At 65.4% G+C, this 54,717-nt stretch carries 51 protein-coding genes and 1 pseudogene; 23 read left to right on the top strand and 29 right to left on the bottom strand.

Features of this window, described 5'->3' with window-relative positions; genetic code table 11:
• Window positions 1-15 precede the first annotated feature (15 nt).
• The gene (locus HNP98_RS17395) at window positions 16-3,576 is read left to right on the top strand and encodes a PAS domain-containing protein (RefSeq protein WP_173811448.1); all 3,561 of its coding nucleotides are present in this window, start codon (window positions 16-18) and stop codon (window positions 3,574-3,576) included.
• Window positions 3,577-3,631: 55 nt separating this feature from the next.
• Here the strand turns inward: HNP98_RS17395 and gpmA are convergent, their stop codons facing one another.
• The 3 genes from gpmA to HNP98_RS17380 all read right to left on the bottom strand — a co-directional run bounded on the left by gpmA (window position 3,632) and on the right by HNP98_RS17380 (window position 6,360).
• Window positions 3,632-4,321, bottom strand: a complete 690-nt coding sequence (gene gpmA / locus HNP98_RS17390; protein WP_173811447.1) for a 2,3-diphosphoglycerate-dependent phosphoglycerate mutase — start codon at window positions 4,319-4,321, stop codon at window positions 3,632-3,634.
• Between the two features lie 137 nt (window positions 4,322-4,458).
• Window positions 4,459-5,643: a TIGR03364 family FAD-dependent oxidoreductase gene (locus HNP98_RS17385; RefSeq protein WP_173811446.1), complete on the bottom strand. Its 1,185-nt coding sequence runs from the start codon at window positions 5,641-5,643 to the stop codon at window positions 4,459-4,461.
• A gap of 141 nt (window positions 5,644-5,784) precedes the next feature.
• Window positions 5,785-6,360, bottom strand: coding sequence for a helix-turn-helix domain-containing protein (locus HNP98_RS17380; RefSeq protein ID WP_173811445.1), 576 nt, complete (start codon window positions 6,358-6,360; stop codon window positions 5,785-5,787).
• Window positions 6,361-6,470: 110 nt separating this feature from the next.
• On the opposite strand from HNP98_RS17380, the gene HNP98_RS17375 reads away from it, so the two are divergent.
• Window positions 6,471-7,208 (top strand): HAD family hydrolase, encoded by a 738-nt coding sequence (locus HNP98_RS17375; RefSeq protein WP_173811444.1) that lies wholly within the window; start codon window positions 6,471-6,473, stop codon window positions 7,206-7,208.
• Here the strand turns inward: HNP98_RS17375 and HNP98_RS17370 are convergent.
• From HNP98_RS17370 to HNP98_RS17340, 8 genes are all read right to left on the bottom strand, one after another.
• Window positions 7,205-8,473, bottom strand: a complete 1,269-nt coding sequence (locus tag HNP98_RS17370) for an alkaline phosphatase family protein (protein WP_173811443.1) — start codon at window positions 8,471-8,473, stop codon at window positions 7,205-7,207. The genes HNP98_RS17375 and HNP98_RS17370 overlap by 4 nt on opposite strands.
• A gap of 256 nt (window positions 8,474-8,729) precedes the next feature.
• Complete coding sequence (locus HNP98_RS17365; protein WP_173811442.1) at window positions 8,730-11,474, bottom strand: bifunctional YncE family protein/alkaline phosphatase family protein; 2,745 nt, start codon at window positions 11,472-11,474, stop codon at window positions 8,730-8,732.
• A 174-nt stretch (window positions 11,475-11,648) separates the two neighbouring features.
• Complete coding sequence (locus tag HNP98_RS17360) at window positions 11,649-12,530, bottom strand: sulfatase-like hydrolase/transferase (protein WP_217425820.1); 882 nt, start codon at window positions 12,528-12,530, stop codon at window positions 11,649-11,651.
• 81 nt (window positions 12,531-12,611) lie between these two features.
• Window positions 12,612-12,779: a hypothetical protein gene (locus tag HNP98_RS21595; RefSeq protein WP_217425819.1), complete on the bottom strand. Its 168-nt coding sequence runs from the start codon at window positions 12,777-12,779 to the stop codon at window positions 12,612-12,614.
• A gap of 165 nt (window positions 12,780-12,944) precedes the next feature.
• Entirely contained in the window at window positions 12,945-14,528 is a 1,584-nt protein-coding gene (locus HNP98_RS17355) for a SusD/RagB family nutrient-binding outer membrane lipoprotein (RefSeq protein ID WP_173811441.1), read from the bottom strand.
• Between the two features lie 118 nt (window positions 14,529-14,646).
• A complete protein-coding gene (locus HNP98_RS17350; protein ID WP_173811440.1) occupies window positions 14,647-17,967 on the bottom strand; it encodes a SusC/RagA family TonB-linked outer membrane protein in 3,321 nt (1,106 codons plus the stop codon).
• Between the two features lie 101 nt (window positions 17,968-18,068).
• Complete coding sequence (locus HNP98_RS17345; RefSeq protein WP_173811439.1) at window positions 18,069-18,641, bottom strand: HD domain-containing protein; 573 nt, start codon at window positions 18,639-18,641, stop codon at window positions 18,069-18,071.
• A 228-nt stretch (window positions 18,642-18,869) separates the two neighbouring features.
• Entirely contained in the window at window positions 18,870-20,186 is a 1,317-nt protein-coding gene (locus tag HNP98_RS17340; RefSeq protein WP_173811438.1) for an MFS transporter, read from the bottom strand.
• A gap of 351 nt (window positions 20,187-20,537) precedes the next feature.
• On the opposite strand from HNP98_RS17340, the gene HNP98_RS17335 reads away from it, so the two are divergent.
• Window positions 20,538-21,929: an MATE family efflux transporter gene (locus HNP98_RS17335; RefSeq protein WP_173811437.1), complete on the top strand. Its 1,392-nt coding sequence runs from the start codon at window positions 20,538-20,540 to the stop codon at window positions 21,927-21,929.
• A gap of 64 nt (window positions 21,930-21,993) precedes the next feature.
• On the top strand, window positions 21,994-22,557 hold the full coding sequence (locus tag HNP98_RS17330; protein WP_173811436.1) for a DUF922 domain-containing protein: 564 nt from the start codon (window positions 21,994-21,996) through the stop codon (window positions 22,555-22,557).
• A 215-nt stretch (window positions 22,558-22,772) separates the two neighbouring features.
• Here the strand turns inward: HNP98_RS17330 and HNP98_RS17325 are convergent, their stop codons facing one another.
• Window positions 22,773-23,117 (bottom strand): tRNA-binding protein, encoded by a 345-nt coding sequence (locus HNP98_RS17325; protein ID WP_173811435.1) that lies wholly within the window; start codon window positions 23,115-23,117, stop codon window positions 22,773-22,775.
• Window positions 23,118-23,229: 112 nt separating this feature from the next.
• Entirely contained in the window at window positions 23,230-23,625 is a 396-nt protein-coding gene (locus HNP98_RS17320; RefSeq protein WP_173811434.1) for a DUF4296 domain-containing protein, read from the bottom strand.
• 36 nt (window positions 23,626-23,661) lie between these two features.
• Here HNP98_RS17320 and HNP98_RS17315 point away from each other — a divergent pair, with 36 nt between their 5' ends.
• The 6 genes from HNP98_RS17315 (at window position 23,662) to HNP98_RS17290 (ending at window position 28,767) form a co-directional block, all read left to right on the top strand.
• On the top strand, window positions 23,662-24,564 hold the full coding sequence (locus tag HNP98_RS17315; protein ID WP_173811433.1) for a DUF58 domain-containing protein: 903 nt from the start codon (window positions 23,662-23,664) through the stop codon (window positions 24,562-24,564).
• Entirely contained in the window at window positions 24,506-25,483 is a 978-nt protein-coding gene (locus HNP98_RS17310; RefSeq protein WP_173811432.1) for a hypothetical protein, read from the top strand. The genes HNP98_RS17315 and HNP98_RS17310 overlap by 59 nt, the downstream gene beginning before the upstream one ends.
• Before the next feature lie 54 nt (window positions 25,484-25,537).
• Window positions 25,538-26,194, top strand: a complete 657-nt coding sequence (locus HNP98_RS17305; RefSeq protein WP_173811431.1) for an MOSC domain-containing protein — start codon at window positions 25,538-25,540, stop codon at window positions 26,192-26,194.
• 83 nt (window positions 26,195-26,277) lie between these two features.
• Window positions 26,278-26,850, top strand: a complete 573-nt coding sequence (locus tag HNP98_RS17300) for a DUF1572 family protein (RefSeq protein WP_173811430.1) — start codon at window positions 26,278-26,280, stop codon at window positions 26,848-26,850.
• 44 nt (window positions 26,851-26,894) lie between these two features.
• On the top strand, window positions 26,895-27,923 hold the full coding sequence (locus tag HNP98_RS17295; protein WP_173811429.1) for a VWA domain-containing protein: 1,029 nt from the start codon (window positions 26,895-26,897) through the stop codon (window positions 27,921-27,923).
• A 151-nt stretch (window positions 27,924-28,074) separates the two neighbouring features.
• Window positions 28,075-28,767 carry a YggS family pyridoxal phosphate-dependent enzyme gene (locus tag HNP98_RS17290; protein WP_173811428.1) on the top strand — a complete coding sequence of 231 codons (693 nt, stop codon included), beginning with the start codon at window positions 28,075-28,077 and terminating at the stop codon, window positions 28,765-28,767.
• 59 nt (window positions 28,768-28,826) lie between these two features.
• Here the strand turns inward: HNP98_RS17290 and HNP98_RS17285 are convergent, their stop codons facing one another.
• Window positions 28,827-29,417: a BLUF domain-containing protein gene (locus HNP98_RS17285; protein WP_173811427.1), complete on the bottom strand. Its 591-nt coding sequence runs from the start codon at window positions 29,415-29,417 to the stop codon at window positions 28,827-28,829.
• A gap of 298 nt (window positions 29,418-29,715) precedes the next feature.
• Here HNP98_RS17285 and HNP98_RS17280 point away from each other — a divergent pair, with 298 nt between their 5' ends.
• Window positions 29,716-30,090, top strand: a complete 375-nt coding sequence (locus HNP98_RS17280) for a DUF423 domain-containing protein (protein ID WP_173811426.1) — start codon at window positions 29,716-29,718, stop codon at window positions 30,088-30,090.
• A 104-nt stretch (window positions 30,091-30,194) separates the two neighbouring features.
• Here the strand turns inward: HNP98_RS17280 and HNP98_RS17275 are convergent, their stop codons facing one another.
• The 4 genes from HNP98_RS17275 to HNP98_RS17260 all read right to left on the bottom strand — a co-directional run bounded on the left by HNP98_RS17275 (window position 30,195) and on the right by HNP98_RS17260 (window position 33,323).
• Entirely contained in the window at window positions 30,195-30,659 is a 465-nt protein-coding gene (locus HNP98_RS17275; RefSeq protein WP_173811425.1) for a DUF1573 domain-containing protein, read from the bottom strand.
• Between the two features lie 183 nt (window positions 30,660-30,842).
• Window positions 30,843-32,273 carry an ATP-dependent DNA helicase gene (locus HNP98_RS17270; RefSeq protein ID WP_173811424.1) on the bottom strand — a complete coding sequence of 477 codons (1,431 nt, stop codon included), beginning with the start codon at window positions 32,271-32,273 and terminating at the stop codon, window positions 30,843-30,845.
• A 130-nt stretch (window positions 32,274-32,403) separates the two neighbouring features.
• Complete coding sequence (locus HNP98_RS17265; protein WP_173811423.1) at window positions 32,404-32,880, bottom strand: CdiA C-terminal domain-containing protein; 477 nt, start codon at window positions 32,878-32,880, stop codon at window positions 32,404-32,406.
• Window positions 32,877-33,323 carry a PaaI family thioesterase gene (locus tag HNP98_RS17260; protein WP_246275192.1) on the bottom strand — a complete coding sequence of 149 codons (447 nt, stop codon included), beginning with the start codon at window positions 33,321-33,323 and terminating at the stop codon, window positions 32,877-32,879. The genes HNP98_RS17265 and HNP98_RS17260 overlap by 4 nt, the downstream gene beginning before the upstream one ends.
• A 195-nt stretch (window positions 33,324-33,518) precedes the next feature.
• On the opposite strand from HNP98_RS17260, the gene HNP98_RS17255 reads away from it, so the two are divergent.
• The 4 genes from HNP98_RS17255 to coaD all read left to right on the top strand — a co-directional run bounded on the left by HNP98_RS17255 (window position 33,519) and on the right by coaD (window position 36,243).
• Entirely contained in the window at window positions 33,519-34,118 is a 600-nt protein-coding gene (locus HNP98_RS17255; protein ID WP_217425818.1) for a DUF4126 domain-containing protein, read from the top strand.
• A 90-nt stretch (window positions 34,119-34,208) separates the two neighbouring features.
• Window positions 34,209-34,721, top strand: coding sequence for an NUDIX domain-containing protein (locus tag HNP98_RS17250; protein ID WP_173811422.1), 513 nt, complete (start codon window positions 34,209-34,211; stop codon window positions 34,719-34,721).
• 48 nt (window positions 34,722-34,769) lie between these two features.
• On the top strand, window positions 34,770-35,648 hold the full coding sequence (locus HNP98_RS17245) for a DUF3822 family protein (protein ID WP_173811421.1): 879 nt from the start codon (window positions 34,770-34,772) through the stop codon (window positions 35,646-35,648).
• 121 nt (window positions 35,649-35,769) lie between these two features.
• Complete coding sequence (gene coaD, locus HNP98_RS17240; protein WP_173811420.1) at window positions 35,770-36,243, top strand: pantetheine-phosphate adenylyltransferase; 474 nt, start codon at window positions 35,770-35,772, stop codon at window positions 36,241-36,243.
• Here coaD and HNP98_RS17235 read toward each other — a convergent pair.
• Both HNP98_RS17235 and HNP98_RS17230 read right to left on the bottom strand, forming a co-directional pair.
• Complete coding sequence (locus HNP98_RS17235; protein ID WP_173811419.1) at window positions 36,240-36,716, bottom strand: hypothetical protein; 477 nt, start codon at window positions 36,714-36,716, stop codon at window positions 36,240-36,242. The genes coaD and HNP98_RS17235 overlap by 4 nt on opposite strands.
• 23 nt (window positions 36,717-36,739) lie before the next feature.
• A complete protein-coding gene (locus HNP98_RS17230) occupies window positions 36,740-37,444 on the bottom strand; it encodes an NUDIX hydrolase (RefSeq protein WP_173811418.1) in 705 nt (234 codons plus the stop codon).
• 118 nt (window positions 37,445-37,562) lie between these two features.
• Here HNP98_RS17230 and HNP98_RS17225 point away from each other — a divergent pair, with 118 nt between their 5' ends.
• Window positions 37,563-38,072 carry a metallophosphoesterase family protein gene (locus HNP98_RS17225; protein WP_173811417.1) on the top strand — a complete coding sequence of 170 codons (510 nt, stop codon included), beginning with the start codon at window positions 37,563-37,565 and terminating at the stop codon, window positions 38,070-38,072.
• An 86-nt stretch (window positions 38,073-38,158) separates the two neighbouring features.
• Here the strand turns inward: HNP98_RS17225 and HNP98_RS17220 are convergent, their stop codons facing one another.
• On the bottom strand, window positions 38,159-38,830 hold the full coding sequence (locus HNP98_RS17220) for a hypothetical protein (RefSeq protein ID WP_173811403.1): 672 nt from the start codon (window positions 38,828-38,830) through the stop codon (window positions 38,159-38,161).
• 180 nt (window positions 38,831-39,010) lie between these two features.
• Here HNP98_RS17220 and HNP98_RS17215 point away from each other — a divergent pair, with 180 nt between their 5' ends.
• From HNP98_RS17215 to HNP98_RS17205, 3 genes are all read left to right on the top strand, one after another.
• Window positions 39,011-40,051 (top strand): threonine aldolase family protein, encoded by a 1,041-nt coding sequence (locus HNP98_RS17215; RefSeq protein WP_173811416.1) that lies wholly within the window; start codon window positions 39,011-39,013, stop codon window positions 40,049-40,051.
• Between the two features lie 126 nt (window positions 40,052-40,177).
• On the top strand, window positions 40,178-40,834 hold the full coding sequence (locus tag HNP98_RS17210; protein WP_173811415.1) for a metallophosphoesterase: 657 nt from the start codon (window positions 40,178-40,180) through the stop codon (window positions 40,832-40,834).
• A gap of 95 nt (window positions 40,835-40,929) precedes the next feature.
• Window positions 40,930-41,580, top strand: coding sequence for a DNA-3-methyladenine glycosylase family protein (locus HNP98_RS17205; RefSeq protein WP_173811414.1), 651 nt, complete (start codon window positions 40,930-40,932; stop codon window positions 41,578-41,580).
• A 113-nt stretch (window positions 41,581-41,693) separates the two neighbouring features.
• Here the strand turns inward: HNP98_RS17205 and HNP98_RS17200 are convergent, their stop codons facing one another.
• A complete protein-coding gene (locus HNP98_RS17200) occupies window positions 41,694-42,236 on the bottom strand; it encodes a 2'-5' RNA ligase family protein (RefSeq protein ID WP_173811413.1) in 543 nt (180 codons plus the stop codon).
• Between the two features lie 35 nt (window positions 42,237-42,271).
• Window positions 42,272-43,294: an SMP-30/gluconolactonase/LRE family protein gene (locus tag HNP98_RS17195; RefSeq protein WP_173811412.1), complete on the bottom strand. Its 1,023-nt coding sequence runs from the start codon at window positions 43,292-43,294 to the stop codon at window positions 42,272-42,274.
• A gap of 124 nt (window positions 43,295-43,418) precedes the next feature.
• Here HNP98_RS17195 and HNP98_RS17190 point away from each other — a divergent pair, with 124 nt between their 5' ends.
• Entirely contained in the window at window positions 43,419-45,329 is a 1,911-nt protein-coding gene (locus HNP98_RS17190; protein ID WP_173811411.1) for an ABC-F family ATP-binding cassette domain-containing protein, read from the top strand.
• Window positions 45,330-45,552: 223 nt separating this feature from the next.
• Here the strand turns inward: HNP98_RS17190 and HNP98_RS17185 are convergent, their stop codons facing one another.
• Together HNP98_RS17185 and HNP98_RS17180 are read right to left on the bottom strand one after the other, a co-directional pair.
• Window positions 45,553-46,053 carry a hypothetical protein gene (locus tag HNP98_RS17185; RefSeq protein ID WP_173811410.1) on the bottom strand — a complete coding sequence of 167 codons (501 nt, stop codon included), beginning with the start codon at window positions 46,051-46,053 and terminating at the stop codon, window positions 45,553-45,555.
• A 348-nt stretch (window positions 46,054-46,401) separates the two neighbouring features.
• Window positions 46,402-47,190 carry a class I SAM-dependent methyltransferase gene (locus HNP98_RS17180; RefSeq protein WP_173811409.1) on the bottom strand — a complete coding sequence of 263 codons (789 nt, stop codon included), beginning with the start codon at window positions 47,188-47,190 and terminating at the stop codon, window positions 46,402-46,404.
• Window positions 47,191-47,736: 546 nt separating this feature from the next.
• On the opposite strand from HNP98_RS17180, the pseudogene HNP98_RS22505 reads away from it, so the two are divergent.
• Window positions 47,737-47,919: pseudogene (locus HNP98_RS22505) on the top strand (ABC transporter C-terminal domain-containing protein); the annotation flags it as partial.
• Between the two features lie 172 nt (window positions 47,920-48,091).
• Here the strand turns inward: HNP98_RS22505 and HNP98_RS17170 are convergent.
• Window positions 48,092-48,604, bottom strand: a complete 513-nt coding sequence (locus HNP98_RS17170) for a hypothetical protein (protein WP_173811408.1) — start codon at window positions 48,602-48,604, stop codon at window positions 48,092-48,094.
• A gap of 297 nt (window positions 48,605-48,901) precedes the next feature.
• Window positions 48,902-49,987, bottom strand: coding sequence for an alpha/beta hydrolase fold domain-containing protein (locus tag HNP98_RS17165; protein WP_173811407.1), 1,086 nt, complete (start codon window positions 49,985-49,987; stop codon window positions 48,902-48,904).
• Between the two features lie 75 nt (window positions 49,988-50,062).
• On the opposite strand from HNP98_RS17165, the gene HNP98_RS17160 reads away from it, so the two are divergent.
• Window positions 50,063-51,388 carry a type IX secretion system plug protein gene (locus HNP98_RS17160; protein ID WP_173811406.1) on the top strand — a complete coding sequence of 442 codons (1,326 nt, stop codon included), beginning with the start codon at window positions 50,063-50,065 and terminating at the stop codon, window positions 51,386-51,388.
• 171 nt (window positions 51,389-51,559) lie between these two features.
• Here HNP98_RS17160 and HNP98_RS17155 read toward each other — a convergent pair whose 3' ends face one another.
• Window positions 51,560-52,450, bottom strand: coding sequence for a hypothetical protein (locus HNP98_RS17155; protein WP_173811402.1), 891 nt, complete (start codon window positions 52,448-52,450; stop codon window positions 51,560-51,562).
• Between the two features lie 157 nt (window positions 52,451-52,607).
• On the opposite strand from HNP98_RS17155, the gene HNP98_RS17150 reads away from it, so the two are divergent.
• On the top strand, window positions 52,608-54,029 hold the full coding sequence (locus HNP98_RS17150; RefSeq protein WP_173811405.1) for a M48 family metalloprotease: 1,422 nt from the start codon (window positions 52,608-52,610) through the stop codon (window positions 54,027-54,029).
• Between the two features lie 148 nt (window positions 54,030-54,177).
• On the opposite strand, the gene HNP98_RS17145 is transcribed toward HNP98_RS17150, so the two are convergent.
• A complete protein-coding gene (locus tag HNP98_RS17145) occupies window positions 54,178-54,477 on the bottom strand; it encodes a hypothetical protein (protein ID WP_173811404.1) in 300 nt (99 codons plus the stop codon).
• Between the last annotated feature and the right edge of the window lie 240 nt (window positions 54,478-54,717).

Below are 54,717 nucleotides of genomic sequence, written 5' to 3'. Positions count from 1 at the left end.
ATAGTTGCCTTGGCCATGCCTACTGCCCCTTCCATCTCCGCCGCCGCCGACTTCGCCGCGCAACTAGCGGCCGCCCGGGTGCGCGCCGAAAAAGCCGAGGCCGCGCTGGCCCAGGCCCAGGCCCGCGTGGCTGCCCTCGAGGGCGAGCTGGTGGCCGCCGCCGGCACTGCCCAGCGCCACCACGCCCAGCTGGTGGCGCTGGTGCAGCGCCTGCACGTGGGCCTGGTGCTGGTCGACCACAAAGGCCAGATTCAGTTCGTCAACCAGCATTTCTGGGAGCTGTTCGGCCTGGTGCCCGTGGCCAACCCGGGGCCCGGGGACCCGTGCATTCCCCCGGCGGCCGTGGCCATCGACGCCGCCTTTCAGGACCCGGCGGCCTTCACGGCGCGGGCCTGGGCGCTGCACAAGGCTGGGCAAACGGTGCAGCAAGAAGAATTCGTGCTCGCCGACGGCCGCATCATTGAGCTTGATTACCTGGTGCTGGACCAGGCGCGGGCCGGCCGCTTGATTTGCTACCGCGACGTGACCGAGCGCCACCGGCGCGACGTGCAGCTGCGCACGCTGGCCTACTTTCCGCAGCACAACCCCAACCCCGTTTTGCGGGTGGCCGCCACGGGGGAAGTGGTGTACACCAACCCCGCCGCCGCCGCCCTGCTGCAGGCCCTGGCCACCGATGCGCTGGGCGACCTGTACGAGCGGATGCTCGCGCTGGTGCACGCCGCCCTGGGCGCGCCCGTGCCGCACCGCCAGGAACTGACCGTGGCCGGGCAGCACTACCTGTTCACCGCCATGGCCGTGCCCGGCCGCGACCACGTCACGCTGTACCTGACCGATATGACGGCGCAGCGGCAAGTGGCCCAGCAACTGGCCCAGCAGCGCACCTTTTACGAGAGCATATTGGAACAGGTGCCCGTGGCGGTGGCCGTGTTCGATGCCCAGCACCGCTACCTGTTCGTCAACCCCGTGATGGAGCCCGACCCCGTGACCCGCGCCTGGATGCTGGGCAAAACCAGCACGGAGGCCTGCCAGCGCCGGCAGCGCCCCGCGGCCGTGGCCCGGCAGCGGGAAGCCGCCTTTGCCGAGGCCCTGCGCGGGCAGCGGGCCGTGAGCTGGGACGAGCAGCGCGCGAACTGCGCGGGGGTGGAGTACCTGCTGGTGAGCTACCAGCCCGTGCCGGGCCCCACGGGCACGCGGTGGGTCATCGCCACGGGGGTGGACATTACGGAGCGCAAGCTGGCCGAAGCGCAGGTGGCCGAGCAGCGGGAATTCTACGAATCCGCCCTGAACCTACTCCCGGTCAACGTGGCCGTGTTCGACGCCCAGTTCCGCTATTTGTTTGTCAACCCCGCGGCGGAGCCCGACCCCGAAGCGCGCCAGCAAATGATTGGCCAGAGCCAGGCCGACTACCAGGCCAGCCCCGCCGGCCGGCCGGCGGGGCTGGCCGAGCAGCGGCTGCACTACTTCGCCCAGGCCATGCGCACGCGGCAGGACGTGAGCTGGGAAGAGCTACGCCCCGGCCCGCAGCTGATACTGCAGAGCCTGCGGCCCGTCTTTGCGGCCGACGGCCGGCTGCGGCTGGTCGTGGGCTCGGGCATCGACATCACGGCGCGGTACGAGGCCGAAGAGCGCCAGCGCCAGGCCCAGGCCCTGCTCCAGGAGCAGCAAGCCTTCGTGCGCCGGGTGGTGGATGCCCTGCCGGACGCGCTCTACATCGTGGGCCCCGACGGCCGGATATTGTTTTCAAACGCGGCTTACGCCGCCGCCGCCACGCAAAGCGCGCACGCGCAGCCCGCCGCCGGCAAGAGCGCCGCCGTGCTGGACGAAGTACGGCAGGTCCGGGCCCTGAGCGAGCTGGTGCGGGCCACCCAACAGCCCCTCACGCAGGAGCTGCCGTTCACCCTCAGCACCGGCGAAAAAGTATATTACCAGATACACAAGCGCCCCATGCGGCTGGCCAACGGCCAGCTGGGCGTCCTCGCGGTGAGCACCGACGTGACGGCGGTGAAGCAGGCCCGGCAGGCCCTGGAGCAGCGCGAGAAGCAGTACCACGACCTGGTGCACTACTCCCAGGCCCTCATTTGCACGCTCGATGCGCGGGGCCGGCTGCTCACGGTGAACCCGGCCATTGAGCAGCTGCTGGGCCGGCCGGCGACGCAGCTGGTGGGGCATTTCCTGCACGAAGCCCTGCCGCCCGAACACCGCACCGCGCTGCGGGAATACCTCGAAAGCCCGGCCCCCGCGTCGCCCACCCCCCAGGTGATGACGATTTTGATCGCCACCGGCGAGCGGCGCTACCTGAACTACTACGCCCACCGCGTGGCCGAGCCCGGCCAGCCGCCCTACGTGGTGGCCTCGGGCTACGACGTGACGGCGGGCGTGCTGGCCCGGCGGGCCCTGCAACAGGCCAAGCAGGAAGCCGAGGACAACGCCCGCGCCAAAGAAGCTTTCCTGGCCCGCATGAGCCACGAAATCCGCACCCCGCTGAACGGGGTGCTGGGCATGGCCACTTTGCTGCAAAAAACGCCCCTCACCGCGCCGCAGGCCGAGTACCTGCACACCATGCAGCACGCGGGCCGCCACCTGCTGGCCTTGCTCAACGACGTGCTGGACATGGCCAAAATCACGGGCCAGCACCTGCAGCTCGACCACGCCCCCTTCGACCTGGCCGTGGTGCTGCACGGCGCCGGCCAGACGGTGGCCGCCCTGGCCGAAGCCAAGGGGTTGGAGTTGACGGTGGGCGTGTGGCCCCCGGGCCTGGCCCCGCGCGTGCTCGGCGACGCCTACCGCCTGCACCAAGTGCTGCTCAACCTGCTCGGCAACGCCATCAAGTTCACCGCGCGGGGGCACGTGAAGCTCGGGGCCGACGTGGTGCGCGACGCGCCCGGGGCCCTCACGGTGCGCTTCTGGGTGGAAGACACCGGCATCGGCATCGCCCCCGAGCAGCAGGACCACATCTTCGAGGCCTTTGCCCAGGCCAGCGCCGACACCGGCCAGCACTTCGGGGGCACGGGGCTGGGGCTGGCCATCAGCGAGCAGCTGGTGGCGCAAATGGGCGGCACCCTGCGTTTGAGCAGTGCGCCGGGCCACGGCACCACCTTCGCGTTTCAGCTCACGTTGCCCCGCCCGGCCCCGCCCGTGGCCCAGGCCCCGCCGCCCGCCGCCCCGGCCTACGACGGACTACAAGGCCTGCGCGTGCTGCTGGCCGAAGACAACCCCGTCAACCAGTTCATCGCCGTGGTGATACTGGAGCGCTGGGGCGTGCAGGTGCAGGCCGTGGCCAACGGCCTCGACGCGCTGGACTACCTGCGCACCCAGCCCTTCGAGGCGGCCCTGCTCGACATCCGCATGCCGGGCCTGAGCGGGGTGGCCGTCACCGCCGCCATCCGCCAGCACCCCGACCCGGCCCGCGCCGCCGTGCCCATCATCGCCCTCACGGCCAACGCCTTCGACAGCGACCGCGCCGGCTACCTGGCCGCCGGCATGAACGCCTGCCTTACCAAGCCCTACGAGGAAGCCGCCCTCTACCAGCTGCTGGTGGAGCTGTGCCGCGCCGCGCCCGGCCCCGGGGCCCCGTAGCCCGCGCCCGGCCGCCGGCCCGGGGGCCCGGGAGCGCGCAACCCGCGCCGCCGCGCTACGTGAGGTAGTACTGTTGCAGCCGGTTCAGGTCGTCGTCCAGCTCGATGACCAGGGGGCTGCCGGTGGGGATGTCGAGCTGGGTCACTTCCGCGTCGGTGAGGTGGTCGATGTACTGCACCAGGGCCCGCAGGCTGTTGCCGTGGGCGCAGACGAGCACCTGCTGGCGGCGGCGCAGGGCCGGCACGATGGTCTCCGTCCAGTAGGGCAGCACGCGGGCCAGGGTTTCGGTCAGGTTCTCGGTCAGGGGCAGTTCGCGGGCGGTGAGGTGGGCGTAGCGGGCGTCGTGGCCGGGGTAGCGCGGGTCGTCGGGGGCGAGGGCGGGCGGGTGCTCGAGGGGGTCGCGCCGCCACTTCCGCACCTGCTCGGCCCCGTACCGGGCGATGGTTTCGGCCTTGTTCAGCCCCTGCAGGGCCCCGTAGAACCGCTCGTTCAGGCGCCACGACTTCTGCACCGGAATCCAGAGCTGGTCCATTTCTTCCAGGGCCAGGTCCAGGGTTTTAATGGCCCGCTTCAGCACCGACGTGTAGGCAACGTCGAACCGGTAGCCGTGCTGCCGGAGCAGCGCCCCCGCCTGCCGGGCCTGCCGGACGCCTTCCGCCGACAGGTCTACGTCGGTCCAGCCGGTGAAACGGTTTTCCTGGTTCCAGACGCTCTCGCCGTGGCGGAGCAGCACGATTTTCAGCATGGCAAGGGGCGGGGCGTGACGGCGGAGGCGGCCGGGGCACCTTCCGGCCCCAACCCAGCCGGCCTACGGACAACGGCGACCCGGCGTTGGCTGCGCACCCAACCGGCCGCGCCGGGCGCCACGCCCCGGCCCCGCTTTTAGTGCCGCGCCTGGGCCGGCTGCCGGCGGCCCAGCCCCAGCTGCTCCACGTGGTGCCGGGCGAAGCCGCAGGCGGTGGTCATGCCCTTGCCGCCGATGCCGGTGACGATGTGGATGCGCGGGTCGGGCGAGTGCTGGAAAATCTCGGCCGACTTGCTCTGCGCGTAGTAGCCGTTCCAGGTGCGCTGGATGCGCCAGTCGGGCAGGTCGAGGATGCGGTGGGCCTCGGCCAGCATGAGCCGATTGAGGTGGTCGGAATTGTTGAAATCCAAGGGATTGGCCGCGCTGGCGTCGGCGTACTCGTGGGTGTCGCCGAGGATGATGGAGCCGTCGAGGGCCTGCTTAAAGAGCAAGTGGATGCCCCACTGGCGCAGCTCCGGGTCCACGTCGGCGGGCCGGAGCTGGGCGAACGACGGGCAGCTGTGGAAGGCGTGGTAGCGGCGGATGGACAGGCCCGTGAGCACCGAGCCCGGCAGCCGCACCTGGGGCAGTGGGTAGGTGGCCAGCATCTGGAGCTTCACCAGCTGCAAGTCGCTCTGGGCGAACACTTCCGGGAACAGCAACTGGAAGTCGCGGCCGCTGCACACCAGTACCCGGGCCCCGGCGTAGCGCCGGCCGCTGGTGTCGATTACCAAGCAGCCGGCGTCGCCGGCCGTCACTTCCCGCACCGGCGTGGCGGGGCGGTAGTCGAGGTGCCAGCGGGCCACCAGGTAGGCCAGTAGGCGGTGCACCAGCAGGTCGGGCTCGGCCGTCACTTCCTGGGCAAAGAGCAGGCCCCCGGCGCAGTAGTCGGCCCGCACAGCGGGCAGGCGCTGCCGGCACTGGGCCGGCGTGAGCACCTGCGAGGCGTAGCCCAGGGCCTGGTAGCGGGCGTGTTTTTCCTCCAGCACCTGCATCTCCGGGGCCGACGAGGCCAGGTAGAGCGAGCCGGTGGGCCGAATGGAAATGTCGTACTCGGCCTGGATAGCTTTGTACGTGTCGAGGCTCACGCGGGCGTAGTCGAACCACTCGCCCTCGGCCATGCCCGAAGGGATGATTTGCCCGAAGTTGCGCACGGTGGCTTCCACGGGCCGGGGGTCTTTTTCCAGCAGCAGCACCTTCAGGCCGCGCTGCAAGGCGAAGTAGGCGTGGAACGCGCCCAGGGCCCCCGCCCCCACCACAATCAAGTCATACGAATTTTCCATGCTGCGCCGGCTGGTTTTGGTGCCGGGGCAAACGTAGCAACGGTTAACTAATATGAAACTATGGCGGGGGTTATGAATAGGTTATTTGTGCTTCCCCGCCGCCGCCCGGGCCCCGCGCTACCGGCCCCCGCGCCGGGCCCCTCAGTCGGTGTGCCGCAGCAGGTACACTTTCAGCAGGCGGGCGGTTTGGGCGGTGTCGTTGCGCACGGAGTGGGCCAGCAGGCCGTCGAAGTACAGGGTGTCGCCGGGCCCTACTTCCACTTCGCCGTCTTTGAAGCCGTAGCGCACCGTGCCTTCCAGCCCGTACACCAACTCCAGGGCGTTGGTGGAGAGCGGCTTGCGGTAAGTGTGGGGGCTGATGTGGACCTCGTTGACGCGCAGGCTGTAGTTGAGCAGGTCCTGCGAGAGCAGGTACTTGTAGAGCAGGCCCTTGGAGTCGTCGCGCTTTTCGGGGCGGCCTTCGTCGGCCCGCACCAGCAGGTAGGGGGCGGTGGTTTCGCCGTTGATGTTTTTCACCAGCACCGCCACGTCCACCTCCAGCGCGTTGGCGATTTCGACCAGCACCGAGAGCGACGGCACGGTGCGGAAGTTCTCAACCTTGGAGAGCAGGCCCGCCGAGAGGCCGCTGCGCCGGGCCAGCTCGCGCAGGCTCAGCTTTTTGGCTTTGCGCAGCTCCAGGATGCGGACGCCGATGAGGCTCAGCTTGTCGTGTTTCATGCAGAATAATCGGGAAGGACAAACGTAACGCAAACGTGACAATGCCGGAACAAACGGCCCGCGCGGGGCCCTATATTTGTTGCATATTTGTCAACACTTTTTTCTGCCTTATGAAGCCTTTGCAACTCGTGGTGCTGGACATGGCCGGCACCACCGTCCGCGACCAGCACGAAGTAGAAGCCTGCTTCGCCCAGGCCGCCGCCGCCACCGGCCTGCGGGCCACCGCCGCCCGCATCCTGGCGGTGCAGGGCCTGGCCAAGCGCTTCGTGTTCGAGACGCTCTGGCGCGAGCAGCTGGGGCCCGCCGTGCGCCCGTCCGCCCTGGCGGCCCGCGTGGACCAGTCGTACGAAGCGTTTCGAAAGATTTTGGAGGGCCACTACCGCACGGCCGAGGTGGTGCCCACGGAGGGCTGCCTGGAGCTGCTGGCCTTCCTCCGGGGCCAGGGCATCCGCATCGCCCTCACCACGGGCTTCTACCGCGAAGTAACGGACCTGATTCTGCACCGCCTGGGCTGGGACGCGGGCCTGGACGCTCAGCACCGGGGCAGCGCACACGCAATCATTGACTTATCCATTGCCAGCGACGAAGTAGCCGAGGGCCGCCCCGCCCCGCTGATGATCCAAAAAGCTATGCGGGCGTTCGGCATCGCCGACCCGCAGCGGGTGTACAACGTGGGCGACACGCCGTCGGACCTCGAATCGGGCCGCCGCGCCGGCTGCGCCCGCAGCCTGGGCGTGGTCAACGGCACCCATTCCCGCCCGCAGCTGGCCGCCTGCCCCAACGACGGCCTGCTGGCCTCGCTGGCCGAGCTGCACCAGCAATTGCGGGCCGCGCTGGTGCCGGCCTAGTCGGTGCCGCCGGGGGCGGGCGGCCCGGGCGGCATCAGCCAGCCATTGGCGGTGTTGTGCGTGCCTTCGAGCACGATTTTATAAAAAGCGGCCGGGTAGGCTGCGCGGCTGACGGCCAGGCGCTGACGGGCCAGCGGCACGGTGCCGAGCAGGATATAATCGTCCGTACCGCCCGTTTTGAAGCGGTTGGTGGCCGTGGCCCACACCCGAACCTGTTCCGGCGGGGCCCCCAGCGCCGTCCAGCCAATGCGCAGGCTGTCGGGGGCCGGCACCACCCGCGGCGCGGCCACCGACACGGGCCCCAGCAGCGGCACGCCGTCCAGCTCGCGCTGGGCGGCGGCGGGCAGCGGCAGCTGCATGAACCGGGCGATGGTGGGCAGGATGTCCACGATGGCCACCGGGCCCCGGCGGGCGTAGGCGTTAACGTCTTTCGTGCTCAGGGCCAGCCAGGTGGTGCGCTCCCGGTCCGACTGCCCGCCGTGGTTGCGGCCCGTCTGGGCGTCGCGGCCGTGGTCGGTAGTGAGCACCAGGAGCCAGTCTTCGGGGTAGTGCTGGGTGCGGTAGGCCAGGGCGGCGCGCAGGCGGCCCACCTGCTCGTCCACGTAGCCCACGGCCCGCAGCTGCTCGGGGCTGTCGCCGTGGCGGTGGCCCATGTCGTCGGTGTGCTCCAGGTACACCCACGAGAGGTCGGGGCCGTTGGCTTGCAAGCAGTTAGCGGCTTCGGCCACCACTTTATCGTCGATGGCGTGGGTGTAAAGGCTGCCTTTGTCGTGCAGAAAGGCCACGGTGTCCCGCTCGTAGCCGTCGGCTCGGTAGTCGAAGCGCAGGTTGCCGGCGGCGGGCAGGCCTTCGCCCACCAGCTTGGTGCGGTTGTCGAGCCAGGTTGAGAAGATGGCGATTTTGGCCGTGGGCCGCGCTTCCTTCAGCAGGCGGAAGATGCTTGCGTAGTGGTAGTTGGGGGCCTTGATGGCGTTGTCCCACACGTTGTGCTTGTAGCCCCAGGTGCCGGTGAGCAGGTTGTTGTAGCCGGGGGCCGAGATGGTGGGCGTCTGGGTATAAGTGCCCAGGTCGCCGCCCACGTGGGCCCGCAGGTAGGTGCCGGTGGCCATCAGCTGCCGGATGTTGGGGCCCGCCGCCTTTTCCAGCACGTCGGCCGGGATGCCGTCGGCGATGACGAACACCACTTTATGGGCCCGCGCCGGGGGCCCCGCGCCGGCCGGGCAACAGGTGAGCCAGCCCAGCAGCAGCAAGCAGTAGTTTTTCATAGGGTAAGTAAAACGGAGTGGTACTCCGTTAATCGTTGAGCAGATGGGAGAGACGGATGGAGGCGTTAAGTTCTGGTGGGTCGCCCTCCACGTGCGCCTCACCCCCCAACCCCCTCTCCGAAAAGGAGAGGGGGAGCTAGTTTTTAATTCTAAAAATCTAGAAATTAAGACTATAGCCCGTCCCCTCTCCTTTTCGGAGAGGGGGTTAGGGGGTGAGGCGCTCCGGCAGGCCGATGCAGAAGTTAACAGCGCAGGTTCACTTGCTTTTCGCCTTTTGCTGGCGGTAGTGGTCGGCCCGCTCGCGGGCTTCGTCGTCCATTTCGGGGCCTTTTTCCACCTTGCGCCAGTCGATGGTTTTGTCGTAGCGGCGCATGGCCTGCTGGGGGTCGAAGATGCGCAAGTCGCTCCGCTCCAGGGTGTAGGGGCGGAAGTCGGGCGTGCCGGTGAAAAAGTCCTGCAAGAGCGTGCCCGTGGCGTCGTACTGGTTCACGTAGGGCACGCCGAGGAGATTGTAGATGGTTTTGAGCACCGCCCCGAAGTTGGCGTGGGCGTGGCTCACGTAGCCGCGTTTCACGTAGGGGCCCGCCAGCAGCAGCAGCGAGCGGTGGGCGTCCACGTGGTCCACGCCGCCCTGGGGGTCGTCTTCGGTGACGACGACGAGCATGTTTTTCCAGTAGGGCGTGCGCGAGAGAAAGTGCAGGATGCGGCCCAGGGCCAGGTCGTTGTCGGCCATGTACGACTGCCGGTAGGGGTAGCCGTCGGCCGGGCGCACGTCGGCCCCGTGGTCGTTGGGCACCTGCATGGTGATGAGGGCGGGCATCTTCTGCCGGCCCGTGAGCCACTTTTTGGTGAACTCGCGCTCGAACTGCTCCATCCGGAACTGGTCGGGGATGCTGGTGTTGAAGCCGGCGTAGTCGTGGCTTGTGCGCGGGAACAGGGCCTTCTGCATGGGCTCCATCACGAGGTGGCCGGCCCCGGTGGCGGTGTCGCGCCAGGCCTCGCGGTTGTGGGCCGTTTCGTTGGCTTCGCCGAAGTTGTAGAACGCCACGTGCCGGCGCTCCAGGGCTTCCCAGAGGCCGCCGGTTTCGGCGTAGTCCTCGGGATCCATGCTGCCCGTGGAGCCGGGAAACCGCCGCCCGGGGGCCCCGGAGAAGAGCTTGGCCGTTTTGCTGACGTTGGAGTTGGCCTCCACCCACTCGTTGGGCACCACGCCCAGCATCCAGTGGTGGCCGTGGATGGAGGCGTCGGAATCGCAGTAGTAGTTGTCGGAAAACGCGAACTGCCGGGCCACCTTGCGGTGGTTGGGGGCCACCCGCAGGTGCGCAAATTTGCCGCGCAGGCTGTCGGGCAGCGTGTACTCGCAGTTCACCCCGAACCGGGCCAGCGTGCTGTCGCCCCGGGCTTCGCGGAGCTGGCCCAGCACCTCGTCGTAGGTCCGGTTTTCCTTCGTGATGTACACCACGTACTTAATCGGCGTGGGCGTGAGGCCGGGCAGCGCGGGCAGCGGGTTTTTGGGGTTCACCGCCAGCTTGGTGGGCACGAACGTATTACCCAGCACCTGCTTGGTATAAGCGGCCAGCTGCGCGGCCGTGGGCACCGGCACTTTCTGGAAGCTGCCGAGCTGAATGTCGCCGATGTAGGTGCCCTGGGGCGGGGCCACGAAGCCCGCGCCGCCGTTGGGCCCCGCGCCCAGGCCCCGGCAGGACGTAACGTAGAGCGTCTTCTCATCGGCCGACAGGCGCACCCGCGCGGGGCCCCAGCCGGTGGGAATCAGGCCCCTGGTGGTGCGCGTGGCCACGTCCACCACCGCCACGGCGTTGAAGCCCAGCAGGGCCACGTACAGCGTCCGCTCGTCGCGGCTCAGGCACAGGCCGAAGGGCAGCAGGCCCCGGTACTTGTCGAGGCGGGAGTCCACTTTGAGGGGGATGTCGCCCAGCAGCCGGTGGTTGCGGTAATCGATGACGGTGAGGTTGTCGTTGGTGGCGTTGGTGACGTAGGCCAGCTGGCGGCCCACGGCCAGCGAGTTGGGACTGGCCCCGCCCACCACTTCCGCGCCTTCCACCATCTCCCCAATCTGGTGGCCGGTTTTGAAGCGGTCCACCACCCGGTTGGTGGCCAGGTCCACCGCGAACACGCTCATGGCCTCGGGGGCCAGCGGGCTGCCCACGCCGGGAATCTGGCGGCCCTCCACCACCGTGCCCTCCCGCGACTCCTTGGTGTCGTTGCCGTAAGGGTGGCGCGAAATCATGATAGAATCCGCGTTTTTGGGCGTCGCGCCGGTTATCAGCGGGTAGGCGTACTGGCCCACGTTGGCCACGAGGGCGGTGCGGCCGTCGGGGCTCAGGGCCAGGCCGAACGGCTGGCGGCCCACCGGCACGGAGGCCGTGACCTGGCGGGTGTTCAGGTCGAGGCGCACCAGGCGGAAGTTGGCGCGGTCGAGGGCCAGCAGCTCGTGGGCGGCCTCGTTCAGCACCAGGTCGGAGGTGAAGCTGTCGGCATACTGCTGCCCCGCGCAGGCCCCGTTCAGCGAGATAGAATCCAGCCGCTGCATCTTCTCCAAGTCGTATATAATCACCGCCCCGTTGTCGCCCCCGCTCAGGTACACCTTTTTAGAATCGGCCGAAAACGCCACGCCCAGGAACGACCCGTTGGAAAGCGGCGACCGGATGGTTCCGTCGTAGCTGGGCACCCGCACGGCCGCCAGCGAAGCCAAGTCGAGGCGCGTGAACACGCCGTTGTGCAGCGTGACGGCCGTGCGCCCGTCGGGGGCCAGCGCCAGCCCGAACGGGTCGTGGGTGATGCGCACCAGCTGCCCGGCCGGCGTCACGTAGCGCCCGCTGGGCAGCACCGACCGGCCCTTTTCATCAATCCGGCAAAACTCCCGGGTGCCCGGTACTTGCAGCACGGTGGCCGTGCGGGCCGGCCGGGGCTGGGCCCGCGCCGCCGGGGTTTGGGCGAGGCCGAGGCCCAAAATCAGCAGGAGAAGAAGGCGGCTGGGCATGGATGAAAAGAGCGGTGGAAGGCTATTTTAAAAACCCAGGCCGTCATGCTGAGCTTGCCGAAGCATCTCTCCCGCTGACTACTCCAATTGATTGGTTTACTGCTGCGGGAGAGATGCTTCGGCTGTGCTCAGCATGACGGCCTTACTTTATTTCACTATCTCGTTCCCCCGCCCCTACTTCGCTCCCACCGCCTGGCCCGCGCCTCTACCCAGCACGGCCTCAATCGGCTTGCCGGTGGCGGGGGTGGGCGCGTAAGGCACGCCCAGCAGCGCGGCCAGGGTGGCGGCCACCTGGTTTTGGTAGAGCTGGCCGCTGCGGGCCTCGCCGGTGGCGGGCGTATCGGGGCCCAGGGCGGCCAGCCAGATTTGGTCGGCCCCGGCTACGTCTTTGCCATGGGTTTGCCACTGGGTGCCGGCCACGCCGCGGCCGTGGTCGGTGGTGACGAGCAGGGTGGTTTTGCCCCGGTACTGCGGGTCGCTTTGCAGGTAGGCCCAGAGCTGGCCGATGAACTGGTCGGTGTAGCGGGCGGCGTGCAGGTAGGCCCCGTACTCGCCGCCGTGGGCGAAGTCGTCGGTGTCGCCAAAGCCGACGTAGAGCACCCGGGGCTTTTTGCGCTTGAGGTAGGCCAGGGCGTACTGGTCGGTGAAAGCGTCGAGCCGCTCCTCGCCAAAGGGGCTGGGCGTGGCGGGCAGCAGCTCGTTCAGCACCAGCTCGTTAGGCGAGAGGCCGGGGCCCGGGGCGGGGCGCATCCCGGCATTCACGGGCAGGCCGCTGCGCTTCTCGTTGAGGATGTACGGGAAGGCCTCCCACGAACCGAACACGGCCACCTTGCCTTTGAAGGCCGGCTGCTGGTTCAGGAACTCCAGCACCGAGGCGTTGGGGTTGTCAAGCGGGTCGTTGCTGCGGATACGGGCGTCGTCGGGGGCCCCGGTCAGGATTTCGTTGTAGCCGGGGTACGAGAAGCGCATGGCGTTGGTCACGTTCGCCAGGCTGCCCGCGGGGCGGTTGCCGTAGAGCTGGCCCTGCTTGGCCACGGTGCCCCACAAAAAGGGCATCAGGGCCTGGCGGCGCTGCTCGGGGGGCCCCTGGCCGAAGTCCTTTTGCAGGGCCTTGCGGTCGGCGTAGTAGTATTTGCTTTAGCGAAACAGCGCCGAGTCGGCCCCGCCGAACACCTCCTGCCAGCGCATGCCGTCGAGGGTCACGAGCACCACGTTTTCGGTGCGCCGCTTGGGGGTTTGCGCGTGGGTCGGCGAGGCGAAGCCGCCGGCCAGGGCTGCCAGGAGCGGGAAATAGGTTGGGCGCATAAGGTGGGTTATTCTAGTGAAAAGGGCACCGGGGAAACCTCGCCCCCGGCCCCTCTCCTGCGGAGAGGGGTGCGTTCAACTTGCTTGCTGACTTTGCCCGTTCAGGTACTGGCACCCCTCTCCGCAGGAGAGGGGCCGGGGGTGAGGTTACTCCCCACAAAGCACCTACTTCAACAAGTATATCAACCCGTTGATGTCATCATTCCCGCCGTACTGGCTGCCCAGGGCCGTCTGGTAGTTGGCGGTGTTGGCGCTACGCTCCGAGTCGGGGTATTTGAAGCGCTGCGCGATGCGGCCGCCGTTGCCGGTGCCGGGCCCGGTGGTGAAGGTGGGCACCCCGGTGCGGCGGTAGGTGAAGTAGGCTTCCAGGCCCGAGTGCCGGAACAGGGCCAGGTACTTCTGCTGCAAAATCTGGGTCAGGCCGGTGCCGCCGCTGGCGTATTTCACGGCCGGCTGGGCGTAGTAAGTGGCGTAGCTGACGGGGATGACGTAGGTGTCGTAATTGGAGCCGACCGTAACATCGGCCGAGCCGGGGCGGTAGAAGTAGGCGGTGTAGGGGCCGCTGGTGGGCAGCCCGTAAAAGGCCATCGAGGCCTGGATGCCGGCCGTGTAGTAGGTTTCGGCGTTGCCACCGGCCAGCCAGCCGCGGTTGATGCCTTCGGCGATGTTGAAGGCCAGCTCGGGGTAGCCAATCTGGATGCTGGGCTCGCCGGCAAGGGTGGAGTAGTAGCGCTTGCGGTTCAGGAACGAGTACTGCTGCTTGCCGGCCTGGTCGTTCATGATGCCCAGGTCGAGGCCGGGGTCGGCCCCGACGAAGGACGCGAAGCTGGTGGGGCTCTGCTTTTGGTTGTCCACCAGGTAGCGGGCCGGCTCGCAGGTGGCGAACACGCGCGGGTCCTGGAGCTGGGTGAGCAGGCCTACATAGGTGGCCGACATGTTCTTGCGCGAGCCTTCGTTGCCGAAATCGCGGTTGTTGGTGGGGTAGAAGTTGTTGGTGGCCGGGTTGGCCAGCAGCTGCATGTTGTCGGCGGGGCTGGCCATGAGCGGGTACTTGGTGGGGTTGCCCACGATGGCCGCGAACTGCCCGGCCACGTTGAGGTCGGCGTCGCCGTTTTTCTTGCTCAGCGCCAGCAGCAGGCGCACGCGCAGGGTGTTCGCGGTTTTCTGCCACTGCGCCAGGCTGCCCCCGAAGTAAATGTCGCCGGGCACGGTGGCCGCCCCGCCGGCTATCAGGGTACCCAGGTCGGTGTTGGCGCTTTCCAGCCACTTGAAGGCCTGCACGAAAATGGCCTTCTGCGAATCGTAGGCCGGGGCAAGGCCGTCCAGGCCTTGCAGGGCCTGGGTTTGGGGCAGGTCGCCCATCTCCAGGCTCATGCGGGTGTAGAGGTAGGCCCGGAAGAAATTGGCCAGGGCCCCGTAGGCCTGGGGGTTGGGGGCGGCCTCGGTCTGGGCCTGGGCGGCCATCAGCTCCACGTTTTTGAGGGTGGTGTAGTAGTTGGCCCCGGCCCCAAAGTCGTAGCGGTCGTTGCCGTAGTAGGTGTAGTTCCAGATGTAGTACTGGTCCCAAACTTCGTTCTGGCCGTTGGGGGCCTCGTAGGCGTCGTTGAGAATGCCGGTGAAGAGCAGCGACGCCGGCACGGCGTTGGGCTTGTTCTCGTTCACGGTCAGCTCGTCGAGGCCCTTGTTGCAGCCGGTGCTGGCCAGGGCCAGGGCGAGCAGCAACCCGCCGGTTTTGAAGATATTTTTCATGGAGAGAGTCTTTCTTGACCGTTAGCTGCTACTTATCAACTCTTTTGAATTGCCGCGAATAGTCAATTGACAAGCAGCCCAAAAAGCTAACAGCTAACAGCCAATAGCTAAAAGCTTATTAAAAAGTAGCGTTCAGGTTCAGGCCGTAGCTGCGCACCGTGGGCGACTGCAGGCCCGTGACGCTGATGGCCCCGTTGTACTGGTCGAGGTCCACGTCCTTGAAGCGCTTGTCGGCGTAGAAATAGAGCAGGTTGCGGCCAATCAGCGACACCGATACCTTCTGAATGAAGGTGCCTTCGAGCAGCGAGCGGGGCAGGTCGTAGCTGATGGTGACCTCGCGCAGCTTGCCGTAGGTCTTGCTCATCAGGTTGGATTGCTGCACGTTGTAGTACGTGCTCACGTAGTCCTGCACGAAAGCCACCTGCTTGTTGGGGGCGTACTGCAAGGCCTCGGGGTTGAGAATCTGGCCCGTTTTGGAGTCGTAGTTGATGGCCCCCCCGTTGCTGATGACCACGCCCTCGCCCACGTAGGAGCCCTTGTAGCCGTTGGCACCGGTCGGGTCGAAGTTCTTCCAGTCCTGGTAGCGGGCATCGCCCAGGGCCCCCTCGGCGGTGATGGCATTGCGGCCCCCGCGCACGGTTTTGTTGAACATGTAGTCCGTAGTGACGCCGCCCACCGCGCCGTCGAACTGGAAGCCCAGGCTCAGGGATTTGTAGTGGAACTTGTTGTAGATGCTCCAGTTGTACTTGTTGTTCAGGTTGCCCAGGTACTGCCGCACGGGGTTGGTCAGGGGCTTGCCGGCCGCATCGTTGATGATTTGCCCGTCGGGGGCCCGCACGAAGTCCGTGCCGTAAAACTTATCGGTCCGGTCGCCCTTGGCAAAGAAAGTCTGGTACGTGTCCTGGCCGGGCGGCAGCTCCTGGTACACTTCCTTGAAGGTGGACCAGTTCACGAGCACGTCCCAGCCGAAGCCGTTGGCGCTCTGCACCGGGGCCCCGGTGAGGCTCACTTCGTAGCCGGTTTTCTTGGTTTTCAGGGCGTTGATGTACTCGGTGGTGTAGCCGGTGGCCGTCGAAATCTGGTTGGGCAGGATGCGCGGCCCGTCGATGTACTGGAACGCGGTGGCGCTCAGGCCCAGCCGGTTGCCCAGGAATTTGACGTCGAAGCCCTCCTCGTAGTTCACGCGGGTGGTCGTCTTCAGGTTCTGGGCAAACAGGTTGTTCGAGCCGTAGCCGGCCGCCTGGTTGTTGTAAGGCTTCAGCACCGAGTACACCGGGTTCAGCGAGTAGTCGGGCCCGTTGTAGGGCGAGGCGTACACGTTGCCGTAGCCCAGCGGGTTGTAGAAGAGCGGGTTGTCGTTGGGGTTGCTGGCCAGCGTCTGGCCGCTCAGCGCCGTGATGGAGTTGAACGGGGCGGGCCCGATGGTGGCCGACGTGGCATCGGTGCGGATGTTGGCGAAGGAGCCGCGCACCTTCAGGAAGGAAATGAAACTGGGCACCGGCACGTAGTCCGACACCACCGAGGCCAGCGACAAGCTCGGGTAGTAGTAGGTGGTGGGCATCTGGAACGCCGACGAGCGGTCCACCCGGCCCGTAGTGGAAAGGGTGGCAAACTTGCCCAGCGTGGCGTCGAGCGAGTAGTAGGCGCTCAGCACCCGCATCTGCGAGTTGAAGCTCGTGGACTGCACCGGGTTCAGCGAGTTGCTGAACGAGTACACTTCCGGCACGGTCAGGTAGTCGGTCGAGGTCCAGTTCGAGTTGTAGGTGAAGTTGCGCACGTTGCCGCCCACCAGGCCCGATAGGTTCAGGAATTTGGCGCTGCCCACGTCGTAATTAAAGTTCAGGAAGCCCTCGGCGTTGGTGTCGAACAGGTTGCGGCGGTCTTCGCGGTAGTCGCCCAGGTTGCCCTCGCGGCCGTAGGGGTGGGCCGAGAACGGCATTTTCTCCGTCCGCAGCAGGTCGTAGGTGCTCACCTGGGTGCGCAGCGTGGCGCTGATGTGGTCGTCAATCTTGTAGTTGCCGGTGAGGTAGGCGTAGGTGTCGTTCTTGTAGTGGCCGCGGGTCCACTTCTCCACCATCAGCCAGGGGTTGTGGTAGCGCTGGTACTCGGCAAACACCGACTGCGTGCCCACCTTGCCCGGCTGCCAGATGCCGCGGATGTCGGGCGCGTTCACGTCCCAGTCGGCCCCGGTCCACACGGCCACGTTGTAGAGCAGGCTGTTGGGGCCGTAGTCGGCGTCGGGGAAGTTGTCGGTGAACTGCCGGCTGAAGTTCACGTTGGCCTCAATCTTGAACCGCGGGCTGGGGTTGAAGGAGCCGTAGAGGTTGAAGTTGACGATGTTGAGCGAGTTGTTGGGAATGTAGCTGTCCTGGTGCTGCTGCGAGAGCGAGAAGCGCGTGGTGTAGTTGTCGCCGTTGGCGCTCAGGGCCACGTTGTTGTTAGTTTGATAACCCGTGCGCAGGAAGTTTTTGAGGTTGTTGGCGCCCCGCGCCACCCAAGGCGTGCCCTGCCGCACCCCGTTCACCACGGGCGAGTCGTACTGCGGAATGAGCTGGCCGTTGAAGTAGGGGCCCCACACGTCGTAGTCGCCGTCCACGCCGCCCGGTGCGCCACCTTTCCCGTCCACGAACTGGTAGAAAGTGTTCTCGCCCGGCCCGTACGAGTCCTGCACCCGCGGGAAGGCCAGGAAGCCGCTGTTCACCACGGTGCTGCTGTTCAGCTCCACCGTGAAGCCTTTCTTGTTCTTGTTGCCCTTTTTGGTCGTTATTAAAATAGCCCCGTTCGAGGCGCGGTTGCCGTAGAGGGCTGCCGCCGCGGGGCCCTTGAGCACGGTGTAGGTGTCGATGTCGTCGGGGCTGATGTTCCAGGTGTCGGTGTCGATGGGGAAGCCGTCGACCACGTACAGCGAGAGCTGGTTGCCGCGCAGCAGCACGTTGGGGGCCCGCAGCAGCTCGGCCGAGGGGCCCACGCTCAGGCCCGCCACCTTGCCCGTGAGGCCGCTGATGGGGTTGGGGTCGCGGGCTAGGGTCACGTCCGCGCCGTTCACTTCCTGCACGGCGTAGCCGATTTTACGGGTTTCCTTCTTCACGCCCAGGGCCGTGACGACCACCTCGTTCAGCTGCTTGGCGTCGGTGGCCAGCGAAATGGCGAAGGTCTTTTGGCCGGCCACGGTTATTTCCTGAGTGGCCGTGCCCACAAAGCTGAACGTCAGCACCTCGCCGGGGCTGGCGTTCAGCACAAACCGGCCGTCGGTGTCGGTGCTCGTGCCCCGGGTGGTGCCCTTCACCAGCACGCTCACGCCCGGCAGGGGCTGCCGCTGGTCGTCCGTCACCACGCCGCCCACGGGGGTGCCCGGGCTCTGGGCCCGCAGCAGTTGCGGCAGCAGGCCCAGTGCTAATACGAGCAGCAGCGCATTAAACCTTTGGTAAAAGCTTCTCATAATCAAGGGGTGAATGAGTGAATGAGTGATGGGGCGAGGCGGTGAATAGGTGGGTGAGCGAATGAGTGAATTGAGACTACTTCGCTCATTCACTCACCCATTCACTGGTTCAGCAAATGCTGTAGGGCCATGTATTTGAGGGAGTCGAGGGGGCCCACGGGCCGGTGCGCTTCCTTGGCCTGGTCGTCCCACTCCCGCAGGCGCACGATGGTGGCAGCGTCGGGGTTGTGCTCGAAGGCGGCGGCTTCGGCCGCGCTCATTACCCCGCCCTGGAAGGCCAGCGTGGCCTGGCTGGCGGGCGAGAGCCGGCGCAGGTACTCGGGGTACTTGTGGGTGAGGTAGCGCTTGGCCAGCACGTGGCTCTCGACCAGGGCGGCCAGGCGCTCGGAGAAACCCCGGGCCCGCAGGTAGTCGGCCCCCAGCCGCTCGTGGTCCACGGCCCCGAAGCCGTCCATCGACGCCGCGTCGTGGGCGCACAGGTGGCCCAGGTCGTGGAAAAACGCGGCCAGCACCACTTCGTCGTCGTAGCCCTCGGCCTTGGCCAGGGCGGCGGCCTGCCACATGTGCTCGAGCTGCGACACCGGCTCGCCGATGTAGTCGTCGCCGCCGTGGGCCGCGTACAGCGCGAACAGGGCCTCCACCGTTTCCTGCGGGTTAGTAGTCGTTGGCGTCATAAGCTGGAGGATAAGGATGAAAGCGCCGGGTTTGCACCGCCGGGCCGGCCCCGGCCCCGCGCCGCTGGGCGGCCCGCCCCGGCTGCCCGGCAGCTGGAGCAGTCCAAAATATTATTAGCAAAGGTCTAGTTGGGCGGCCGCCGACAGGTCGCCGGTTGGTCATCAAATCGTTACCTAATTATGACCAAAAGTTTCCTATAAGACAACACCGCGCCGCGGGCCCCGGCCCTACGCCACGGCCACCGCCGGCACCGCCCGCCGCTCCTGGGTGCGGTAAAACACCAGCGCCGCCCCCGCCGTGGCCCCGGCCAGCACCGCCAGCGCCCCGAAGGCGGCGGCCCAGCCCTGCCGCTCGGCCAGGGCCCCGGTGAGCCACAGCGCCCCGGTGCCGCCCACGTAGCCCACGGCGTCGATGAGGCCCGCCGCCGTGGCCGCCCCCTGCCGGCCCCCGGCGTCGAGCGCCATGGCCCCCGCCAGGAACGAGTAGGGCCCCAGCAGCAGCAGGCCCACCGCCGAGGTGAGCACCAGCGGCAGCACCGCGCCGGCCGCCGGCCGCGCCAGCAGCGCCAGCACCAACACCAGCCCCAGGCACGCCCCCAGGATGAGCCCGCCGCGCTGCCCCCCCAGCCGCGCGTCGGAGAGGTAGCCCGCCCCCAGAATCGACACCATGCCGAACACGGGGTACAACGCGCTCCACCCCGAGGCCGCGCCGGCCGAGAGGTGCGCCGCCTCCACCAGGTAGGTGGGCACCCAGAAGCCAAACGCCTCGCGCAACGCCGTGAGGCCGAACGACATGGCCAGCACCAGCAAAAAAGACGGGCTGCGGAAATAAGGCCCCAGCAGCTGGCCCAGCGACGCGGGCCGGTCGGCCGCCGCTGCGGGGCCGCCCGCCGCGAAAAGGCTGTCGGGGTTGGCGGGCGGGGCTTCGAGGCCCACGCTGGCGGGGCTGCTCTTCAGGCTGAAGAAGTTGCCGAGCGCCGCCGCCGCCAGCACGCCCGCCGACGCCCAAAACAGCCCCCGCCAGCCCAGGCCCAGCTCCAGCAGCCGCCCGAGCAGCAGCTTGGCCACCACGTCGCCGAAGAGAAAGCTCAGGCTGAGCAGGCCCATGATGCGGCCGTAGGACCGGTAGGAAAACCAGTTGGCCGTGGTTTTCACCAGCCCGGCCCAGCCCATGGACTGCACCAGCCGGTTGGCGGCCCAGGCCACGAAAAACACCGCCACGCCCTGCCCCAGCCCGAACGCCACCGTGGCCCCCACCGACCCCACCATGCCCAGCAGGAAAATCTTTTTGCCCCCCACAAAGTCGCCCAGCACGCCGTTCACCACCTTGCCCGCCGCGTAGCACAGCACCCCCACCGAGGCCAGCTGGCCCAGCACTTCCTTGTTCAGCCCCCGCCCGCCAAACTCCCGGATGAGCAGCGGCGCGGCCACCGACAGGTTGGAGCGGCACACGTAGTACGCGCTGTAGCCCACGAACAGGCTGAGGGCCGTGCGCCACTGCCAGCGGCGCATCACAACGGGGCTAGGCGGGGAAGGCGCGGACATGCGGGCGGGAAAGCGGCCGGTGGTGCGCGAAGCGGCCCCGCCGGCCTGGGCTTATTCAAATACAAATTTGACTTTTGCAGGGAGGAATCGGGTTGCGGGCAAGTCACGCATTTGTTAACAAATTACTCCCCCGTGTTTCGCATGAGTCAACGCCGCGGCGGGGGCCGCCGGGCGGCCGCACGGGGCCCGCGGGGCGCGGGGCTACCTTTGTGGGCCCCGCCGGCCCGCTGCCCGCGGGGCCAGTTCCGCGCCGCTCGGCTTGAAGCAGTCGGGCGCAAGCAAACAGGTTGTCAGTTGCTCGTTGTCAGTTACTAGTCAATAATTTACCTTTTTACTGACAACTGATAACCAATGCCCAGCAACTTAAAAGAACACTTCCGCCCCACCCTGCTCCTGGCCTACCCCGTCGTGCTCTCGCAGCTCGGCCACGTGCTGGTGGGCGTGTGCGACTCGGCCATGGTGGGCAACCTGCCCGGGGCGGGCACCGCGTCGCTGGCCGCCATCAGCGTGGGCGTGAACAGCACCAACGTGCTCCTGATGCTGGGCATCGGCCTGAGCCTGGGGGCCGTGCCCCTGGTGGCCGCCGCCGACGGCCGCCGCGACGCCCCCGCCCTGCGCCGCCTGCTGGTGAGCGGCGTGTGGCTCTGCGCCCTGGCCGGGCTGGCCCTGGCCGGCCTGGCCGAGCTGGTGCCGCGCCTCATGCCCCGCCTGGGCCAGGTGCCGGCGGTGGTGGCCCTGGCCACGCCCTGGGTGCGGGTGGTGGGCTGGTCGCTGCTGCCGCTGATGGTGTTCCAGGGCTTCCGCGAGTTTGCCGAGGGGCTGGGCCTCACCCGGCAGGCCATGTGGCTGTCCATCGGGGCCAACGCGGTGAACGCGCTGCTCTGCTACGCCCTCATTTTCGGGCACTGGGGGGCCCCGGCCCTGGGCCTGATGGGCTCGGCCTGGGCCACGCTCATCGCCCGGGGGCTGATGGCCGCCCTCATGGCCGGCTACGTGCTGCGGGCCGAGCGCCTGCGCCCCTACCGCGCCGCCGCCGCCGCGTGGCTGCGGCCCGACCTGCCGGCCCTGCGCCGCCTGCTGGCCCTGGGGGCCCCCATCGGCGGGCAGATGATGTTCGAGGTGGGCGCGTTTGCCGCCTCGGCCCTGATGATTGGCTGGCTGGGCACCACCCCGCAGGCCGCCCACCAAATCGCCATCAACGTGGCCTCGGTCACGTACATGGCGGCCAGCGGCATCGCGGCGGCGGCCACCATCCGGGTGGGCCGCCTGCGCGGGGCCGGCGACGCGGCCGGGGCCCGGCAGGCGGGCTTCGCGGCCTACTGGCTGGCGTTCGGCTTCATGGGCAGCATGGGGCTGCTGCTGGTGGGGGGCCGCCACCTGGTGCCGCTGCTCTACAACCACGACCCGGCGGTGCTGGCCCAGGCCAGCACGCTGCTGCTCATCGCGGCCGCCTTTCAGGTGTCGGACGGCTTGCAGGTGGTGGGCCTGGGGGCCCTGCGCGGGCTGGAGGACGTGCGGGTGCCCTCGCTGGTGGCCCTGCTGGCCTACTGGGCGGTGGCCCTGCCGCTGGGCTACTTCCTGGGCTTTCGGCTGCACCTGGGGGCCCCGGGGGTGTGGGCGGCCCTGCTGCTGGGCCTGAGCATCGTGGCCGCCGTGCTGCTGCGGCGCTTCCGCCGCGAAACCCGCCCCGGGGCCCCGCTGCCCGCCGGCCGCGCCCCCGCCCCGGCGCTGCTGGAGGCGTAGCGGCGCGACACTTTTTGGGCCCGGTTGTTGTTTTGGCGGCCTTCCAATCAGGAATTACCCCGCTATGCGCACCGTTTTTTTAGGAGTTATTTTGTTGATGGCCGCGGCGGCCGACGCCCACGCCCAAGCCCCGGCCAAGCCCGCCCCGGCCAAGCCCGCCGGCATTCCTTGGGCCGCCGGCCGGCCCCTCACCTGGGCCGATTTTCAGGGCAAGGCCAAGTACGGCGAGCCGGAAGCCGCCCTCACTTCGGCCGACCTGCTTTCGGGGGCCCAGTGCCGCGACTACGTGTTTTCGGCCACCGTCACGCCCACCTTCGACCCCGGCACGTCGTGGGTGCGCGACGCCAAAGTGGCCACCCCCGCCCTGCTCCGCCACGAGCAGTTGCACTTCGACCTGACGGAGGTGTACGCCCGCCGCCTGCGCCAAAAGCTCAGCGCCGTCCAGTTCGACTGCGAGAAGCTGCAACCCACTTTCAACCGCCTCACCAAAGCCGTGTACGACCAGTGGAACGACGAGGAAAACCGCTACGACCTCGACACCAACCACGGCCTCAACGCCGCCAAACAGGCCCTGTGGGACCAGAAAATCCAGCAGCAATTGGCGGAGTTGAAGGCCTTTGCTTTGTAAAATCGGTGGTGCCCGCCACAAGGCAGTTTGCGGAAACGGGGGGTAGAGACGCGACACTTCGCGTCTCAATCACTGCCCGGTTGCCGTTCAACGCTGAATGTTCAACGATGAACGTTCATCGCCGAGACGCGAAGTGTCGCGTCTCTACCGCCGCCGGCCGATACTCACGTTTCACTTTGTGGCAAGCGCATAACTGCTAACCTGTGGCCAAAACTCTACACCAGGCGGCTGCCGTTGGGCACGGGGCCGGCCACGGCGGCCAGCACGATGTGGCCCTCGGCGTCGGCGAAGCCCGTGACGAGCACTTCGGACAGGAACCGGCCGATTTGCTTGGGCGGAAAGTTGACCACGGCCAGCACCTGGCGGCCCACCAGGTCGGCGGGCGCGTAGTGGTGGGTGATTTGGGCGCTGGAGTTTTTCAGGCCTATTTCGGGGCCGAAGTCGATGCGCAGCTGGCAGGCCGGGCGGCGGGCCCCGGGCAGCGGGCGGGCCGCCACCACGGTGCCCACGCGCACGTCCACGCGCAAGAAATCGTCCCAGCTAAGTTCGGGGGCAGGCATGGCAGGGGCTAAATAGTCAGCTAAAAGTGAACGCGCATAGGCTGCTCGCCAAAAACCTGTTAATCAAAAAAATAAGCCAACAGCTGGCAGCTAAAAGCTAATGGCTGGTTACCTAATACGGCCGGGGCGGCGTGGGGGGCCGCTTGGGGTCGAGGCGGTGGGTGCGGTGCTCGAGCGAATCGATGACGGCCCCGTAGATGTCGTCGAGGTCCTTGCCGTGCGTGCCGTAGTAGCGCACGCTGTGCTGGAACGACGAGTCGGTCAGCTGGTTGCTCCAGAAGATGCTCTTCTGCTGGGCCAGGAACAGGGCCCGGGCCGAGTCGGGCTTCATGGCCGCGTTTTCGACCCGCGCTTCGAGCAGGTGCAGTTCGACGAGGGCGGCCACCAGCTGGGGGCGGGGCACGAGGTCGGCGGGGCGCAGGGGGTCTTCGGGGCGCTGGCAGGCGGGCAGGGCCAGCACCAGGGCCAGGGCCAGGGCCAGCGGCCAGCGGCGGCGGGAGCGGTTCACGGGGCCCAAGTTACGCCCGGGCCGTAGCTTGCGGCCATGAACGCCGCCGCCCCCCCGGCCCTCACCGCGCTGGTGCGCCGCCTGCGCCACCTCGAAATCCGCATCCGCAAGGCCGTCGAGGCCCAGGTGCAGGGCAACGCCCGCTCCATCCTCAAGGGCACGGGGCTGGAGTTCGACGACGTGCGCCTCTACCAGTACGGCGACGAGGTGCGGGCCATCGACTGGGCCGTGAGCAGCAAGGGCCACGGCACGTTCGTGAAGACCTACAAGGAAGAAAAGGAGCAGCAGACCCTGGTGCTGCTCGACGTGAGCGCCTCGCTGGCGGCCGGCCCCGCCGCCCGCCGCAAGCTCGACGTGGGCCGCGACATCGCGGGGCTGCTGGCCCTGGTGGCCGCCCGCCAAAACACGCCGCTGGGCCTGCTGGCGTTTTCCGACCAGAAGGAGCTGTACCTGCCGCCGGTGAAGGGCCTGCGGGCGGCCTACGCCCTGGTGCAGCGCCTGTTTGCCCTCGAGCCCCGGGGCCGCCGCACGGCGGTGGGCGCGGCCGTGCGGCAGGCGCTGGGCCTGCTGCGCCACCGCAGCCTGGTGGTGCTCGTCTCCGATTTTCTGGACCAGGGCTACGAGCGTGAAATCGCCCTGCTGGCCCGCCGCCACGACCTGGTGGTGGTGCAGCTGCACACCCCGCGCGAGCAGCGGCTGCCGGCGCTGGGCATCGTGCCCCTGCGCGACGCCGAAACCGGGGCCACCCGCTGGGTGAACACCTCGGCCCCCGGCTTCCGGGCCCGCTACGCCGCCGGGGCCCAGCAGCACGGGGCCCAGCTGGCCGCCCTCTGCCGCCGCCACCGCGCCAGCTTCCTGGCCCTGAGCACCGAGGACGATTTTGTGCCGCCCCTGGTGGCGCTCGTCCGCCACCGCAACCGCGCCGGGCACCGTGGGTAGCGGGCGGGCGCGGTGGGGGGCCCTGGCGCTGGCCGCGGCACTGGGCGGCCCGCCCGGGGCGGCGGCCCAGGCCCCGCCGGCGGGCCGCCCCGAAGGCCGGTTTTTGCGGCCCACCACGCGCGTGGGCCAGCCCCTCGACTACGAGCTGCGCTACCGCCACGACCCCGCCGAGGAAGTGGTATTCCCCGATTCGCTGGCCCGCTTTGCCCCGTTCGAGTACGTGGGGCGCACGTATTTTCCCACCGTCACCCGCCGGGGCCAGAGCCTCGACCGGGCCGTGTACCACCTGCGCACGTTCGCGCTGGCCCCGGTGCAAACCCTGGCCCTGCCCGTGGCCGTGCTGCGCGGGGCCGACACCCTGGCCGTGCGGCCGGCCCCGGCCGCGGTGCGGCTGCTGGCCACGGCCCCGGCTTTTGGCGGCGGGGCCCTGCCGGTGCTGCGGGCCGCCACGGCCCTGGCCCCCGTGCCGCCGCTCTTCAACTACCCCTACTGGCTGGTGGGCACGGGGGCCGCGCTGCTGGGCCTGGCGGGCGGGGCGGCGCTGTTTCGGCGGGGCCTGCGGCGGCGCTACGAGGCCTACAAGCGCCGCAAAAACCACCGCTACTTCCTGGCCCAGTTTGCCCGCCACGCCGAGCGCTTCACCCTCTCGCGCTCGGCGGCCAACGTGGAGCGGGCCGTGGCCCTGTGGAAAAACTACCTCGCCGGCCTCGAGAACAACGCCCTCAATTCCTTCACCACCCGCGAAATCGTGGCGTACTTCGCTAACGACGACGACGTGCGCCGCGGCTTGGCTACTACCGACCAAGCCATTTACGGCAACGCCCTGGCCGACGACGACGAGGCCGACGTCGAGCGGGCCTTCCAGCGCCTGCGCGTGTTTGCCGAGCACCGCTACGCCGTGCGGGCGCGGGCGGCGTAAGCCCCCGGGACATATCCCGCCAACAATTAATTTTCCATCCTCCCCCCCCGCCCCATGCAGATTGTATCCGTCAACGTCGGCCTGCCGCAGGAGGTCGAATGGCAGGGCCAAACGGTGCGCACCAGCATCTTCAAGCAGCCCGTGGCCGGGCCCGTGCAGGTGCTGGCCGAGCACCTGGCCGGCGATGGGCAGGCCGACCGGCGCGTGCACGGCGGCCCCGACAAGGCCGTGTACGCCTACCCCCTGGAGCACTACGCCTTCTGGCGGCAGCACGTGCCGCCCGAGCTGCTGGTGCCGGGCGCGTTCGGCGAGAACCTCACCACCACGGGCCTGCTCGAAACCGATGCCCGGGTGGGGGCCCGCTACCAAATGGGCACCGCCGTGCTGATGGCCGTGCAGCCGCGCCAGCCCTGCTTCAAGCTGGGCATCCGCCTGCGCGACGCGGGCCTGGTGCGGCGCTTCGAGGAGGCGCGGCGCAGCGGCATCTACTTCCGCGTGGTGCAGCCGGGCGTGGTGCAGGCCGGCGACGCCATCACGCTAATCGAGCCGGGGGATGTTGCCGCCACCATCCAGGACATGGGCGACGCCCGCGTGCTGGCCACCCCGGACCTGGCCAAGGTGCGGGAGCTGCTGCGCGTGCCCTCCCTGCCCCCTTCCTGGCGGACACGACTGGCGGCCCTGCTGGCAAATGACGGGGCGGTTCAGGGCTGAGAGATTAAAGTTGAAAGCTTAAAACCCAAGCGTTTTGAGTTGAGATAACACCGTTTCGTTCCCCGCCTGCCGCTTCCCAACCCATGCCCAGCGACTTTCTCCCCAGCGCCCGCAAGCAGTTCGCGTACTACCAGCTGCTCGGCGACCAAACCCTGGCCCAGGTGCCGCCGGCCCAGCTGTTCTGGCGGCCCCACCCGGCCAGCAACAGCATCGCCTTGATTGTAAAGCACCTGTGGGGCAACATGCTTTCGCGCTGGACGGACTTCCTGACCGCCGACGGCGAGAAGCCCTGGCGCGACCGGGAAGCCGAGTTCGACCCCGACCTTGCCGACCCGGCCCAGGTGCTGGCCCGCTGGCACGAAGGCTGGGCTTGCCTGTTCGGGGCCCTGGACGGGCTGACGGAGGCCGATTTGGGCAAGGCCGTCTTCATCCGTCACCAGGGCCACACCGTGCTGGAAGCCGTCAACCGGCAGTTGGCGCACTACCCCTACCACGTGGGGCAACTGGTGTTTTTGGGCAAGCTGATTTGCGGCGACGCCTGGCAGTCGCTTTCCATTCCCCGGGGCCAGTCGGCGGCCTACAACGCGGAGAAATTTGCCCAGCCGCCCCACCGCGCCCACTTCACCGACGAGCTACTCGGGGGCCCGGCGCAGTAGCGCCGGCGCGGCGGGCGCTACGGCCGGCGCTTACTTTTGCGCCGATGAGCGGCTACCCCGATTTTTTGCGCTATGCCACGCTGGCCGGCTACCAGTGGCAGCACCCGGCGGTACTGCTGCTCATCGGGGCGGTGCCGCTGCTGTTTTTGCTGCGCCGGGGCCTGGCCCACCGCTGGCGGGCCCCGGTCACGGTCACGCTGGCCCCCGGGGTGGCCCCCGGCACCGGGGCGGTGGCGCTGCTGCGCTTCGTGCCCGACGCGGTGCTGGGCCTGGCCCTGGTGCTGGCCCTGGTGGCCGCCGCCCGCCCCCAGCGCACCGACGAGCGGGTGGAGCAAACCGGCCGCGGCATCGACATCGTGCTGGCCGTGGACGTGTCGGGCTCGATGGAAATCCAGGACCTGCGCCCCAACCGCCTCGAAGCCGCCAAGCGCCTGGCCACCGCCTTCGTGAACCGCCGCGCCGGCGACCGCCTGGGCCTGGTGGCCTTCGCCGGGGCGGCCTACTCGCTGGCCCCCCTCACCACCGACTACGACCTGCTGCGCGAGAGCCTGGCCAGCCTCCGGCTGGGCCTGATTGCCGACGACGGCACGGCCATCGGCACGGCCCTGGGGGTGGCCATCAACCGCCTGCGGGCCTCCACGGCCCGCTCGCGGGTGTGCATCCTGCTCTCGGACGGCGAGAACACCGGCGGGGCCCTCGACCCGCTGCTGGCCGCCCAGCTGGCCCACGCCTACGGCATCCGCCTCTACACCATCGGGCTGGGCAAAGACGGCTTCGTGCCCTTCGGCCAGGACTCGACCGGCCGCCCGCGCTTCGTGCAAACGCGCCTCGACGAAACCACCATGCGCGAGCTGGCCCTGGCCGCCGACGGCCAGTTTTTCCGGGCCACCGACAACGCCGCCCTGCGCCAGGTATTTGCCCGCATCGACGGCCTCGAAAAGTCCGACATTCGCCAGCTGCGCTACCGCAACACCAAGGATTTCTACCGCCCCTACCTCGGCCTCAGCATCGCGCTGTGGCTGCTGTGGCTGGCCCTGAAAAGTACGTTCCTAAGCAACCCGCTGGAAGATTAGCTGTCGTCAGATGACTAATGGCGGCGCCGCCGTTGGGCTGTTACGCCCATTGTCAGGCCGTCGTGCTCATCTGGCGTCCGCGCAGTCGAAGCATTATACTTGACATTTGACCCCGCTGGCAGCCCCCCCTACCCCATACTACCTTTGCCCCATGCCCAGCATTGCCGACAACATCCATTCGTTCGAAGAAAAAATAGCCGGCACCGGGGCCCGGCTGGTGGCCGTGACGAAAACCCACCCCGTGCCGCTGCTGCAAGAGGCCTACGCCGCCGGCAGCCGGCTTTTTGGCGAAAACCGGGCCCAGGAAATGGCCGAGAAAGCCCCCCAGCTGCCGCCCGACGTGGCGTGGCACCTCATCGGCCACCTCCAAACCAACAAGGTCAAGTACATCGCCCCGTTCGTGCACACGGTGCAGAGCATCGACAGCCTGCGCCTGCTGCAAGAGCTGGACCGCCAGGCCGCCCGCCACGGCCGCGTCATCCAGGGCCTGCTGCAGTTCCACATCGCCCGCGAGGAAGCCAAAACCGGCCTTTCCCCCGCCGAAGCCGAAGAATTGCTTGCTTCCCCCGAGTTTGCGGCAATGCAACACGTGCGCCTCACCGGCGTGATGGGCATCGCCACCAACACCGACGACGCGGCCCAGGTCCGCCAGGAATTTGCGCAGCTGCGCGGCTACTTTGAGGCGCTAAAAGCCCGGTACTTCGCCGATGATGCCGAGTTCCGCGAAATCTCGATGGGCATGAGCGGCGACTACGCCCTGGCCCTGGCCGAAGGCAGCACCCTGATTCGGGTGGGCAGCGCCATTTTCGGCAGCCGCGGGTACCCGCTACCGCCGGTTTCTTAGCCTGGCAGCGCCGCAGCATTTCGGCACGCGCGCGGCCGACGGGGCCCGCCGGGGGGGCCTCAGATGGTTGCTTCTTCTTCGACAGCAAAGGCCCGCAGCAAGGCGCAGAGGTACGGGTCTTTGCTAACCAATGCCTGGGTTGACTCCGTGTAGAGGAGGTCGAGGGCCTGCTCGACCTCCTGCTTTTCCACGTAGCCAAAGTCCATGCTCCAATCCGCAAAATAGCGGCGCGGGCCCAGTCCTTCGCGTATGGTCAGCAGCTGCGTGTGCCGGGGGTCCTGCTGAATGTTGGCGTACAGCGTGCGGACGGCATTCTCCGGCCCTTCCAGTACTTGCACGAAGCAGCCGTCGCTGTACAAGAGCAACCCCGTGATGCCGTGCGCGGCGTTGTAGTGCCGCGACTTGTTGAGCAACGCTTGGAGTTGAGTCACGCTCCACGGCTCCGCGGTCCGGCTGCGGTAGAGCACTTGGTAGATGCTTGCGTCCAGTGACTCCAATACTTGGTCAACGGTCAGCTCGCCCTGCTGGTAGCGGGCCAGCAGCTGGCGCTCGTAGCGCTGGGGGGCTATCGGTGTATTCGCCGTGAGGGCGATGACGTAGGCTACGGCGCGGCGCCGTTCGGCTTCAGTGAGCGGAGTGAGTTGTTCCATCGTTTTTTTTTAGTTGTGTCACACAAGATAGTTAAATTATGTCATAATTAAATATAATAATGCAAAAATTCTATTACAAACGGTTCGAACATCCACTCGTCAAAAACGTTGAGGATACCTTGGGGCACCCATTCTTTTGGGCATCAGCCAGGGAGTACGCGCTTCGTTTCCCTTGCCGGGCAGACGACTGCGCCTTGGCAGCGGGCCGCGCCGATAATCCGCGTCGAAAGGGTGGCCCGCACCCGCGCTTTTTTGTCCTTTGCAGCAATCTTTCCTAACGATTTTCGGCTTCTTTTAAATGACTGCACGACTGCTTATTCAATTCGCCGCCGGCCTGGGCCTGCTGGGCGTGGCCATCGGGGCCTTCGGGGCCCACGGGCTGCGGCCCATGCTCGAAGCCTCGGGCCGCTTCGACACCTTCGAGACCGCCGTGCGCTACCAGTTTTACCACGCGCTGGCCATGCTGGCGGTGGGCGTGCTGTGGGCCCTGCGGCCCGAGCTGCGCCTGGGCCTCGCCGGCACGTTGTGGCTGGCGGGCGTGTTCGTGTTCAGCGGCTCGCTGTACGCGCTGTGCTTCACGGGCGTGAAAGCGCTGGGGGCCGTGGCCCCGGTGGGCGGCCTGCTGCTCATCGGCGGCTGGCTGAGCCTGCTGCTGGCCGTGCGCAGCCTGTAGGGCTGGGGGCCGGGCTGGGTTTCACCCGTAATTTTTGCCCATAAAAAAGGCGACCTGCTTGCGCGGGTCGCCTTTTTGGGCTCAAGCCAACGAGGGGCTCGACCTTACTTGTTGGCTTTCTTGGCGGCGTCGGCTCCTTTGGCGGCGGCCGTCGTGCCGGCCTCCTTCACTTCGCCTACCAGCGACACGGTGGTGTTGCCCGCAGCGGCGTTCGACTCGATGGTCAGCACTTTGTTCTGCATGCCCATTTTGCCGGCCGAGTTGAAGTGGGCGGCGATGGTGCCGGATTTGCCGGGCGCTACCGGGTCCTTGGTGTACTCGGGGGTGGTGCAGCCGCAGCTCACGCCGATGTTGGAGATGATGAGCGGCTGGGTGCCGGTGTTCTTGAACTTGAACACGTGGTCCACGATACCGCCCTGGGCCACGGAGCCGAAGTCGTACTTCGACTCTTCGAAGGTGATGGCGGGGCCGGTCGTTTTGGCGGCGGCCGCGGCGGGCTTCGTGGTTTGGGCCTGGGCGGTGAAGCCGGCGGCGGTCAGGCTCAGGGCGAGCAGGAGTACTTTTTTCATAATCGAAGGGAACAGGTTAGGAAGTGGGAGGTGACAAATTTAACGGTTTCGGTGGGCTTGGCAAATCTGCGGCCAAAACCCGGGCCGGCCGCGCCCAGTGCCCCGGCCCGGCAATTTTTGCCCCAACAGCGGACCCGGCCCTTAAATTCCGACCCGCGGGAAATGGGGCCCGGGGCCCGGTCCTCAGTCCTCCACCGGCGGGTCGCTCACCAGGCGCTGCTGGAAGTTGAGCAAAAACAGCCGCTCCGAGGCCCGCGTGATGGCCGTGTACAGCCAACGGGCAAACTCGCCGGCCAGCGGCTCGTCGGGCTTCAGGTAGCCGTGGTCCACGAACACGGCCTGCCACTGGCCGCCCTGGGCCTTGTGGCAGGTGAGGGCGTAGGCAAATTTCACCTGCAAGGCGTTCAGGTACGGGTCTTTGCGCATTTCTTTGTAGCGCTCGGCCTTGGTTTTGAGGTGGGCGTAGTCGGCGGCCACGGCTTGGTAAAGCTCGTTGTTGCGGTCGGCGGGCAGGGCGGGGCTCTCGGTGTGCAGCGTGTCGAGCAGCAGCTTGATTTCCAGCTCCGGCTCGTCGGGGTAGTCCACGAGCCGCACCCGGGCCTGGGCGAAGTGGAAGCCGTACAGCTCCTCGCGCCGCATCACCTTGCTGATTTGCAGGAAGTCGCCGTTGGCCAGGAAGCCGATGTCGGAGTCTTTTTCGAGCCAGTAGTAGTTGTTGCGCACCACCATCAGGTAGTCGCCGCCCTCAATCTCCTCCTCGGCCTCGAACAACGCTCGGCGGATGAGCTGGTTGTACTGGTTGGCGTTGCGGTTCGAGCGGCAGATGATGGTCGTGTTCTCGTGCCCGAACTCGCGGTAGGCCCAGCGCAGGCCGTCCTCCAGCTTGTCGCCGCCCATCTTGAACATGTCGCGGAAGCCCTGCGTGTGCAGCTGGATGTTGGGCACGGGCTGGCGCAGCTCCTCGCGCAGCTCGGTGGCGTTCACCAGAATGCCCGAGTTCAGGGCCTGGCGCATCACCTGGCGCAGTTCCACGGTGCCCACCTGGGCCCGGAAGCGGTGGGCCAGGCCCTCGGGGTCGAGGGCCGGGCTCAGGAGCTGGCCCACCGGCGGCAGCTGGGCCGTGTCGCCAATCAGCAGCAGCTTGTTGGTCTGCTTCTCGAACACGAAGTTCATCAAATCGTCGAGCAACCCGGTTTCGCCGAACGCCTTCTCGTCCGAAATCATCGAGGCCTCGTCCACGATGTAGAGCATCTGCTCCACCCGGTTGGGCTGCCGCTGGAAGCTGAGCCGCTCGGCCGGGGCCCCGGAGGTTTGGCGGTAGATTTTCTTGTGAATGGTGCTGGCCGGCACGCCCGCGTAGGCCGCCATCACCTTGGCCGCCCGGCCCGTGGGGGCCATCAGCGTGTACTTGCGCTGGAGCTGGTGCAGCCACTGCACCAGGGCGCTGATAACGGTGGTTTTGCCGGTGCCCGCGTAGCCGCGCAGCACAAACACTTTGCGCCCGGGCAGCTGGTCGCGCAAAAACTCGTCGAGCTTGGCAAAGAGCAGCGCCTGGTCATCGGTCGGCTCGTAGGGGAAAAAGTCGCGGACGGACGGGTGGCGAACGGAAAGCATAAATTTTTGATGTTTGCACTGCAAGTATCGCAAGCGTAACAAGTATTGCAGGCATTGCGTATATTTGTAATGGATGGGGTGAAAGCCCTGACCCCCCGGGGAGACGCAGCATGCTGCGCTCCCCATTTTTTTAGCCCATTTTTCCGCGGAAGGTGTTGTTTAGAATCTCCTGTCGCGTGAAATGATGTAACGCACTGGGCAGCAGGATAGCCACTTCCACGATGTTTACGGCACGCCTAACACGACCGTGGATAGCCTGCTCCAATAACTGACGGTCAAGCTCTTCCGCTACCTGAATCAGCACGCGGGCCGCTTGCCGGCTTGCTCCGCGCAAGGCTTTGTCAATGGCATTGGCAGTACGACCTTCAGGCACTTTAAATTCCCATTCCATTCCGTCGCGGGTGGCGTCCGGGCTTTTGATTCCCTGCAAATCGTACACCGGCAGTAGCTGCACCCGTTCGCCCCGGGCCGCCAAAAAGAAGGCAATGGGGATGTTCTGGCGGCTTTCCAGCTTGCCGTGGGTTTCGTGCATATCCACAAAGCTGCCATCGGCTCCTTGAAATAACCGGAAGTATCTGTCCGGCGGCTTTTGAAGCAATGGCTTCATGCCGCCGGTTCAATCACGGCCATCGTGGCCGAGGCCTTGGCCACCAGCTTGCCGTCGCACCACACCTCGGCTTCGCAGAAGTGCAGCCGGCGGCCGGCTTTCAGCACCCAACCGATGGCGGTGAGGCGGGCCCCCACGGCGGGGTGCAGGTACGACACGCGCAAATCGGCCGTGACCACGCCGAAATCGTCGGGTACAAGGGTAACGGCGGCGAAGCCGGCGGCCAAATCGGCCATCGTGGCCACCATGCCGCCGTGCACGAAGCCGCGCTGCTGCTGGTGCCGCTCGCCGATTAGCAGCTCCGCTTCGATGCGGCCGGGGGCAATGGCCGTCAGCTCGGCCCCCACGAGGTGCATGAAGTGCTGGCGCTCCAGCTTGCGGCGAATGCGGGCTTCGAGGTCGGCGGGGGTGCCGGGGCCGGGCTGAGAAGAGGCGGGATTCAAGAGTGAAGAAGCGGGCGACGTTTGTACTGTTTTGTACCCGCCGTATTTTTTAAGAGCGCTTAAGAACTTAATCCAGGAGTTTTGCCGGGCTTGGGGGCCCACCCTGGGGCCGGACAAAGATAGGCGGCGGCCGATGGCGTACCTTCCGCGCTGCGCCAGCCCCTGGCTTTCAACGTTCTTATTTCCTTGCCTGCGATGGAAACCCTTCCCCTCACCGAGTACTTCGTGGCCGGGGCCCTGGGCCTGGGGCTGGCCGCCAGCAGCGGCTTCCGCGTGTTTGTGCCGCTGCTGGCGGCCAGCGTGGCGCACCACTTCGGCTGGCTGCCGGCCGCGCCGGGCTTCGCGTGGCTGGGCACCTGGGCGGCCATGCTGGCGCTGGGGGCCGCCACGGTGTTCGAGGTGCTGGGCTACTACCTGCCGGTGGTCGACAACCTGCTCGACACGCTCACCACGCCGGCGGCCATCGTGGCGGGGGCCCTGCTCATGACCTCCTCCCTGCCCCACCTCGACCCGGTGCTGCGCTGGGGGCTGGGCATCGTGGTGGGCGGCGGCACGGCCGGGCTGGTGCAGGGCGGCACGGCGCTGCTGCGGGCCGGCTCCACGGCCGCCACCGGCGGCGTGGCCAACCCCGTGTTTGCCACCCTGGAAAACGGGCTGGCCGTGGGCGGCACGGCCCTGGCGCTGCTGCTGCCGGTGGTGGCGGGCGTGGCGGCGGTGGCGCTGGTGGTGTTTGGGCTGGGGCGGGTGCGGCGCTGGCGGCAGCGGCGGGCGGCCCGGCGCAGGGCGGCGGTTTAAAGCTCCCGGGGGCCGTTTTGTCACCCTAAGCGCAGCGTTTGCGTACAGGGCCCGCGCCCGACCTGCTTCCGGGCCTTTTTTTGCGCCGCGATGCCCGATTCCCCCGCCCTGCCCCCCGACCCGCTGCTCGCGCTCTACACCGGCAAGGTGCGCGTGCGCGTGGGGGGCCTGCTGCTGCACGAAGGCGGCCTGCTGCTGGCCGCCCACCGGGGCCTGCTGCCCCTGGGGGCCCCCTTTTGGTCGCCGCCGGGCGGGGGCTGGCAGTTCGGCGAGAGCCTGCACGAAGCCCTGGTGCGCGAGTTCCGGGAGGAAACTGGGCTGGCCGTGCGCGTGGGCCGCTTCCTGCACCTGCACGAGTTCCGGCGCGACGGCCTGCAGGCCCTGGAGCTGTTTTTTGAAGTGCTGGCGGCCGGCGATGCGGCCCCCGCCCCGCGCCTGGGCCACGACCCCGAGCACGCCGCCGGGGCCCAACTGCTCACTGAACTGGCCTGGCACACGCCCCGGCAGCTGCTGGCCCTGCCACCGGCCCACGTTCACCCCGTGCTGCGCGGCCTGCTCAGCGTAGACGACCTGTTTGTGCCCCAGCTGCACTTCGGGGGGTAGGGCCGGGGGCCGTATCTTGCGGCCGCCCTTCGGCTTTTTGCTCCGCCCGTGCCCGCTTCCGCCGCCCTTTCAACTGCTCCCCACGCGCCCGCCGGCGCGACGCCGCTGCTGCGCCTGCGCGACGAAACCTTCGACGCCCACCAGCTCGCCGCCTACAACCTGTACCTCACCGTGGGGGGCGGCCGCGTGCGCATGGCCGCCATCGAAAAGGCCCGCCAGTCGTTTGTGCTGCTCGAAGACCACGCCCTGCCGCCCGGCGGCCTGCCCGCCCTGGCCGCGGCCCACGACTGCCTGGGCCGTGCCGGCTGGCACGCCGTGCGCCTGGCCACCACCGGCGGGGCCTTCACGCTGCTGCCGGCCGCCCTGTTCCGGCCCGGCGACGAAGCCGCCGCCCTGCGCCTGCACCACGCCCTGGCCCCCGCCGAAGCCGCCTACGCCCGCCCCCACCCGGCGCTGGAACTAGTGAACGTATTCGCTGCCGACGCGGCGCTGGCCGATTGGCTGGCGGCTACCCACGGGCCCGCCGGGCAGCTGCTGCACCACACCAGCGGCCTGCTGGCCGGCCTGGCCCACCAGCGCGACGCGGGGGGGCCGCGCCGGCTCTACCTCAGCCTGGGCCACCACGAGCTGGCCCTGGTCGTGCTCGGCTCCCAACTCGAATACTGCAACGTGTTCGCCTTCGCCACCGCCGAAGATGTGCTCTACTACACGGTGCTGGTGATGCAGGAACTGGGCCTGAACCCCGACCAGGACGAGCTGACCGTGTGGGGCGAGCTGACCCACGACTCGGCCCTGTTCACGCTGCTGCGCAACTACGTGCGCCACGTCCGCTTCGGCCCCCGGCCCTACGACCTGTTCTACAGCTACCGCTTCAACGAAGTGTTCGACCACCGCTACTTCGACTTGTTCAGCCTGCACTTCATTTAGTTATGGGTTTTGAATTATGAGTTATGAGTTGAATAATGTGTGAGCGGCAAGTTGCCCGTCCGTCGTTCGGCCCGAAACTCGTAACTCGTAACTCGTAACTCATAACTCATAACTCAAATAAATGCCCCGCATTGCCCTCTTTCCCGGCTCGTTCGACCCGTTCACCAACGGGCACCTCGACGTGGTGCGGCGCGGCACGGCGCTGTTCGACGAGGTAATTGTGGCCATCGGCACCAACAGCAGCAAGCAGCGCTACCTGCCCCTGGAGCAGATGCTGGAGCTAATCAAGGGCGTGTTTGCCGACGAGCCGCGCGTGGCGGTGCGCACGTTTCGGGGGCTGACGGCGGTGTACGCCCGCGAGGTGGGGGCCCAGTTTCTGCTGCGCGGGCTGCGCAACACCACCGATTTCGAGTACGAGAACACCATCGCCCAGGCCAACCGCCACGTCAACCCCGGGCTGGAATCGGTGTTCCTGATTACGGCCCCGCCGCTGGCGGCCATCAGCAGCACCATCATCCGCGACATTCACCGCTACGGCGGCGATGTGCGCGATTTCGTGCCCTTTCCGCTGCCCGCGCCGGCCCCGCAGCCTTAGCCCAGGGGCACCACGCGCAGGCCCAGGAGCCGGGTGCTGCGGTTGACGGCGAACACGGGCAGCAGCAGGTAGGCCGGGTTGCCCGCCAGCAGGCCCGTTTGGCGCATGAGCACGTCTTCGTCGGGGCCCAGCACGAGCAGGTCGAGCACGCGGCGGCTGGGGGCGTCGTACCGCACCACCATCGTCAGGCCCTGCTGCCGGAACACGAGCGTCGAATCGCCGGGGCCCGGCGTGACGGGGTCCTGGAAGCCGTCGGGCAGCGCCCGAGGCGGCCCCAGGCGCTGGTGCACCTCGTCGATGGTGCGCCCCAGCAGGGCCGGCACGTCGAGGGCAGGCGCGGCGGCCGTAGGCAGCGCGGAGCCCTGCACCGCGGCCTTGGAGCCTTCGCGCTCATGGGCCCGCGAGCAGCCCTGCGGCCCCAAGGCGGCCAGCACAAGCAAGAGCAGCGGCAGTAACCGGGCGGGGCGGGGCATGGCCCGAAGGTACGGCTAGGCGGTTACTTGCCGGCCGCCGACGCTTCCTTGGACGACTTGCCGCCGGCCTTGCTCAGGTAGTGGCGCATCACCAGGGCAATGGAGGCGTAGGAGTCGTCGAGCTTGGCCAGGGCCTCCTGGGGCGTCATCCAGCGCACTTCTTCGATGTATTCCTCGGCCTGGGGCTTCATCAGCGAATCGTCGAGGCACTGCATCACGTACCAGCTGGTTTTCTTCAGCATCTTGTTGCCCTTGTAGGCGTAGCTGTGCCAGGTGCTGGGCAACTCCTCGCCGATGGACAGCTTGACGTTGGTTTCCTCCTCCACCTCGCGCAGGGCCCCGAGCACGGTGTCCTCGTCGCTCTTGAGCTTGCCCTTGGGCAGGTCCCACTTGCCGAGGCGGTAAATCATCAGCACCTGCCCGTCCTTCACCACCAGCCCGCCGGCGGCTTTGGCAATCTTGAACTGGTCCTTGAGGTGCTGAATGAGCACGGCCTTGCGGCGCACGAGCATGGTGAGCGAGGTCAGCTTTTTCAGCTTTTTCACCTCCATCAGCCGCAGCAGGCGGTCGAGGAACGCGGCCGTGGCGTCGCGCACCAGCACGTCGCCCACCAGGTCTTTCGACGTGAACTCGTCGTCCGGGCTCAGCACCAGATCGTACTTGTGCTTGTACACTTTCTCGCTCAGCTTCTTGATAACCAGCGGGATGTCGTTGATGAAGAGATTCATCGCAATTAAAAATCGGATACAAAGGAGGTCGCCGGGCCCGAGGCGCGCCGCCCCGCAAGATACGGGGCGGCGGCGCTTTGGTGGCGGGCCCAGGCCCGCCGGGCTTCATCTTTGCCGCATGAAACGCATCGGCCTGCTCTCCGACACCCACGGCTATTTCGACGGCCGCATCGCCCACCACCTGCGCGGCTGCGACGAAATCTGGCACGCCGGCGACTTCGGCACCGCCGCCGTGGCCGACGAGCTGCGGGCCCTGGCCCCCGTATTCCGGGGCGTGTACGGCAACATCGACGGGGCCGACGTGCGCCAAACCGAGCCCCTGGTGCAGGACTTCGTGGTGGAGGGCCTGCGGGTGCTCATCACCCACATCGGCGGCTACCCAGGCCACTACGCCCCGGCGGCCCGGCCCCTGCTCGACGCCGCCCGCCCGGGCCTGTTCGTCACGGGCCACTCGCACATCCTGCGCGTGATGCCCGACAAAGCCCGCCGCCTGCTGCACCTCAACCCCGGCGCGGCCGGCCGCCACGGCTTCCACCAGGTGCGCACGCTGCTGCGCTTCGGCATCGAAGCGGGCCGGGTGGTGGAGCTGCAAGCCGTGGAGCTGGGCAAGCGCGGGGCCGCGGAGTAAGGCCGGCACCGCACAGAAACACAAAAAGCGCCTTCCCCGAACGGGAAAGGCGCTTTTCAACTATAATTCCTGCTTGGCGGGAAGCCTTACAGGGCAATTTCGGGCTTGGGGTGCACGCCTTCCTGGCCATCGGCGTTCACGGGCTTGGTCACGGCGTCGGCGGCGTCGAAGTCGGCGGCGTTTTCAGCGGTTTTGTTGGCGGGGGCTTCAGCAGCGGGGGCGGCTTCGGCATCAGCGCCTACGGCGTGCTTCACGGTGTCTACCACGTTGCCGGCCACTTCTTTGGCTTTCTCCACCACGTCCGAATGGCTCACCGTGTCGAGGGCGTCGCTCACGGCAGTTTTGGCCTTGTCAAGCACTTCGGAGTGCGAAACCGCGTCTACGGCGTCACTCACGGCGTGCTTGGCTTTGTCGAGCACTTCGGAGTGCGACACCGCGTCCACAGCACCGCTCACGGCGTGCTTGGCTTTGTCGAGCAGCGACCCGCCTTTGGCCGCGGGGGCCTCAGCTTGGGCCGCAGGGGCCTCGCCTTTGGCCGCCGGGGCGGTTGGCGCCTCGGTCTTAGCCGCTGGGGCGGCCGGAGCTTCGGCTTTGGCGGCCGGAGCGGCATCCGCCGGCGCGGTGAAGCGGGCCTTCAACTCGTCCAGGTCCACGTTCTTCAGCACCGGGGTGCGGAGCAGGTTTTTGATGATGTGCTGCTTGTTGTTGGCGCGGGCAATGTTTTTGCGGTGCTTGCGCTTGAGGCGGGTAACGGACATGATGCCGGGCGGTTAAGGTCTTATTGCTTAGGAAATGGAGGGCAAAAGTACGGCTTTAATTTGGAAAGTAAAAACGAGGGGGCATTTAACGGGTTTAGGGCCCACCCCGGGGCCCCACGGGCTACTTTTGCCGCGGGCCGCTGCTGGCCCACTGCCCGATTTTTCCTCGCTGCCCACACCATGCCCGCTCCCGCCCTACCCCCCGTCGACCTGCGCTCCGACACCGTGACGCGTCCCACCCCGGCCATGCTCGAAGCCATGTTCGGGGCCCCCGTGGGCGACGACGTGTACGAAGAGGACCCCACCGTGGCCCGCCTCGAAGCCGCCGCCGCCGCCCGCTTCGGCCTAGCGGCCGGCCTGTTTTGCCCCTCGGGCACCATGACCAACCAAATCGCCATCAAGGCCCACACCGAGCCGCTGAGCGAAGTAATTTGCGAGCAGACGGCCCACGTGTACCTGTGGGAAGTGGGCGGCATCGCCTTCCACTCGGGGGCCAGCGTGGCGCTGCTGCCCGGCGAGCGGGGCCGCCTCACGGCCGCGCAGGTGGAGGCCGCCATCCGGCCCACGAACGTGCACTACCCTACTACGCGGCTCATCTGCCTCGAAAATACCCACAACCGCGGCGGCGGCAGCTGCTACGCCTGGCCCGAGCTGGTGGCCATTGCCGACGTGGCCCGCCGCCACCAGCTGCCGCTGCACCTCGACGGGGCCCGCGTGTTCAACGCCCTGGTGGCCACGGGCCAGCGCAGCGAAGACTACGGCCAGCTGTTCGATTCCATTTCGGTGTGCCTGAGCAAGGGCCTGGGGGCCCCGGTGGGCTCGGTGCTGCTGGGCTCGGCGGCGTTCATTCAGAAGTGCAAGCGGCTGCGCAAGGCCTTCGGGGGCGGGTGGCGGCAGGCCGGCTACCTGGCCGCCGCCGGCCTCTACGCCCTGGAAAACAACGTGGACCGCCTCGCCGACGACCACGCCCGCGCCGCCCGCCTGGCCGCTGCCCTGGCCCGCCAGCCCTACGTGGCCGAGGTGCTGGCCCCGGCGACCAACCTCGTCATTTTCCGCCTGCACGAGTCGCAGCCCACGGCCGCGTTCCTGGCCCACCTGGCGGCCCACGGCATCAAGGCCAGCGAGTTCGGGCCCCAGTGGGTGCGCTTCGTCACGCACCTCGACGTGGACGACGCCGGCCTGGCGCGGGTAGAAGCGGCGCTTGCGGCGGTGGGTAGCTGATGGCCGGGGCGCGGGACTGCTGACCCGGGCCCCTCGCCAACCGGGGCCGGCCCCGGTTGGCGAGGGGCCCGGCAAATATTGGCCGCCGCCCGAGCCGCTTTTTCGTTTTCGCCGTTAAGAGCGCACATGAATCTTTTTGTTATCGGCGACGTGCACGGCTGCTTTCACACGTTCAGCGCCCTGCTGCGGCGCTGGCGGCCGGCCACCGAGCGTCTGGTGCAGGTGGGCGACCTCGTGGACCGCGGCACCGACAGCCCGGGCGTGGTGGAGCTGGCCCGCCAGCTCCAGCTGACCAACCCCGACGGGGCCGTTTTTCTGTTGGGCAACCACGACTGGGGCCTGGGCCGCCACCTGGGCCCCCACGGGCCGCTGCCCGAGTGGCTGGGCTGGGGCGGCCGCGAAACCCTCGACCAGTACCGCGCCCACCACCCGGCCTGGCTGGGGCCCCACGCCGCCTGGCTAGCCGCCCGGCCCTTGCGGTGGGAAAACGACCACCTGCTCATCTCCCACGCCGGCCGCGCCGACACGCCCCTGCCCTTCGACCCCGACAACCCCGACGGCGTGCTGTGGCGGCGCGGGCCCCTGCTGCCGCTGGGCAAGCTGCAAGTGGTGGGCCACACCCCCACCCCCGACGGCCACCCCCGCTTCGACGGCCCCACCCAAACGCTGTACCTCGACACCGGCGCGTACCGGGGCCAGGCCCTCACCGGCGTGCGCCTGAGCGAAACCGGGGAGGTGCTGGAAATCATTTCCCTGCCCACCGACCCGCGCGACATCAGTTAAAAGTTAAGGTAAAAGTCAAGGGTTAAAAGTGAAAGCTGAAAATTGAACCGGCCGGCCCCGTTTTAACTTTTAACCCGTAACTTTTAACTCCTCCGATGCCCCAAACCGCCGCCCTGCTGCACCTGAGCGCCGCCGACCCGGTGCTGGCCGCCCTCATCGCCCGGGGCCCCGCCATCGCGCCCCGCGCCCACGAAGACCTGTACCTGGCCCTGCTGCGGGCCATCGTCAGCCAGCAGATTTCGACCAAGGCGGCCGCCGCCATCTGGGGGCGCTTCACGGCCCTGTTCCGGCCCGAGGGCTACCCCGAGCCGCGCATCCTGCTGGAAATGAGCGATGAAGACCTGCGCCAGGTGGGCCTCTCGCGCCAGAAAGCGGGCTACCTCAAGGCCATTGCGGAATACAACGAGCGCGGCCTGCTCGACTACGAGCACCTCACCAGCCTCAGCGAGGAAGCCTTTACCCAGCACCTGACGGCCATCCGGGGCGTGGGCCGCTGGACGGCCCAGATGCTGCAAATGTTCGCCCTCGACCAGCCCGACGTGTTTGCTGAAGGCGACCTGGGCGTGCAGAACGCCATGCGCCGCCACTACGGCCTCGACACCACCGGCCGGGCCCTGCAAAAAGAGATGCTGGCCCGCGCCGAAGCCTGGCGGCCCTACCGCACCCTGGCCTGCAAGTACCTCTGGCAGAGCCTCGACCAGAAAACCGAGCTGGAGCCGCTGACCGGGATTAGTTATGAGTTATGAGTTATGAGTTATGGGTTATGAGTTGGCAGGCGTCCAGGCAGTCAAAGGATGTTCATAACTCATAACTCATAACTCATAACTCATAACTCATAACTCATAACTCATAACTCAATTCAGTCCTTGCCCGTGAACGGGATGGTTTCGACGCAGTGGAATTGGTTGCCCTTCTTCTGCATGATGCCGAGGTTGTTGATGTTCAGGCGCATGTTATAAGTATTCTCGTTTAGGAAGTGCAGCACGGGGCCCAGGGTTTCGGGCGTGGTGTCGTGCAGGGCCAGCGAGAGGTGGGGCAGCCAGCGCGAGGGCGAATTGAAGCGGTCGGTGCCCTTGCAGAGTGGCTGCGTCACGTCGAGCACCCGCTGGTGCAGGTGGTTGAGGTCGAAGGAGCGCAGCACGGGGATGTAAATCACGGGCTTGGGCCCCGGAAAGATGCCGATGCCCGTGGTGTAGGCCGCAAACGGCGACGTGGTGGCCGCCACTTCGGCCAGGGCCTGGCGCAGCGTTTCGATGCGCCGGATGCCGGCCAGCATAAACGTGAAGTGGGGCGCGGGCGTGGCCTGCACCGCCTTCAAGCCGAATTTATTTTCCAGCTCCGCAATTATTTTGTTGACCCGCTTGGCGTTGCGCGGGTGCAGCATGGACGTGATGGCGAGCATACGACTAACGAAAAAGCAGGTGCGAGCCGCCGCCCCTACTGGAACCGCAGCCGGGCAATGGTGAACTGGCTCACCGGCGGCTGCGCGTTGGCCTGCAAGGCGTTGAGGTTGGAATACAGCACGTAGCCGTCGGCCCCGGGGCGCAGGGCAATGGAGGTGGGGTACTGCGGCGGCGTGGCGAAGGTACCGCCGAGCGTGGCGGTGGCCCAGCCGTCGGCGCTGGTGAGGCGGTACACCTTGGCCTGGGCGTTGGTCACGGCTTGCAGCGTGTTGTTGTCTTGCAGGCGCAGGCCGTCGATGGCGCTCAGGTTCAGGCCCGTGGTGTTGACGACGGTGAAGCCGGCGGGGTTGCTGAGCGGCACTTTGTAGAGGGCCCCGGCGTCGGACTTGGCCACCAGCAAATAGCCGTCGGGGTGGTACACGATGCCGTTGAGGCCGAACGCCCCGGCCGGGGCGGCCAGGCGTGCATCTTCCAGAAACACGGTGGCCGTGCCTTGGGCGTCGATTTTGTAGATGAGGGGCGCGAAGCTGTCGGTCACGTAAATGTTGCCCTGCCCGTCCACGGCCGCGTCGTTGGCAAAGTGGGTGGCGTAGTTGGGGCGCAGGCCCCCCAGGTCCACGGTGCGCACCAGCTGGCCGTTGTCGCGGTTGAAGATGGCCAGGCGGGCCAGCTTGCGCAGCGTGGCGGCCGTGGTGCGCTGCTTGTTGTAGCCGGGGTCCGACACGGCCACCAGCACGCGGTTGCGCGGCGCGTCGAAGTACAGGCCGATGGTGGACACCAGGGAGGCGTCGTCGGCAAATACCGAGTAGGTGCCGTCGTCGGCCACGGCCCCCAGGGCCCCCGCCGTTTGCGAGCCCACCAGGAAGCGGCCGCCGGTGGCGTCGTATTGCAGGCCTTCGGGGTAGAGGCCGGGCACGGTGAAGACCACGGCATCGGGCACGGCGGGCGGCGCGATGGCAATGTCGTTTTTAGAACAGGCGGCCAGGGCCAGCGCGGCGGCCAAGGGGGCCAGGCGGCGAGCGGTAAAACCGGGGGAAGAAGAAAAAAAAGTAGGCATGAATTAGGGATGAATACGCAGGTAGCTGCGTTGCCATACGCCCCGGCGCGGGGCACGGTTGTGCCGTGGGGGCCCCGGCCCGCCCCCCGGCGTCGTACCTTTGCGCCCAAATACGCCGCACCCGATGATTTCCATCTCCGACCTCGACTTCCACTTTGGCTCCCGTGCCCTGTACGACCACGCCAGCCTGCACATCAAGCCCAAAGACAAAATCGGCCTCATCGGCCTCAACGGCACGGGCAAGTCCACGCTGCTGCGGCTGCTGGTGGGCGAGTACAAGGCCGACGGCGGCAGCATCTCGATGAGCAAAGAAGTGAGCCTGGGCTTCCTCAACCAGGATTTGCTGAGCTACGACACGCACGAGAGCATCCTGCACGTGGCCATGCAGGCCTTCGAGGAAGCGCTGCGCTTGCAGGACGAGATTGAGGCGATTCTGGTAAAGTTTGAGACCGACTACTCCGACGATTTGGTGGAGAAGCTGGCCAACTTGCAGGAGCGGTTCGAGGCCCTGGGCGGCTACACCATGCAGTCGCGCGCCGAGGAGATTCTGGAAGGCCTGGGCTTCAACACCGAGGAGCTGGCCAAACCGCTGAAGTCGTTTTCGGGCGGCTGGCGCATGCGCGTGATGCTGGCCAAAATCCTGCTCCAGCAGCCCTCGCTGCTGCTGCTCGACGAGCCCACCAACCACCTGGACTTGCCCAGCATCAAGTGGATTGAGAACTACCTGGCCGACTACGAGGGGGCCGTCGTCATCGTGAGCCACGACCGCGAATTCCTCGACCGCACCACCAACACCACCGTGGAGGTGACCGGCGGCAAGCTGGTGCCCTACGCCGGCAACTATTCATTTTATTTAGAGGAAAAAGAGGAGCGCAACCTCATCCAGAAGGGCGCTTTCGACAACCAGCAGTCGCAAATCCGGGCCGCCGAGCGCTTCATCGAGCGCTTCAAGGCCAAGGCCAGCAAGGCCAAGCAGGCCCAGAGCCGCGTGAAGGCCCTAGACAAGCTGGAGCGCATCGAGGACGTGGCCCAGGACGCGGCCAAGGTCAACATCAAGTTCCAGTTCAAAGTCGAGCCCGGCCGGCACATCCTGCGCATGGAGCACGTGACGAAGAAGTACGACGAGAAGCTGATTTTCCGCGACACGAACGTGCACATCGAGCGGGGCGACAAAATCGCGCTCATTGGGGCCAACGGCAAGGGCAAATCGACGCTCATGCGCCTGGTGGCCGGCACCGAGGCCCCCACCGCCGGTAAGCACCAGCTGGGCCACAACGTCATCATGTCGTTCTACGCCCAGCACCAGCTCGAAAGCCTGACCCTGGACAATGAAATCCTTCAGGAGATGAGCGAGGCCGGCTCGAAGCGCAACGACATGGAGCTGCGCTCGGTGCTGGGCTCGTTCCTGTTCACGGGCGAGGAGGTGTTCAAGAAAATCAAGGTGCTGAGCGGCGGCGAGAAAAGCCGGGTGGCCCTGGCCAAAACCCTGATTTCGGAAGCCAACTTCCTGCTGCTCGACGAGCCCACCAACCACCTCGACATGGTGTCGGTGAACATCCTGATTCAGGCCCTGGAGCAGTACCAGGGCACGTTCATCGTCATCAGCCACGACCGGTTCTTCGTGGAGAACGTGGCCACCAAAATCTGGTACATCGAGGACTTCCAGCTCAAGGAGTACCCCGGCACCTACGCCGAGTACGAGCAGTGGCAGGAAGACCGCGAGAAGGCCGCCAAAAAAGCCGGCCTGCCCAGCCCCAGCGCCCCCAAGCCCCAACCCAAGGAGGAGAAAAAAGCCGAAACTGCCCCCGCCAAAACGTCGTCGCCCGACCAGAAAAAGGCGCTGAAAGAACTGGCCGAAGTAGAAGCCAACATCGACACCCTGGAAAAGGAATTAGCCGGCTACGAAAAGGAGCTGGCCGACCCCAAGATTTACCAAAATGCCGCGCAGCTCAAAGACGCCACGGTGAAATTCGAGCAGGTAAAGAAAGAACTGGGCCGCCTGAACGACCGCTGGGAGATGCTGGCGGAGATGTAATTTAGGGTAGCTAATAATTAAGAAGCCTCTCCTGAAGCAATTTGCTTTGGGAGAGGCTTTTTTGTTGATAGATTTTTGTCGCCAACGGACACGATTTGGCAGTGTAGAAGCATGAGAAGTATAAATTCAATTTTTGCAGTATAATACAACTAAAAAATGAGGTTTATTTTAGTAATCAAATAACCGTATTGGAAAACTAGCGTTAGCAGAATTTGAAAAATCTTTAATTAAATATATTTTGTATATTATTTAAATCAAGGGCCAAGCTTTTATTCAATAATTTACTCTCAAAATAGATGTAATTTTTTTGACGTTTAAAGCTTTCATAAGATATTGGAAGAATATGATAATTTAAATTTATTAGATTAATTATGATTGTTTTTCGTTGATATAACCCTTTCATCCAAGAACAAATCAGATACTCTTGGTTGAAAGGAAAAAGAAACTCGCATCCCCAAACAAAGCCCTTAAATTCAATGTCGTCAACATAAAGCTTATGGTACGAATCCCCAAAAGGGGGCTCTGAAACGTAAATTACTCTAATAACTTTATTAACTATGGTCAGATTAATTTCGTAGTCACCCATTCCAAACCAGTATGTTTGGAAATCATCATCGAGAGTAATTTTTGTCATAATTTTTATTTTTTCTGCAATCCAAGCCTCTACAATATTTACGTTAACATTTGGATTTTCAATATTATGATATACCGCAAGCAACAGCAATCTATTCCAAATCGGTTAGGATTACACCACTTATCATTTCATAAGTTCAGGTCGTCGGTGGGAGAAGCAATGCGGGCGCGTTGGGTTACGTGTGTATGAATTTTGATGCTGGCTACTTCCTCACAGAATCTGGCAGAACTCCAACCGCTCAGGGGCCCAGCAGGTTGAAAAAATTGCAGCCACGGGCCCAGAAACTCAGAAAAAAGGGGCTGGTCTTCGACGATGGTGAAGCCTTCGCTTTTCAGCAGGGCGCAGGTGGTGTCAATGTCGAACGCACAACAGGCGAATAGCCATCGTAATCAGCACTCTCTTGGCTGCATTTATCAAAAACCGGTTGCGCTCTCCCGGTTAATCGACCTTTTTTGCTACCACAATTCGGTATTTGTTGTGGTACACTACCCGGCCATTGGGCTGCACGTAGGGCCGCACGGCGCTGGCAATGGTGGCGTAGGCCTGCTCGAAGCCCACGTGCTCGACGGCCCTGGCCACGGGACCGGCCGAGACCAGGCCACGCAGGGCGGTTTCTGCATCCGGGTAGTCCCACACAGACGGCACGTCGGCGGTAAGCTCAATTTTCAGGCCTATTTCCTGGAGTATATTTTCCAGTAAGCTGTTCTCGGACAGCGCAAATGGGCCCGGCGCACCGGGTGGCGGCGGGGGTAGCAGGCCCCCGACGGCTTTGAGGTAGGTAGCGGCCTCGCACTCCTCTTTATTGCCCCATATCATGGCTACCAACTGGCCCGCATCGGCCAGCACGCGCTTGGCTTCGAGCAAGGCATTTTTGACGTTGGCCGCGTACTGAAACGAGTTGAAGCCGCACACCAGGTCAAAAGCCCCGTCGGGGAAAGGCAGTTCCTCCATCTCACCGACGACGAACGTGGCGGTGGGCACCCGCTCGCGGGCGGCGGCTACGAAGGCCGGGGTAGCGTCGAGGCCCGTTACTTGGGCCCCCTGGGCACTGGCCAGCTGGCTGAAGTAGCCGGTGCCGCAGCCCACATCCAGCAACCGAGTGCCCGGCGTGGGGCCAACAGCATCCAGCGCGAAGGTGTAGCCGGCGAGGCCGGTTTGCTCCTGAACGCTGGCCCAGTCGCCGGGGCGCTGCCCCCAAAGCTTGCTTTGTATTGCCTGCGAACCCATGACGAAAAGTTTAGTTAGGGATTAAAAAACCACATTTAGCTGGTTTCAGCGCACTTAGCAACGGCAAAATCAGGGTTGACGGCTGCGTGCAGCGCTTGGCCCAATCGCAAATTTATTAGTTGATTATCAGACGCTTCTACGCAAATGTAGTTTAGATATTCTTAAATCGCTTGAAGTCGCTGGCGAATGGGATGCTGGCTTATTTTGGGTTGGCCTGGCCGCAGCTTTTGCCCCTGCGCCTTCTTCTCCACCTGCCTTTCTTCTTCTTGGCCGCCCAGCACCAACCCCGATCGGCCGGCCAGTAGCGGCCGGGCCAGCACGCCCAAAAAATGTGACCAACAAAATTCAGTACATCTAAGGACTTCCGGTTGAAAGATTACCCTAGCACCCACGCCGAGTACGGGCAGTGGCAGAAAGACCACGAGTAGGCCGCCAAAAAAGCCAGCCGGTACCGCCCAGCGCCCCCAAGCCCCAGACCAAGGAGGAGAAAAAAACCGAAGCCGCCATTAGTAACCACAGTAGCAACGATGTCAAAAAGCTGCCCGTGAGCTACAAGAAGTAGAAGCCCGCATCACGGTGCTTGAAAAAGAGCTGGCCGTGTACGAAGCACAGCTAGCCGAGTCAGGTATTTATTCTAACGTAGCCAAACTCAAGGACGCCACGGTAAAATTTGAGGTGGTAAAAAAAGAGATAGGGGCGCAAACCAAGCGCTGGGAAGAGTTGGTTTGAAAAAAGAAAGTATCTGCCTAAAGCAAATTTCGCGGCGTTTCAAGGACATATGCTTGAAACGCCGCGAAATTTGCTTTAGGCTGTGAACTCCAGAAATTAATAAAATGATTACAAAGTCTTTAGATATTTATCTAAGATATTTAGAATATAATGAGAGCTTCGTAATTCATTATTAGCCTAATCCATTTTCTCTAAATGCAAAAAATTCTTTTTTTGTAACATTATACCTGACCCTAAAATAGTTTGATCCACCATCAAATACATTAACAGGTTCTTTTTGCCAGTATTTTTCCTTTTTTATTTCATCATTCCAAAAACAATTAATACACAAAATCGTGTCGCCTTTTGAAGTGATATAGCCGAAATATTGTTTTACATAATGACTCAAATCTTCTTTTAAATCCCTGTGCTCTCTTGCCAAGTAATTTTTTAATATTTCCTCAACGTTCACAACAACGGCTATCGACGGGACGTAAAGCTTAGCGTTTTCGTCTTTTGAGAAGATTCTAACCAAATTTACTCTACCTCCCCCTTCACGCGGTTTAAATGCTTTTCTAAATATCATTCCTTCGGTGCTATCCGTCTTAAAAACGATGCTCCTACCGGGCCAGATAATTCTAGATTTTACCTGAGCAACCGATGGTGAGCAGGTGGCAAGTAGTAAACCTATGAATACATATTTCATATTTGCAAAAATTTCATATTTGCAAAAATTAATTTTGAATAACCTCTTCTAATCACTTATACTGCTTGCTTACTAAAGCATCCGATTTATTAACAATATTGGCGGTAGTTTAAAACAGGGTGGTCCGGCGACTTTTTTCGTCGTCGGACCACCCTGATAATCGACTGGTGTTACTATTTTTTTTAGCAAGAGTGATCCGACAAAACCCTTCGGATAATTTGCCGGACCAACCCGTTTAAGAACACTGCCCAAATAATTTATTTTCACATTCATAAACGAGAAGGTTATTGTTGGCGTTTACAGTTTGTCTAGGAACACAAATATCTTTTCGTAAGCGCTGTTTAATTCGTTTGAGCTTGGGCTGTGCAGGCCTTCGGGCAGGAAAAGCACTTCGTTCTTGTTGGGTTCTTGGTTGAGCAGGGCCACAAACTTTTCGAAGGTGCTGGCCGGAACCTGGTCGTCCTTGCCGCCGTGCCACAGGAAAAACGGCGGGTCGTTTTTATCGAAATAATTTATCGGTTCGTATTTCGCCACGAGTTCTTTGGGCGCGTAATCTGTAGTCTCCGGGAAGAGGGCCATGCCAATCTCCTTCATGATGGGCACCTCGTTGTTCATGAAAACGTGCTCTACCACGTCCAGACCATCAACGGGCCCCGAGAAGTTGATGACGCCGGCAATTTTAATTCCGGGCACTAGCTTATTGGGGTACGCCGGGTCGTTTGCGGTAACCGCCGCCATGCTCGCAATGTGCGCGCCCGCCGAAAAGCCCGTGAGGATTACCCGGTCCAAGTTCAGCGGATACGTTGCGCGCTGCGTTGCCAGGTAATTCAAAGCGTTGGGTAAATCTTCCGTCGCAACGGGAACGCCCCTTTTGATTCGGTAATTCAGGTTGACGACGTTTAGCCCCTTTTTTAAATAGGGCCGGATGTATCGTTCCTCTTTGGATTTATCGCTGACGTAATAGCCGCCGCCGTGCAGGAAAACGACGGTCAAGTTTTTACGGTTTAACTTTTTCGCCTCCCCGGAAAGGTAGATGTCCATGGTTTGCTCTTTATCGGCTCCGTAGGGGACATCCTTCGTTACTTGGTAAGTTGTTTTTATTTGCTCGTCCGTTTTATCAGCTATTGCAACCAGTTTGGCAGCGCACGAGCTAAGGGCCAGCGAAACGAGTAAACCGAATCCAAAAATGTTACTATGCATGGCGGTAGTGCTTTCCGAAGCGTTGTCAACGGGTGGAAAGTTGGCGGTGGGAAAATAATTGAATGCCGGCTCCACGCTTTGTCGAGGCGGGGGCGCAGGAAGGCGGGGGCGCAGGCCGTGCGAATATCGGTACCGGTGGCTGATAATGGAACCGCGCGGAAGGGCCGCCAATGCGTTGCCCACGCGCTTGCGGCCTGCGGGTGGCGGGCGCCGCCGCCGTTGGGACCGGCATCCTGCCCCCGGCCGTACTTTCGCCCCATGCGCTTCCTTCCCTACGCCTCCCTGCTGCTGGCCACGGCCTGCGTGCCGCTGGGCACGCCCATCACCTCCACGGCCCCCCCCGCTGCCAACCGGGCCAGCGCGGGGGGGCCCGCCCCCGCCCTGCGCTACGCCGACTACATTTACTCGCCCTACGTGCAGAGCGTGCAGTGCTACGTGGCCACGGGCGCCAACACGGCCGTCTTCCAGCCGCCGGTGGTGCCGCTGGGCCAGAGCCCGTCGCTGGCGCTGGAGTTCGACGTGCTCGGCAGCCAGGCCCCGCGCCTCACGGCCAAGCTGGTGCACTGCGACGCCAACTGGCAACCCTCGACGCTGATTGACAACCAGTTCCTGAACGAAATCAATGAGTTCGTCATCACCGATTACCGGGTGGGCATCGGCGGAAAGGTGCCCTACTACCACTACCGGCTGGGGGCCCCGAGCGTTAAAATCAGCGGCAACTACGTGTGGGTGGTGCAGGACGGGGCCGGGGTGCCCCTGCTCTCGCGGCGGGTGCTGGTGTACGAAAACCAGGTGGCGGTATCATTGCAGGCGGCGCTGGCCCCGGGCGGGCAGCAGCGCTTCACGTTGCAGCAGCTCGACTTCGCCATCAGCTACGCCGGGGTGGAACTGGTGAACCCCGCCGCCGAGGTGCAGGTGGTGCTGCGCCAGAATTTCCGCTGGGACAACGCCCGCTACGGCCTGCGCCCCACCTTCGTGCGCGACGCCGAGCGGCGGCTCGACTACCAGTACTTCAACTACGAAAACACGTTTCCCGGCCTGAGCGAGTACCGCTACTTCGACACCCGCTCCATCCAGGTGGTGGGCCAGAACGTGCTGCACCTCGACCCGCGGGCCAACCCCGTGGCCGTGGCGCTGGTGCCCGAAACCACCCGCGCCGGCCTGGGCTACTTCCAGTACATCGACACCAACGGCCGCCGCGTGTTCGACAGCCGCGAGTACGGCAACGGCACCAACAACGCCGACTACGCCGACGTGACGTTCCAGCTGAAAGCCGACCAGCCCGCCCCGGGGCCCGTGTACGTGCTGGGGGCCCTGAGCGACTGGCAGCTAAAGGACGCCTACCGCCTCGCCTACGACGAAGCCACGCACCTCTACACCGGCCACGCGCTGCTGAAGCAGGGCTACTACAACTACGATTTTGCCGTGGCCCGCCCCGACGGCACGGCCGACGAAACCTACTTTGAGGGCAGCCACTACGAAACCGAGAACCAGTACGACCTGCTGGTGTACTACCGCCCGCCCGGCACCCGCGCCGACCTGCTCATCGGCTACCAGGCCCTGGACGCCAACGCCCACCAGTAAAGCGGAGAAGAACGGTAGGAATTCATTTCTTTTAAAAACGAACAGCGACGCAAAAATGCGTCGCTGTTCGTTTTTAAAAGAAATGAATCTTGTTTCGCAATTTTTTATTTGGGAATACCGCTGTGCTGTGGCGAGGCCAGTAGCGGGGCGGGCGCACTGCCCCGCCCACCGCTACTGGCCGCTGAGCTGGGCGCTGACCTTGAGCGTGAGTGACGGAGGGCCGCCGTAGCCGCCGGGCATGCCGCCGCGCATACCGCCGCCGCCGTAGCCGCCGCGCCCGCCGTAGCCCCCGCGGCCACCGTAGCCCCCGCCGCCCATGCCCCCGCCGCCGTAGCCGCTGTTCATGCCGTCGGCCCCCACCACGCTCATGCCGCTGCTGTTGGTGCCGCTAGGCATGGCCGTGCGGTTGCTGAGCACCGTGACGCCCACCACGGCGCGTTTCTTGCCGCCGGCCAGCGCGGGCAGCCGGTGGTAGAGCAGGCGCAGGGGCACGGCCAGCTCGTACACGATGTTGTCCTGCGCGTCGAGGGCCACGCCGAGCTTCACGCCCAGCGCCGACTGCGTGTCGGTGTAGGTGGGCTCTTTGTTGCCCTTGTAGTTGAGCAGCTCCATCTCGTGCACCTCGTCCAGGGCCTTGGCCAGCAGGGCGTGGCGGTCGGCGGGGCCCATGGGGGCGGGGGCCACGGGCTGGCCGTCGGCCCCGGTGGCGGGCTTGGCCACGGGCTCGGGGTGCAGCTTGTAGCGCACGCCGAACTGCTGCTGGTTGTGGCCCGTGGTGTCGAGCCACACCGTGAAGCCCTGGCGCAGCAAGCGGCCCTGCGTCTGCGGGTCGGAGGCCTTGAGGCGCACGTACACGGCCCGCTGGTCGTTGAGCACCTGGTACTGGAGCTTGCTGGCAGCGTCGTAGTGCAGCGAGTCGGGGCCCCAGTCGGCGCTTTGGCCGTCGATGGTGGGCGGCGTGGCGGCGAAGCGGCTGGGGCCGGCGGCCTGGGGCTGGTGGGCGCAGGCGGCCAGCAGCAGCGCAGCGGGCAAGCCGGCGAACAAAGAACGAAGGGGGGCCATAACGAAACAAAAAGGGCGGAACGGGGCAAATTTACGCGCAATACCGCCGCTTCCGGGTGTGGGCCAGATGAACGCCGCCGTGGCTCTGGCACTACTTTTGGCACGGGGCGGGGCCGGCCGCCGCCACTGCACCGGCCTCACCCGCTTTTTTTTGCCCATGAAACGTTCTTTTCTCCGCGCCGGGGCCCTGGCTGTGCTCCTCCCGCTGGCCAGCGCCGCCCCCTCCACCCCGGGCCTGCCCGCCGCCCGCCCGCTGCAAGGCGCCAAGCCCGACCCGGCCGTCATCGCCCAGTTTGGTCTCTACAACGACGCCAAGCTGCAGAGCCTCATCACGGCCCGGGGCAAGCAGATGGCGGCCATTTCGGACCGTCCCGGCGACTACGGCTTCACGGTGGTCGACTCGCCCATCATCAACGCCTTCGCCACGCCCGACGGCCACGTGTACTTCACGCGCGGCATCATGGCGTACTTTAATAATGAGGCGCAGTTTTCGGGGGTGCTGGGCCACGAGCTGGGCCACATCACCGCGCAGCACGGCAAAAAGCAACAGCGCAACAACACCATTGCCGGCATCGGCATGCTGCTGGGCCAGCTGGCGGCGCCCCAGGTCATGCAGTCCATCGGGGGCGTGGTGCAGCAGGGCGTGGGCTTGTGGATGCTGAAGTACAGCCGCGGCGATGAAAACGAAGCCGACGGCCTGGGGGTGAAGTACTCGACCAAAATTGGCTACGACGCCAGCTACATGGCCGATTTCTTCCAGACCCTGCAACGCACCGAAGCGCAGAGCGGCGGCAGCGTCCCCACGTTCCTCAGCACCCACCCCAACTCGGCCGACCGCTACACCCGCGTGAAAGGCCTCGCCGCCCAGGCCAAGCAAAGCGCCGGCCGCAGCACCTTCCTGGTGAACCGCGACCAGTACCTGCGCCAGCTCGAAGGCCTGACTTTCGGCGACGACCCGCGCCAGGGCTTCGTGGAAAACAGCGTGTTTTACCACCCCGACCTGAAGTTCCGCTTCCCCGTGCCCAGCGGCTGGAAGTCGCAAAACACGCCCGAGCAGTTTCAAATGGCCGAGCCCAACGGCAAGGCCCAGCTGGTGTTCCTAGGCGCGGGCAGCGGCACGCTCGACGAAGCTTCCCAGGCCCTGGTGAAGCAAATCGGCCTGACCGGGGCCCAAGCCCAAAAAACGACCCTCAACGGCTTTCCCGCCGCCGTAGTGGAGGGCGACCAGGCCGCCCAGGACCAGCAGAGCGCCCCGGCCCACATCCGCGCCTACCTCATCCAGGACGGCAAGAGCATCTACGCCCTCATCGGCCTGGCCGCCGCCGCGTCGTTTGCCACCTACGCCCCGCAGTTCGACGCCACGGCCCAGGGCTTCCAGCGCCTCACCGATGCCAGCAAGCTCAACCGCCAGCCCGAACACGTCCACATCAGAACCGCCGCCGGCCCCACCACGCTGGCCGCCGCCTTCGCCGCCGCCGGCGTGCCGACCAAGCGCTACGAGGAGCTGGCCATTTTGAACGGCATGCAAACCACCGACCGGCTCAGCAAAGGGCAGCTGTACAAGGTGGTGGGCAAGTAAGGCTCACTGCGGTTCCAAGCATTTATCCGAACAGGTTTAACAGGCCGTCATGCTGAGCTTGTCGAAGCATCTCTCCCGCTGACTAAATAATTGCTCAGCAAGAGAGATGCTTCGACAAGCTCAGCATGACGGCCTATTTAGACAACTTTCAGGGGTGTGGAAACACAAATTGTTTCACACTAATAGTTTCGTTACGTGGACTGATTTGCAAACTAACGGACATCAGGATTCCGCCGAGTGTGGTGCTGTCTTTTCTAATGATTATACCAGCGCCGTCACCTTTTTCCCGGTATGCTATTTCGACTGCGCTGATGTACCAGTGCTTACCACTGGAAGAGTCATTTGGAAAAAGGTCATCATCCGTCACCATCCAACTACTGCGCATTAAATCAAAATCCAATCCATATTGGCGCATATTTATTGCATGCCCTGGTGCTGCTCTTTTCATATTTTCTAGAATTGTCAGCGTATCATTTATTGAACAAGGAATAAAATAATCGAAGCTTGTGTGATTTCTTGAACCGTCAACGATGAGAAATCCGGTTTTTGTTATCCGCTCACCCTTCGTACTACAGCCAGTAACGAACAGCAGTATGAGGTGGTCTAGCTAAGCCGCACAGAGTTGGGACGTAGTTTGAAAATGGGTTTCGAAGTGGTTGGGGGCGAGATAACCGAGGGCCGAATGCCG

Origin of the sequence: Hymenobacter caeli, assembly GCF_013294115.1 — a bacterium.
Classification (GTDB): Bacteria; Bacteroidota; Bacteroidia; order Cytophagales; family Hymenobacteraceae; genus Hymenobacter; species Hymenobacter caeli.
This window is presented reverse-complemented; position numbering and strand designations above follow the sequence as displayed.

What these genes read in the sequence shown, in the direction of transcription:
- HNP98_RS17395 (WP_173811448.1), top strand. Translation starts at nt 16, where the DNA reads ATGCCTACTGCCCCTTCCATCTCCGCCGCCGCCGACTTCGCCGCGCAA.
- HNP98_RS17290 (WP_173811428.1), top strand. Translation starts at nt 28,075, where the DNA reads ATGCCCAGCATTGCCGACAACATCCATTCGTTCGAAGAAAAAATAGCC.
- HNP98_RS17365 (WP_173811442.1), bottom strand. Translation starts at nt 11,474, where the DNA reads ATGCCCAGCCGCCTTCTTCTCCTGCTGATTTTGGGCCTCGGCCTCGCC.
- HNP98_RS21595 (WP_217425819.1), bottom strand. Translation starts at nt 12,779, where the DNA reads ATGCGCCCAACCTATTTCCCGCTCCTGGCAGCCCTGGCCGGCGGCTTC.
- HNP98_RS17295 (WP_173811429.1), top strand. Translation starts at nt 26,895, where the DNA reads ATGAGCGGCTACCCCGATTTTTTGCGCTATGCCACGCTGGCCGGCTAC.
- HNP98_RS17155 (WP_173811402.1), bottom strand. Translation starts at nt 52,450, where the DNA reads ATGGCCCCCCTTCGTTCTTTGTTCGCCGGCTTGCCCGCTGCGCTGCTG.
- HNP98_RS17380 (WP_173811445.1), bottom strand. Translation starts at nt 6,360, where the DNA reads ATGAAACACGACAAGCTGAGCCTCATCGGCGTCCGCATCCTGGAGCTG.
- HNP98_RS17370 (WP_173811443.1), bottom strand. Translation starts at nt 8,473, where the DNA reads ATGAAAAACTACTGCTTGCTGCTGCTGGGCTGGCTCACCTGTTGCCCG.
- HNP98_RS17145 (WP_173811404.1), bottom strand. Translation starts at nt 54,477, where the DNA reads ATGAAAAGAGCAGCACCAGGGCATGCAATAAATATGCGCCAATATGGA.
- HNP98_RS17340 (WP_173811438.1), bottom strand. Translation starts at nt 20,186, where the DNA reads ATGTCCGCGCCTTCCCCGCCTAGCCCCGTTGTGATGCGCCGCTGGCAG.
- HNP98_RS17255 (WP_217425818.1), top strand. Translation starts at nt 33,519, where the DNA reads ATGGAAACCCTTCCCCTCACCGAGTACTTCGTGGCCGGGGCCCTGGGC.
- HNP98_RS17375 (WP_173811444.1), top strand. Translation starts at nt 6,471, where the DNA reads ATGAAGCCTTTGCAACTCGTGGTGCTGGACATGGCCGGCACCACCGTC.
- HNP98_RS17190 (WP_173811411.1), top strand. Translation starts at nt 43,419, where the DNA reads ATGATTTCCATCTCCGACCTCGACTTCCACTTTGGCTCCCGTGCCCTG.
- HNP98_RS17280 (WP_173811426.1), top strand. Translation starts at nt 29,716, where the DNA reads ATGACTGCACGACTGCTTATTCAATTCGCCGCCGGCCTGGGCCTGCTG.
- HNP98_RS17225 (WP_173811417.1), top strand. Translation starts at nt 37,563, where the DNA reads ATGAAACGCATCGGCCTGCTCTCCGACACCCACGGCTATTTCGACGGC.
- HNP98_RS17205 (WP_173811414.1), top strand. Translation starts at nt 40,930, where the DNA reads ATGCCCCAAACCGCCGCCCTGCTGCACCTGAGCGCCGCCGACCCGGTG.
- HNP98_RS17150 (WP_173811405.1), top strand. Translation starts at nt 52,608, where the DNA reads ATGAAACGTTCTTTTCTCCGCGCCGGGGCCCTGGCTGTGCTCCTCCCG.
- HNP98_RS17160 (WP_173811406.1), top strand. Translation starts at nt 50,063, where the DNA reads ATGCGCTTCCTTCCCTACGCCTCCCTGCTGCTGGCCACGGCCTGCGTG.
- HNP98_RS17330 (WP_173811436.1), top strand. Translation starts at nt 21,994, where the DNA reads ATGCGCACCGTTTTTTTAGGAGTTATTTTGTTGATGGCCGCGGCGGCC.
- HNP98_RS17345 (WP_173811439.1), bottom strand. Translation starts at nt 18,641, where the DNA reads ATGACGCCAACGACTACTAACCCGCAGGAAACGGTGGAGGCCCTGTTC.
- HNP98_RS17385 (WP_173811446.1), bottom strand. Translation starts at nt 5,643, where the DNA reads ATGGAAAATTCGTATGACTTGATTGTGGTGGGGGCGGGGGCCCTGGGC.
- HNP98_RS17235 (WP_173811419.1), bottom strand. Translation starts at nt 36,716, where the DNA reads ATGCCCCGCCCCGCCCGGTTACTGCCGCTGCTCTTGCTTGTGCTGGCC.
- HNP98_RS17335 (WP_173811437.1), top strand. Translation starts at nt 20,538, where the DNA reads ATGCCCAGCAACTTAAAAGAACACTTCCGCCCCACCCTGCTCCTGGCC.
- HNP98_RS17250 (WP_173811422.1), top strand. Translation starts at nt 34,209, where the DNA reads ATGCCCGATTCCCCCGCCCTGCCCCCCGACCCGCTGCTCGCGCTCTAC.
- HNP98_RS17350 (WP_173811440.1), bottom strand. Translation starts at nt 17,967, where the DNA reads ATGAGAAGCTTTTACCAAAGGTTTAATGCGCTGCTGCTCGTATTAGCA.
- HNP98_RS17180 (WP_173811409.1), bottom strand. Translation starts at nt 47,190, where the DNA reads ATGGGTTCGCAGGCAATACAAAGCAAGCTTTGGGGGCAGCGCCCCGGC.
- HNP98_RS17285 (WP_173811427.1), bottom strand. Translation starts at nt 29,417, where the DNA reads ATGGAACAACTCACTCCGCTCACTGAAGCCGAACGGCGCCGCGCCGTA.
- HNP98_RS17275 (WP_173811425.1), bottom strand. Translation starts at nt 30,659, where the DNA reads ATGAAAAAAGTACTCCTGCTCGCCCTGAGCCTGACCGCCGCCGGCTTC.
- HNP98_RS17355 (WP_173811441.1), bottom strand. Translation starts at nt 14,528, where the DNA reads ATGAAAAATATCTTCAAAACCGGCGGGTTGCTGCTCGCCCTGGCCCTG.
- HNP98_RS17360 (WP_217425820.1), bottom strand. Translation starts at nt 12,530, where the DNA reads ATGCCCTTTTTGTGGGGCACCGTGGCCAAGCAGGGCCAGCTCTACGGC.
- gpmA (WP_173811447.1), bottom strand. Translation starts at nt 4,321, where the DNA reads ATGCTGAAAATCGTGCTGCTCCGCCACGGCGAGAGCGTCTGGAACCAG.
- coaD (WP_173811420.1), top strand. Translation starts at nt 35,770, where the DNA reads ATGCCCCGCATTGCCCTCTTTCCCGGCTCGTTCGACCCGTTCACCAAC.
- HNP98_RS17170 (WP_173811408.1), bottom strand. Translation starts at nt 48,604, where the DNA reads ATGAAATATGTATTCATAGGTTTACTACTTGCCACCTGCTCACCATCG.
- HNP98_RS17305 (WP_173811431.1), top strand. Translation starts at nt 25,538, where the DNA reads ATGCAGATTGTATCCGTCAACGTCGGCCTGCCGCAGGAGGTCGAATGG.
- HNP98_RS17200 (WP_173811413.1), bottom strand. Translation starts at nt 42,236, where the DNA reads ATGCTCGCCATCACGTCCATGCTGCACCCGCGCAACGCCAAGCGGGTC.
- HNP98_RS17230 (WP_173811418.1), bottom strand. Translation starts at nt 37,444, where the DNA reads ATGAATCTCTTCATCAACGACATCCCGCTGGTTATCAAGAAGCTGAGC.
- HNP98_RS17210 (WP_173811415.1), top strand. Translation starts at nt 40,178, where the DNA reads ATGAATCTTTTTGTTATCGGCGACGTGCACGGCTGCTTTCACACGTTC.
- HNP98_RS17325 (WP_173811435.1), bottom strand. Translation starts at nt 23,117, where the DNA reads ATGCCTGCCCCCGAACTTAGCTGGGACGATTTCTTGCGCGTGGACGTG.
- HNP98_RS17220 (WP_173811403.1), bottom strand. Translation starts at nt 38,830, where the DNA reads ATGTCCGTTACCCGCCTCAAGCGCAAGCACCGCAAAAACATTGCCCGC.
- HNP98_RS17270 (WP_173811424.1), bottom strand. Translation starts at nt 32,273, where the DNA reads ATGCTTTCCGTTCGCCACCCGTCCGTCCGCGACTTTTTCCCCTACGAG.
- HNP98_RS17195 (WP_173811412.1), bottom strand. Translation starts at nt 43,294, where the DNA reads ATGCCTACTTTTTTTTCTTCTTCCCCCGGTTTTACCGCTCGCCGCCTG.
- HNP98_RS17315 (WP_173811433.1), top strand. Translation starts at nt 23,662, where the DNA reads ATGAACGCCGCCGCCCCCCCGGCCCTCACCGCGCTGGTGCGCCGCCTG.
- HNP98_RS17215 (WP_173811416.1), top strand. Translation starts at nt 39,011, where the DNA reads ATGCCCGCTCCCGCCCTACCCCCCGTCGACCTGCGCTCCGACACCGTG.
- HNP98_RS17265 (WP_173811423.1), bottom strand. Translation starts at nt 32,880, where the DNA reads ATGAAGCCATTGCTTCAAAAGCCGCCGGACAGATACTTCCGGTTATTT.
- HNP98_RS17300 (WP_173811430.1), top strand. Translation starts at nt 26,278, where the DNA reads ATGCCCAGCGACTTTCTCCCCAGCGCCCGCAAGCAGTTCGCGTACTAC.